This window comes from Sphingobacterium sp. MYb388, from assembly GCF_037479535.1.
Taxonomy (GTDB): Bacteria; Bacteroidota; Bacteroidia; order Sphingobacteriales; family Sphingobacteriaceae; genus Sphingobacterium; species Sphingobacterium anhuiense.
This window is the reverse complement of record NZ_JBBGYV010000001.1, coordinates 1,268,768-1,326,438: the sequence shown is the minus strand read 5'-3', so window position 1 is coordinate 1,326,438 and position 57,671 is coordinate 1,268,768. Positions and strand designations below refer to the sequence as shown.

The 57,671-nt window shown below is 35.6% G+C and carries 53 protein-coding genes (2 of these 53 running past the window's edge); 21 read left to right on the top strand and 32 right to left on the bottom strand.

The window, feature by feature from the left end; translation table 11 throughout:
- Nucleotides 1–130, bottom strand: partial view of an SIR2 family protein gene (locus tag WH188_RS05775; protein ID WP_339423493.1) — the 5' end (the start) only. Its footprint begins 1,079 nt before the window's first position; 130 of the gene's 1,209 nt are visible here — the first part of the coding sequence; the start codon lies at nt 128–130; its stop codon lies beyond the left edge, outside the window.
- A gap of 196 nt (nt 131–326) precedes the next feature.
- Nucleotides 327–1,370, bottom strand: a complete 1,044-nt coding sequence (locus WH188_RS05770; RefSeq protein WP_339423492.1) for a heavy metal-binding domain-containing protein — start codon at nt 1,368–1,370, stop codon at nt 327–329.
- 420 nt (nt 1,371–1,790) lie between these two features.
- Between WH188_RS05770 and WH188_RS05765 the strand changes: the two genes are divergently transcribed.
- Both WH188_RS05765 and WH188_RS05760 read left to right on the top strand, forming a co-directional pair.
- On the top strand, nt 1,791–2,702 hold the full coding sequence (locus WH188_RS05765; protein ID WP_339423491.1) for a hypothetical protein: 912 nt from the start codon (nt 1,791–1,793) through the stop codon (nt 2,700–2,702).
- A 274-nt stretch (nt 2,703–2,976) separates the two neighbouring features.
- Entirely contained in the window at nt 2,977–3,774 is a 798-nt protein-coding gene (locus tag WH188_RS05760) for a hypothetical protein (protein ID WP_339423490.1), read from the top strand.
- Nucleotides 3,775–4,105: 331 nt separating this feature from the next.
- On the opposite strand, the gene WH188_RS05755 is transcribed toward WH188_RS05760, so the two are convergent.
- Nucleotides 4,106–5,542 (bottom strand): DUF4932 domain-containing protein, encoded by a 1,437-nt coding sequence (locus tag WH188_RS05755; RefSeq protein WP_339423489.1) that lies wholly within the window; start codon nt 5,540–5,542, stop codon nt 4,106–4,108.
- A gap of 199 nt (nt 5,543–5,741) precedes the next feature.
- Nucleotides 5,742–6,191: a nuclear transport factor 2 family protein gene (locus WH188_RS05750; protein WP_132767248.1), complete on the bottom strand. Its 450-nt coding sequence runs from the start codon at nt 6,189–6,191 to the stop codon at nt 5,742–5,744.
- A 268-nt stretch (nt 6,192–6,459) separates the two neighbouring features.
- Between WH188_RS05750 and WH188_RS05745 the strand changes: the two genes are divergently transcribed.
- From WH188_RS05745 to WH188_RS05735, 3 genes are all read left to right on the top strand, one after another.
- Nucleotides 6,460–7,329: a tetratricopeptide repeat protein gene (locus WH188_RS05745; RefSeq protein WP_132767246.1), complete on the top strand. Its 870-nt coding sequence runs from the start codon at nt 6,460–6,462 to the stop codon at nt 7,327–7,329.
- Nucleotides 7,330–7,387: 58 nt separating this feature from the next.
- Nucleotides 7,388–7,849, top strand: coding sequence for a hypothetical protein (locus WH188_RS05740; RefSeq protein ID WP_132767244.1), 462 nt, complete (start codon nt 7,388–7,390; stop codon nt 7,847–7,849).
- A gap of 408 nt (nt 7,850–8,257) precedes the next feature.
- A complete protein-coding gene (locus WH188_RS05735; protein WP_339423488.1) occupies nt 8,258–8,998 on the top strand; it encodes a TlpA family protein disulfide reductase in 741 nt (246 codons plus the stop codon).
- A 147-nt stretch (nt 8,999–9,145) separates the two neighbouring features.
- Here WH188_RS05735 and WH188_RS05730 read toward each other — a convergent pair whose 3' ends face one another.
- The 9 genes from WH188_RS05730 to WH188_RS05690 all read right to left on the bottom strand — a co-directional run bounded on the left by WH188_RS05730 (nt 9,146) and on the right by WH188_RS05690 (nt 16,155).
- The gene (locus WH188_RS05730; RefSeq protein WP_132767240.1) at nt 9,146–10,237 is read right to left on the bottom strand and encodes a S41 family peptidase; all 1,092 of its coding nucleotides are present in this window, start codon (nt 10,235–10,237) and stop codon (nt 9,146–9,148) included.
- 12 nt (nt 10,238–10,249) lie between these two features.
- Nucleotides 10,250–10,477, bottom strand: coding sequence for a hypothetical protein (locus WH188_RS05725; RefSeq protein ID WP_339423487.1), 228 nt, complete (start codon nt 10,475–10,477; stop codon nt 10,250–10,252).
- A gap of 30 nt (nt 10,478–10,507) precedes the next feature.
- The gene (locus tag WH188_RS05720; protein ID WP_132768902.1) at nt 10,508–10,765 is read right to left on the bottom strand and encodes a heavy metal-binding domain-containing protein; all 258 of its coding nucleotides are present in this window, start codon (nt 10,763–10,765) and stop codon (nt 10,508–10,510) included.
- A gap of 322 nt (nt 10,766–11,087) precedes the next feature.
- Complete coding sequence (locus WH188_RS05715; protein ID WP_339423486.1) at nt 11,088–12,134, bottom strand: hypothetical protein; 1,047 nt, start codon at nt 12,132–12,134, stop codon at nt 11,088–11,090.
- Between the two features lie 233 nt (nt 12,135–12,367).
- On the bottom strand, nt 12,368–13,378 hold the full coding sequence (locus WH188_RS05710) for a PDDEXK nuclease domain-containing protein (RefSeq protein ID WP_339423485.1): 1,011 nt from the start codon (nt 13,376–13,378) through the stop codon (nt 12,368–12,370).
- Between the two features lie 74 nt (nt 13,379–13,452).
- Nucleotides 13,453–14,118 carry a hypothetical protein gene (locus tag WH188_RS05705; RefSeq protein WP_168126119.1) on the bottom strand — a complete coding sequence of 222 codons (666 nt, stop codon included), beginning with the start codon at nt 14,116–14,118 and terminating at the stop codon, nt 13,453–13,455.
- Between the two features lie 69 nt (nt 14,119–14,187).
- Complete coding sequence (locus WH188_RS05700; protein WP_132773327.1) at nt 14,188–14,394, bottom strand: heavy metal-binding domain-containing protein; 207 nt, start codon at nt 14,392–14,394, stop codon at nt 14,188–14,190.
- Nucleotides 14,395–14,538: 144 nt separating this feature from the next.
- Nucleotides 14,539–15,489 carry a hypothetical protein gene (locus WH188_RS05695; RefSeq protein ID WP_168126118.1) on the bottom strand — a complete coding sequence of 317 codons (951 nt, stop codon included), beginning with the start codon at nt 15,487–15,489 and terminating at the stop codon, nt 14,539–14,541.
- A gap of 216 nt (nt 15,490–15,705) precedes the next feature.
- Nucleotides 15,706–16,155 carry a nuclear transport factor 2 family protein gene (locus WH188_RS05690; RefSeq protein ID WP_168126117.1) on the bottom strand — a complete coding sequence of 150 codons (450 nt, stop codon included), beginning with the start codon at nt 16,153–16,155 and terminating at the stop codon, nt 15,706–15,708.
- A gap of 196 nt (nt 16,156–16,351) precedes the next feature.
- Here WH188_RS05690 and WH188_RS26275 point away from each other — a divergent pair, with 196 nt between their 5' ends.
- The 4 genes from WH188_RS26275 to WH188_RS05675 all read left to right on the top strand — a co-directional run bounded on the left by WH188_RS26275 (nt 16,352) and on the right by WH188_RS05675 (nt 19,184).
- Nucleotides 16,352–16,429 (top strand): DUF1963 domain-containing protein, encoded by a 78-nt coding sequence (locus WH188_RS26275; RefSeq protein ID WP_132773383.1) that lies wholly within the window; start codon nt 16,352–16,354, stop codon nt 16,427–16,429.
- Between the two features lie 12 nt (nt 16,430–16,441).
- On the top strand, nt 16,442–17,020 hold the full coding sequence (locus tag WH188_RS05685; protein ID WP_021190178.1) for a hypothetical protein: 579 nt from the start codon (nt 16,442–16,444) through the stop codon (nt 17,018–17,020).
- A gap of 238 nt (nt 17,021–17,258) precedes the next feature.
- Nucleotides 17,259–17,909, top strand: a complete 651-nt coding sequence (locus tag WH188_RS05680; protein WP_168126116.1) for a DUF2310 family Zn-ribbon-containing protein — start codon at nt 17,259–17,261, stop codon at nt 17,907–17,909.
- A 462-nt stretch (nt 17,910–18,371) separates the two neighbouring features.
- Nucleotides 18,372–19,184: a hypothetical protein gene (locus WH188_RS05675; RefSeq protein ID WP_168126115.1), complete on the top strand. Its 813-nt coding sequence runs from the start codon at nt 18,372–18,374 to the stop codon at nt 19,182–19,184.
- A 92-nt stretch (nt 19,185–19,276) separates the two neighbouring features.
- Here WH188_RS05675 and WH188_RS05670 read toward each other — a convergent pair whose 3' ends face one another.
- The gene (locus tag WH188_RS05670) at nt 19,277–19,726 is read right to left on the bottom strand and encodes a nuclear transport factor 2 family protein (protein ID WP_339423484.1); all 450 of its coding nucleotides are present in this window, start codon (nt 19,724–19,726) and stop codon (nt 19,277–19,279) included.
- Between the two features lie 832 nt (nt 19,727–20,558).
- Between WH188_RS05670 and WH188_RS05665 the strand changes: the two genes are divergently transcribed.
- The gene (locus WH188_RS05665) at nt 20,559–21,119 is read left to right on the top strand and encodes a hypothetical protein (protein WP_132773319.1); all 561 of its coding nucleotides are present in this window, start codon (nt 20,559–20,561) and stop codon (nt 21,117–21,119) included.
- Between the two features lie 280 nt (nt 21,120–21,399).
- On the opposite strand, the gene WH188_RS05660 is transcribed toward WH188_RS05665, so the two are convergent.
- Both WH188_RS05660 and WH188_RS05655 read right to left on the bottom strand, forming a co-directional pair.
- A complete protein-coding gene (locus WH188_RS05660; RefSeq protein ID WP_132773317.1) occupies nt 21,400–22,302 on the bottom strand; it encodes an Rpn family recombination-promoting nuclease/putative transposase in 903 nt (300 codons plus the stop codon).
- A 230-nt stretch (nt 22,303–22,532) separates the two neighbouring features.
- Nucleotides 22,533–22,913 (bottom strand): nuclear transport factor 2 family protein, encoded by a 381-nt coding sequence (locus WH188_RS05655; RefSeq protein ID WP_208696876.1) that lies wholly within the window; start codon nt 22,911–22,913, stop codon nt 22,533–22,535.
- Nucleotides 22,914–23,246: 333 nt separating this feature from the next.
- Here WH188_RS05655 and WH188_RS05650 point away from each other — a divergent pair, with 333 nt between their 5' ends.
- Nucleotides 23,247–23,807: a suppressor of fused domain protein gene (locus tag WH188_RS05650; RefSeq protein WP_208696874.1), complete on the top strand. Its 561-nt coding sequence runs from the start codon at nt 23,247–23,249 to the stop codon at nt 23,805–23,807.
- Between the two features lie 45 nt (nt 23,808–23,852).
- On the opposite strand, the gene WH188_RS05645 is transcribed toward WH188_RS05650, so the two are convergent.
- Nucleotides 23,853–24,623, bottom strand: a complete 771-nt coding sequence (locus WH188_RS05645; RefSeq protein WP_208696872.1) for a hypothetical protein — start codon at nt 24,621–24,623, stop codon at nt 23,853–23,855.
- A gap of 490 nt (nt 24,624–25,113) precedes the next feature.
- Here WH188_RS05645 and WH188_RS05640 point away from each other — a divergent pair, with 490 nt between their 5' ends.
- The 5 genes from WH188_RS05640 to WH188_RS05620 all read left to right on the top strand — a co-directional run bounded on the left by WH188_RS05640 (nt 25,114) and on the right by WH188_RS05620 (nt 33,077).
- Nucleotides 25,114–25,695 (top strand): RNA polymerase sigma factor, encoded by a 582-nt coding sequence (locus tag WH188_RS05640; RefSeq protein WP_208696870.1) that lies wholly within the window; start codon nt 25,114–25,116, stop codon nt 25,693–25,695.
- Between the two features lie 90 nt (nt 25,696–25,785).
- Complete coding sequence (locus WH188_RS05635; protein ID WP_208696868.1) at nt 25,786–26,808, top strand: FecR family protein; 1,023 nt, start codon at nt 25,786–25,788, stop codon at nt 26,806–26,808.
- 24 nt (nt 26,809–26,832) lie between these two features.
- Complete coding sequence (locus WH188_RS05630) at nt 26,833–30,183, top strand: SusC/RagA family TonB-linked outer membrane protein (RefSeq protein WP_339423482.1); 3,351 nt, start codon at nt 26,833–26,835, stop codon at nt 30,181–30,183.
- 11 nt (nt 30,184–30,194) lie between these two features.
- Nucleotides 30,195–31,577 (top strand): RagB/SusD family nutrient uptake outer membrane protein, encoded by a 1,383-nt coding sequence (locus WH188_RS05625; protein WP_339423481.1) that lies wholly within the window; start codon nt 30,195–30,197, stop codon nt 31,575–31,577.
- A 27-nt stretch (nt 31,578–31,604) separates the two neighbouring features.
- Entirely contained in the window at nt 31,605–33,077 is a 1,473-nt protein-coding gene (locus WH188_RS05620) for a TlpA disulfide reductase family protein (protein WP_339423480.1), read from the top strand.
- Nucleotides 33,078–33,402: 325 nt separating this feature from the next.
- On the opposite strand, the gene WH188_RS05615 is transcribed toward WH188_RS05620, so the two are convergent.
- From WH188_RS05615 to WH188_RS05590, 6 genes are all read right to left on the bottom strand, one after another.
- The gene (locus WH188_RS05615) at nt 33,403–34,905 is read right to left on the bottom strand and encodes a glycoside hydrolase family 32 protein (protein WP_315402787.1); all 1,503 of its coding nucleotides are present in this window, start codon (nt 34,903–34,905) and stop codon (nt 33,403–33,405) included.
- A gap of 154 nt (nt 34,906–35,059) precedes the next feature.
- Nucleotides 35,060–35,683, bottom strand: a complete 624-nt coding sequence (locus tag WH188_RS05610; protein WP_339423479.1) for a hypothetical protein — start codon at nt 35,681–35,683, stop codon at nt 35,060–35,062.
- A 183-nt stretch (nt 35,684–35,866) separates the two neighbouring features.
- The gene (locus WH188_RS05605) at nt 35,867–37,549 is read right to left on the bottom strand and encodes a RagB/SusD family nutrient uptake outer membrane protein (protein ID WP_339423478.1); all 1,683 of its coding nucleotides are present in this window, start codon (nt 37,547–37,549) and stop codon (nt 35,867–35,869) included.
- 34 nt (nt 37,550–37,583) lie between these two features.
- A complete protein-coding gene (locus WH188_RS05600; protein ID WP_339423477.1) occupies nt 37,584–40,709 on the bottom strand; it encodes a SusC/RagA family TonB-linked outer membrane protein in 3,126 nt (1,041 codons plus the stop codon).
- 59 nt (nt 40,710–40,768) lie between these two features.
- On the bottom strand, nt 40,769–41,698 hold the full coding sequence (locus tag WH188_RS05595) for a carbohydrate kinase family protein (protein WP_208696858.1): 930 nt from the start codon (nt 41,696–41,698) through the stop codon (nt 40,769–40,771).
- Nucleotides 41,699–41,763: 65 nt separating this feature from the next.
- Nucleotides 41,764–43,092, bottom strand: coding sequence for a sugar porter family MFS transporter (locus WH188_RS05590; RefSeq protein ID WP_183914166.1), 1,329 nt, complete (start codon nt 43,090–43,092; stop codon nt 41,764–41,766).
- 547 nt (nt 43,093–43,639) lie between these two features.
- Here WH188_RS05590 and WH188_RS05585 point away from each other — a divergent pair.
- Nucleotides 43,640–46,396, top strand: a complete 2,757-nt coding sequence (locus tag WH188_RS05585; protein WP_208696856.1) for a substrate-binding domain-containing protein — start codon at nt 43,640–43,642, stop codon at nt 46,394–46,396.
- A 249-nt stretch (nt 46,397–46,645) separates the two neighbouring features.
- Here WH188_RS05585 and WH188_RS05580 read toward each other — a convergent pair whose 3' ends face one another.
- The 3 genes from WH188_RS05580 to WH188_RS05570 form a co-directional block, all read right to left on the bottom strand.
- Nucleotides 46,646–47,617 (bottom strand): heavy metal-binding domain-containing protein, encoded by a 972-nt coding sequence (locus WH188_RS05580; RefSeq protein ID WP_206368190.1) that lies wholly within the window; start codon nt 47,615–47,617, stop codon nt 46,646–46,648.
- A gap of 157 nt (nt 47,618–47,774) precedes the next feature.
- The gene (locus tag WH188_RS05575) at nt 47,775–48,695 is read right to left on the bottom strand and encodes an Rpn family recombination-promoting nuclease/putative transposase (RefSeq protein ID WP_168126098.1); all 921 of its coding nucleotides are present in this window, start codon (nt 48,693–48,695) and stop codon (nt 47,775–47,777) included.
- Between the two features lie 219 nt (nt 48,696–48,914).
- Complete coding sequence (locus WH188_RS05570; protein ID WP_168126097.1) at nt 48,915–49,364, bottom strand: nuclear transport factor 2 family protein; 450 nt, start codon at nt 49,362–49,364, stop codon at nt 48,915–48,917.
- A 958-nt stretch (nt 49,365–50,322) separates the two neighbouring features.
- Between WH188_RS05570 and WH188_RS05565 the strand changes: the two genes are divergently transcribed.
- The 4 genes from WH188_RS05565 (at nt 50,323) to WH188_RS05550 (ending at nt 53,961) form a co-directional block, all read left to right on the top strand.
- A complete protein-coding gene (locus tag WH188_RS05565) occupies nt 50,323–50,892 on the top strand; it encodes a hypothetical protein (RefSeq protein WP_339423476.1) in 570 nt (189 codons plus the stop codon).
- 276 nt (nt 50,893–51,168) lie between these two features.
- Nucleotides 51,169–51,936: a DUF4262 domain-containing protein gene (locus tag WH188_RS05560; RefSeq protein ID WP_168126095.1), complete on the top strand. Its 768-nt coding sequence runs from the start codon at nt 51,169–51,171 to the stop codon at nt 51,934–51,936.
- 129 nt (nt 51,937–52,065) lie between these two features.
- Nucleotides 52,066–52,746 carry a YiiX family permuted papain-like enzyme gene (locus tag WH188_RS05555; RefSeq protein WP_168126094.1) on the top strand — a complete coding sequence of 227 codons (681 nt, stop codon included), beginning with the start codon at nt 52,066–52,068 and terminating at the stop codon, nt 52,744–52,746.
- Nucleotides 52,747–53,184: 438 nt separating this feature from the next.
- A complete protein-coding gene (locus tag WH188_RS05550; RefSeq protein ID WP_339423475.1) occupies nt 53,185–53,961 on the top strand; it encodes an esterase/lipase family protein in 777 nt (258 codons plus the stop codon).
- A 225-nt stretch (nt 53,962–54,186) separates the two neighbouring features.
- Here the strand turns inward: WH188_RS05550 and WH188_RS05545 are convergent, their stop codons facing one another.
- The 6 genes from WH188_RS05545 to WH188_RS05520 all read right to left on the bottom strand — a co-directional run.
- Nucleotides 54,187–54,711, bottom strand: a complete 525-nt coding sequence (locus tag WH188_RS05545) for an NADPH-dependent FMN reductase (protein ID WP_339423474.1) — start codon at nt 54,709–54,711, stop codon at nt 54,187–54,189.
- A 29-nt stretch (nt 54,712–54,740) separates the two neighbouring features.
- Complete coding sequence (locus tag WH188_RS05540; protein WP_339423473.1) at nt 54,741–55,229, bottom strand: GNAT family N-acetyltransferase; 489 nt, start codon at nt 55,227–55,229, stop codon at nt 54,741–54,743.
- 541 nt (nt 55,230–55,770) lie between these two features.
- Entirely contained in the window at nt 55,771–55,938 is a 168-nt protein-coding gene (locus tag WH188_RS05535; protein WP_168126090.1) for a hypothetical protein, read from the bottom strand.
- A 59-nt stretch (nt 55,939–55,997) separates the two neighbouring features.
- Entirely contained in the window at nt 55,998–56,912 is a 915-nt protein-coding gene (locus WH188_RS05530; RefSeq protein ID WP_339423472.1) for an NmrA family NAD(P)-binding protein, read from the bottom strand.
- On the bottom strand, nt 56,899–57,306 hold the full coding sequence (locus tag WH188_RS05525; protein ID WP_168126088.1) for a hypothetical protein: 408 nt from the start codon (nt 57,304–57,306) through the stop codon (nt 56,899–56,901). Before WH188_RS05525 ends, WH188_RS05530 begins: the two co-directional genes overlap by 14 nt.
- 53 nt (nt 57,307–57,359) lie before the next feature.
- Nucleotides 57,360–57,671: the 3' portion of a DUF6268 family outer membrane beta-barrel protein gene (locus tag WH188_RS05520; RefSeq protein ID WP_339423471.1), read on the bottom strand. 687 nt of this gene lie beyond the right edge of the window; the window shows 312 of its 999 coding nt (coding positions 688–999); its start codon lies beyond the right edge, outside the window; the stop codon is at nt 57,360–57,362.

Below are 57,671 nucleotides of genomic sequence, written 5' to 3'. Positions count from 1 at the left end.
ATTCAAGTCGATTTTCTGTACTCTCCCCGAAATCATGTTCTTTTCCATCGATATAGACTTTAATATCTTTAGGATTACTATCATCAAAAGATACAGTACTTGAATTATTAAGTAATAGTAGTTGTTCCATAAAGGTTAATCAATTGGTTATTTAATTCAGACTAATAAATAAATCTTACATTACTTCTTTTGGCAAATCAGTAATTAATGTACTGCATGCAGAAGACGTGTGGCTATTAGATTAATATTTTATTCTCAAAATCAACCACAATATACCGTGAAAATTAAAGATTAAAAAATAAAAAGTAAAATAGTTGTTTTCACCATTAAATCCCTTCAATAACCGCTAATCTCCGGTTAATCAGTTTCTGCACAGCCTCAGGTTTTAATCCCTCAGCACCGAAGCCTCGTTTATCTTTGGTACAAGAACTACATGCTGTAGCATCCAGCTTGTTGCTATTGCCACATAAGCATTCCCATACCTCTTTGCCCGATGAAAACATTCCTTTTGATTCTTTAACTGTAACTACTTCTTGAAATAGCTGTACCAAGCCCTCTCCTTTCAATGTCTGTAGATAGGCAATATCTTGAGCTGAATACCAGTCTTTGTCTAAGGTAAGCACCTTCAATGCTGCCTTTTTTGCCAATAAAGATCCTGCTAAAAGTTTCTCCAGTTGATCGTAATCGATAAGGTTGGAACTGCTGATAGCTTTGCTAATGATCTTAAACTGCGCTCCGGTTAAATCATCCGACAGTAACTGTCCATAGAGTATGGCTATAGCTTGATCTTTGTCCAGGAAATCAAAATAACGGAAGAGCGTGGCTTGACGGTCTTTGAATACTTGATCCTCCCCTGTTTCATTCATCGCTTTAAATAGCAAGGGTACAAATTCGGTCAATCGCGATGTGGCTATAAATTCGGCTGTAGCATTGTCCATGGTATAGATACCGGTATAGCGTTCTATGATCAAGCTTGCTTTGACTTTGTTCTTAATAACAGAGCCATCGATATCTCCACCCACCGCTTCTGCTTGTATATGTTTAATTTCATTGAGCAATACAGGTGTACCGATAGCGGTGATCATAAACATTTGAGTTCCTTTGCCCGAGAGCTCATCAATATTGACGCTGAAGCCTACAACGGCATCTGCCCGGTAACTTCGTGCATTTTGCTTTAAAGACTCGACTACGCTCTTATATAGCTCCTGTAGTTTGTTTTCATAATTGCGGGAGCGCCCACCGAAGAAATCTACGAAGCTAGCTCCTATTTCACTCAGAGCATTGGCTCCAATAACAGCTGTTGCTGAAATGGGATCAAAATAACGCAAGATTTCTCTCCCCTCGATGGTATTGGTACTGGTAACGATCATGGTGTATGATGAATACTATTTTAAAAACCCGAAAATAAAGGATCGGTTTGATTAAAAAATACGGGAAGCCGTAAGGATGGTATAAAACGTATAAAGCCATTCTTGACAGAATGGCTTTATGCGTTTTACCGATATGATTTATATGATTTATTTCAGCTTTTCAATCTCTTCAATGGTAAGACCGGTAACTCTTTCAATTTGTTCTAAAGGTAAACCCATCGCTTCAATTGTTGCTTTTTTAGCTTCTTTTCAAACAAAAATTTTATATTATGTGAGTATTATATTAGTTTTTAGACAGATTGATCATTTTTTTATATATTAGTTTTACCAATACATGAATAAGTGACAAGGGTAATGAAAAGTTCTGTTTCACCAACATTGTTCTTGGCATTAATTTAAAACGGATCACAACAATAGACAATGTTTAATATTTTTAAAAAGAGAACCATTCTTCCTGAAGATTATTCAAACCTTATAGACGAAAAATCTTATGAAATCTTTCTGAAGAAATGTCTTTTAACACTTAAGGATCTAGGTTATAAAGTTGTAAGTTTTAACAATGGTGACATTGTATATGAAAAAGAAAACAGCATAGAAGCACATTTCTATTTAGACAACCTTCTAAGGAAATACATACAAGTAAATAATGAGGAACAAGATATTGTAATACAAACGCACTTCAGTAAATTAAAAGACCAATCAAAAGCATACACCTATCTTTACAAGGATTTTGATTATGCAAAGCAATTTCTTAAAATATTACTGAAAACAGACGATATTTTACCCAACAATGAAGATTTCGTTTATCAAAAAAGCTATCCCAATTTATTGACATTTTTGGTCTTTGACTTTGAAGATCAATTTCATTATGTAGAAAAAAGTAAAGTATATCTTTGGGAAGTAGATGAAATCCAATTATTTGAAATTGCAAAAAATAACTTAAGAAAAGAAGAAATAGAAATTAAACAATACACATATGAAGATAAATACGATGTCTTTGTATTACTTAATGGCGATTTTTCAAGTTCATATACATTATTAATTGAACAAGATTTAGACTTCACTATTGGACAATTTGGAACTTTGATTGCTTTACCAACAAAAGGAACTGCATTTCTATATCCCATTTCAGAAGCTGATATCTTAGACGTTATCGTAACAATCTATCCGACAGTTGAACAATGTTTTGATGAAGACCCAGGTAATATAACTCTTGATTTCTTTTGGTATTTTAATGGAAACTATGAATGTTTCATAAAAGAAAAAAATGATGACGGGACAATGAGTATTAGTACACCAAAAAAACTAGCGAAATTATTGAATAATAATTAAGTTAAAATGCATTGACCAAAAATTGATCATTGGAATATAGATACAGATATAAATCTTCAGAGGATCGATTTATAGCACATTCAGCAATAGTAAATGGTGCAGATAATTACACTCATAAAAAACGGATAATGCTAGTATTCAAGACAACGTATCATTCACTGCTTTTACAGAAAATCATATTACAGCTATTGATGATACAAATCTTTATTCCTACGATATTGTGTATTACACAATATAACTTTTAATATATGACTAACCGAAAATACTATATAGAATGAAAATATTTTTGTTTTTACTACTTACCATTACATTTCTAAGTAGTAACTTTTGTATTGCTCAATCTTATAGACTAAAAGAATTGACTATTAGCGGATTAAATAATTGTCACTCAGATTATTTTGAAAAAAATCAAGATTTAGATAGTTTAATTATTAACTACGACAAAAATGAACCTATAGAACTTTTTTTTAAATATGAAAATAAGAAAGCCGGACAAAATAGAAAATCCTACTTCTATTTAAAATTTCCAGGTGATTTATTCCTTTTAAAAAGGGACTATCCCAATTTAAAAATACCAGATTATCCAATATATGACTTAAAAATAATTGATAAAAGATATGATGAAAAAAATGAATTTATAAACTACACAATAACTGCAATACTGACAAAAGATAGTCTAAAATACATGCTTACAGAATGGTTGCATAAAGGAACTGAAGTTCAAATGGAACTTTCCAGTGTCCCTTATGAAGGATTCAATGCTAGTTACAAAAAAGGTAACGCTGTACTAGAAGAAAATTTAAATAGGGATATTCCTAGCATTAAAAATATAAATCAAGAAACTCATTATCTTTTTAAAGGTATAGTTGATGAGAAAGGATATATGAATAATATCCAAATGTTAATGGGTAATGATCCGGTAGGCAACCAAATACTTCGTTCACTACAGCAGTCTGGACCTGTATGGCAACCAAGGATGCTAGGAGGTCGAATTGTGAAAAGCTATATTGAAATTTTTGCACAAGTCCAAAATGGCGCTTTAAAAGTATTTACCTGTGGTTATAATCGATAATCTCAACGTAGGGAGTTGTAAAGATCGAATAATGTAAACTGGCTTCCAGCTACTATAGATCGTGGACCTATAGAATCAAAAATTAGGATATATGCACTACTTAATAAATGGGATCAAAATAACGCAGGACTTCTCTCCCCTCGATGGTATTGGTACTGGTAACGATCATGGTGTATGATAAATACTGTTTTAAAAGCCCGAAAATAAAGCATCGGTTTGATTAAAAAATACGGGAAGCCGTAAGGAGGGTATTAAACGCATAAAGCCATTCTTGAGAGAATGGCTTTATGCGTTTATTTTATATGATATGAAATCTACTTCAGTTTTCGATTTACTTTGTACTGAACCTCAAGAGATAATCACTCATTGGTATACCATCCATAGTCCTAAAGGATTTACCTGTAAAAATGATTTCGTAGCTCTTGTTTTCTTCTAAATCCCAATAAATAGTAACAGATTTCTTGTCAGAGGTATAAATATGTTTTTTAATACTTGGAAAACTCTCTTTAGAAATCCCATTAAAGGAACGACCTTTTCCCAGTAACGGTCTGTCAAAATTGATCTTTAGTTGTTTTAATGTACTGCTAACATTCTCCTGCCCATTCTGAAGCTCTTCAAAAGAAACTATTTTTGGTTTTTTAGCTTCATAAATATCAATAAAAGATTGAATATTTATAGCATAGGACTGATAAGCCTTAGCAATATTGGGCATATAACTCTCTAATGTAGGATATTTATCTCTTTGGTTATCAAATTTTTCAAGTTCAGAAACGAGTGCCTCAATCCAAATGAAACCTCGCTCAAACTGTTCATTTACCTCTTGCTGTATCTCTTCTGTTTTAAAATGATGGTCATTCATATACTTTATTACTGCAGCTCGAACCAAAGCTTCATTTAGCATCGTTTTCCAACTACGATAAGCCTGGCGTTCCATTTTTTCTTTAAGAATGTTAAATAATTTTTCTCCACTATTTGTAAAAGCTGACGGATCCTTTTCTAATAAATAATTAACAAAAGAATGATTAAATTCATGAAGCAATGTTGGTAAATAATCTTGCTTTGAAAAGCTCGGCATTCCCATACTATCGACACTCCAAGTTCCCATAATAGCGTACAGTTCTTTTTTACCTTTTGGAATATTCATTGCTACGCCAAAGTTGCTACCACCATTTCCTAATCCATTAACAATCAAAAACTTTTCTGCAGGCTCTTTACCGTAAAATCGCGAATACCAGCTTAGATCGATAGACTGATATATTGGCAAGAACCGTTTTGCGACTTCACGGTAGATATTTTTATTTTGTTGAAAAAATTTTTTGCTATGACTAGTCCTGTAAAACTGCTTTAATAATTTTGAAAATTTGATCGCATTTTCTTTACTCCATCGTTTGTCAAGAGAACCGTCGATATATTCTAATTTAAGATTTAGCTCATCATCAAGATGAACTGCCATACTCATTACAGCATCATAACCAATACCACTCTCCTGCTTAATCTGTTTGATAAATTTTATCAGTTCATGGTCTTTATAAAGTGAATAATGCGCTGCAATACGATCTGTATAAGTTTTAAAGAGTTCAGAACTGTATTCGCGGTTACCGGCTAATCTAAATACAATACTGACGATTTCAATACGTTCATCAACCTTAGATTTGTCCATATTTTTTTCAGCTTGACCATATGTTAACGTAAACAATAAACTGAATAGAATAATCAATAAATGCTTAGAAGTCTTTCTAATGGTAAGGGCAATAATATTAGTAATCATTTTTATATTATATCTTTTTACTACTATATTCTCAATACCAAGTCTTTTACCAAAAATATAGTTTATTGATAAACAGCATGATATGAAAATATCATTATGATCGGTTGACCATAATCGGACACCATATGTTCATAAGCGAACAATAGGACCAAAAAAGGGTTAAAATATAAAGTTTCACCCTTTTAAGGACTTCACTAAATTACTTGTAAGAATTGATCGATTGGGATACTTTCCAGTTGCCGCCATCATTTACCAATGTCACGAGATCGGTTTTGGTAAAACCTTCAAACTGCATGGTTACTTTGGCGATCATATAGTCTGCTGACTCCTGTACAATGGTGGTACTTGTTTTACAGTTTAACTGCTCACCTTTTTGCTTTTTCAAGAAGGAAATAACTTCCGAACGGCTATTGGTTTTATCTTCTGATGCCTTTACTTTTTGACTGAAGTCTGTTGTAAACAATTGCTCTACTCCTGTCGATTGTCCTTCTGTCATAACCGCAACATAATGATCAATGGCCAAATCTGATGTGGATAAGTTGACTACTGCTTTTTTAGGGTTTGATACCTCTGGTTTGCCCGCAGCCATAGTAAAAGTAGAGACTGCGATCAAGGCTGCTGCTACGAATGTTTTTGTTAAAGTTCTCATAATGTCTTTATGTTATATTGTTAGTTTTTGTTTCTAATTGCATCAGCCCCACATCCCCCAACTCAAACCTTGATGCTTTGCTTAAGCAATTGTTGATTCAAAAGTAGGGTGTAAATCGTCCCTACCCAATGGCAATTAGACTAAACCAACTAAAAACTCGGTGAATGAAGGAAATGGATAGGTGAAGTTGTGAGGATCGATTCAAAATGCTAAATTCAAATAAGTTCTTCTATTTTATTGTATATTGAGGGTTCAATTTATAAGGAAAATGCCAAGATTATATAGCAGCCATCATATCATATACATATTAAAATATACCCTGTTGTCACTAAGTTTGGCGGTAACAATAATAAGTTGTAAAAACAGAAATATTGAAAAACCTCCTCCTGAGCGTGATAAAGCAAAGCAAGAAGCCATAGTAGAAAAATATTTAACAGACAGCGCTCGTCAATACAGCTACTACTCAAAAGAATGGGGAAAATATATTGATATGGGTTTAAAAGAAGATTCTACGATTGCTTATCTCTGGCAACAAAAAGCTATGCCCTTGTTTAAACAAGGAAAATATGAAATGGGCATGCAATATCTTGATAAAGCTGTTTTTTATGACAAAGACAATTACCTAAACTATCGAGGATTTATAAAATGTATTTTTGCTAAGACCTATCGGGAAGCAATAGTCGACTTTGAAGAGGCTATAGCCAGGCATGGTAACGGTCATATAATGGACCACTCCTATAAATTCTACATAGCGCTGAGCTTATTGCAGTTAAATGAATTTGAAAAAGCAGAAGCAATTTTAAAACAAGAAATTGATTTGACGGTTCTAAGAATTGGTGAAGAGTGGATCCATCATCTGGATTTATTTTATTATGGTATCTCCCAGTACGAGCAAGGGAAATATGATATGGCAATAAAAACGTTTGATCGTACCCTAAATAAATATCAACAGTTTTCTGACGCGAAGTATTATAAAGCTGTTTCATTAGTACATCTAGGTAAAACGGAAGCTGCTTCAAAATTACTAGAGGAAGCGGAGCTAGATCGAAAAAATGGATACACGATCAATGAAGATAATGCTATTTATGAACGTTATCCTTATCAACTTAGGTATGACAGTTCTGGTTTATATCAATAATAACAAAATCCAACTGTCACCAACTTTAAATTTGTGCATTAATTGCTAAGAATTTAACATGAACAAAGATAAATCCAAATTATTTAGAAAAGTAAATACTAAGACATTTAATGTTCATCATAAATTTGGTGGAGATTATAAAGACACTCGTAATAGCAAAAAAGAAATATTAGAACAAGCAAAGGGAAAGATGTCTGCTAAAAAAGAGCGCGGTTTAGATTACACACCACCACTTTACAGATTTTTAATATCCAAAGTTGGATCTGATTGGAACGACGTTTTTAGTGAAGCAAAATCTAGGTTAGATAAAGATGAACCAATATTTGCAATAGTAGCTTTAAAAGAAAACGAAAAGCAAGACTTTGTAAGGATTGGAGAGTCATCCTATTTTTCAGGTCTATATGTTGATAATAACAATATTTTACAATTATCTAATCCTGATCTAAAAGCAAAAGATATGAAACCATTTTGCGCTTGCTGTACACATACATTTAATGGAAAAATATTTGGAACCGAATAGTTACAGTCGTTCCAAAAAAAATTGGTTTTAAAAGTTTAGATTACTTTGATAAATAGGTATCTTGTGCCTACCATTTTATAGACTACGACCAAATAAAGATGCAACCATTACAAAAACTAGCGCTCTTACTCCTACTATCCTGCAGTACATCCATAGTATCCGCACAGACATACTTAAATTTAGATTTCGAAACCATGAGTGTCAATTAGATAAGAAAATGGAATACTAAAAACTAAAAAAAAAAGATATTACAATGAAACAAATTATAATACTTGCCATTTTAATATCTTCAATTGGAAGTCTCACTTTTGGTCAGGAAAAAACTACTTAAGTATACTATTTACTGATGGGAAACAGCACGGTGTTAAAATTGAAAAAGTTCTGGGAAATCAATATTATCTAGACTCCTTGCCTGAAAAAGCAATAAATGGTAAAGATATTCTATTTAATGCTGTTATTCGAAATCCCGCCTACGTGAGTTTTGTTATAGATTCCAATTATCGAACAAATCCTGTTGTATTACATCCTGGCGTAAATATAGTTCAAGCAAGGCTCTTTCAAAATAAGTATCAGTTAGTAAGACGAGACAAATATTTGGAAGAAAATGCAATGGGAGCCTATAATAATCTTTTTGCTAATAACTATGACATCTATAAATACCTTAGAGATCATCAGCTAGGTAATATGCAGATGAAAGATTCGCTTTTAAATTTAAGTTATAATAATACAGATACGGTTGTGAGTATTATAGCCAAGGACTACTCAAGCTCTTATGTTCCCCTTTATAAAATAGCACATCTTTTACCATTTGGAAATCGACCAATTTTTCGTGAAATATATAACGGATTAGACTCTAACCTAAGAAATAGCAATATTGGGCGAATATTGGATTTAGAATTAAAGAAAGCTGAACAGGGATCTATTGGAAACGAGTTTCCAAAGTTTTCTCTGACAAACAGAAATAATGTAGTTACTGATCTTAATACCCTAATTAACAATAATAAATTTACCTTAATTGATTATTGGTATAGTAACTGTGGACCATGTATTGCGCAATTTCCTGAGCTGACGGAACTATTTCGTGCGCATAAAGGAGATGGATTCTCAATTGTAGGCATTTCAGTAGACAAATTTCAATTTTTCAGCTAACTGCAACACCTCTAATATCGCTGATAATTGTTTGATTTTAATTTGGTTAGTCATATTAATTCATTGTTATAATTTGGTATCTATTAATTTTTTTAAAAAAGTACTTAGACTTGGCAATATAATGAGCAATATTAATTAAGCAATTTTTTAGTTGAAGCTATCATTTCCCAAAATCTTAATAGCTTCATCCAAATATTTTTGTTTATTCTTTTTTATAGCCTGACTCAATTCTTGATAGGTCAAATCTGTTTTTCCTTCCTGTTTTGCATAATCAATATTCAACTGAATGTCAGGATCAATTCCTTCACCAATTTTATAAATTTTTCCATTTCGATCTTTCAAAACAGAAGTTGTTAAATTTATAGTAATACCTCCGCCAATATCAATAGGGCTATTGTTAGAGGTCAAACCAGTTGTTTTTTGACCTACTAATTTCACATTTTTTTGACCTTTGAAATAAGCCGCAAATAATTCTCCTGAACTAGCCGTTATTTGACTCGTCAGAATCACTATTGGCACATTCTTATTCTTAATACTTATAGGTAGGACTTTTTCATATTCTAAGTTTATCAATTGAGCAACTTTTATATCATCAGGACTTGTTTCAATAAACCTTGTCGAAACTTTTTCATCTTTAGTAAGACTAAAATACGAATAACAATGATTCACATCAATTAATGTTGGAAAGTGCCAAATCATAGACATAATATTTCCGCCGTTATTTTCGGTTAAATCAATAATCCACGCTTTTGGATTTTTCGCATCCAACTCTTTTAATTGTATTCCAATGGTATCCACAAATTTACGATTCTCAAGAGCTACCGATGGTATATTAATATAAGCATATTTATCTTGAAGTATGCGATGTTGGAAGTTTTTGGGAGGAAGACCTGCCTCCGCATCAGTAGTTGTTCCAATTAATTTGTAAAAAGCAAACTTGGATTCTTCTGTATTATCTTCTTCTTTGTTCAAAAATATAACTGATGAATGACCGTCTTTCAATGTTTTGATAAAGGAAGTTAAATGAGGTTTGAGATCATTAATATCATTTATATTTTTAGTTTGTTCTATAAAATCTGGACGAACAGAATCCCATTTCACATTCAGACTCATATAGGAATTAGTTTGTACGGAGTCTAAAAATCGTAGTACAATGTTTTGGACATCTTTATTTTGAGCTTGTGCGTTAAAATTCAATAATATAAATGTCGTTATAGCAAATAATAGTTTTTTCTTCATAAAATGGTTCAGTTAATTGTCGAAGATATAAAAATTTATAAAATTTTTATATCTTTCGATTAAAATTTTTTCATTATTTTTTATGTAAGATGGAGTGACCTTAAAGTAACGTCTGCCCCCCCCTGTTTCATTCATCGCTTTGAATAGCAGGGGTACAAATTCGGTCAATCGGGATGTGGCTATAACCTCCGCTGTAGTATTCTCCATGGTATAGATACCGGTATTGCGTTCTATGATCAAGCTTGCTTTGACTTTGTTCTTAATAACTGATCAATCGATATCTCTACCTACTGCTTCTACTTGTATATGTTTGATTTCATTGAGCAATACTGGTGTACCGATAGCGGTGATCGTGAACATTTGCGTTCCTTTGCCCGAGAGCTCATCAATATTGACGCTAAAGCCTATAACGGCATCTGCTTGATAACTACGAGTGTATTGCTTTAAAGATTCCACTGCGCTCGTATATAGCTCCTGTAATTTGTTTTCATAATTGCGGGAGCGCCCACCGAAGAATCCTGAAGGGATCTGTGAAGCAAACTAAACGAAGCTGGCTCCGGATCGCACTCAGAGCATTGGCTCCAATAACAGCTGTTGCTGAAATGGGATCAAAATAACGCAGGACTTCTCTCCCCTCGATGGTATTGGTACTGGTAACGATCATGGTGTATGATGAATACTGTTTTAAAAGCCCGAAAATAAAGGATCGGTTTGATTAAAAAATACGGGAAGCCGTAAGGAAGGTATAAAACGTATAAAGCCATTCTTGACAGAATGGCTTTATTTGTTATTTTTATGATCTATTTAATTTATTTCAGTTTTTCAAGTTATTCAAGTTATTCAATTAAAGTTATCTCTTTGAGACAAAAATACTTTTACCTGCGGCATATTTGTTACTATTGGAAATCTTAAAGGGTGTATTATTCTTCCATAACATAACACTGATTGTCCCTTTTTTAGGCATTTCAAAACCTGTAATAAAAACATCATTATTGATAACCTTAATATCTATTGCACTTGCCTGCATATCATCCTGAGATAAGATTGTCTTTACGCCATTTTTCCATAGAACTGCTTTACTGTTATCAGAGGCACTAGATTGTCCTACGACATATACATCATCCCCCTTAACATAAATTGAACTTGCAAAACTAGATTCTCTATCCTTGTCAAATAGTGTCACAACACCATCTTTCCAAACAGTTGCATATGTAACTTGACCAAAAGCCCGCCATCCTACAGCATACAGAGCACCGTCAGTTACAAATATCTTTTTTATGGAATTTGATTCATATATGTTTTCTTTACCTAAATCTGTCACAACACCATTTTTCCATATAAACCCACCTCTATTGCCTATATCATAATATGTACCTCCTACATATATATCATTCTGTTTGATAAAAATGGAATTAGCTTGTCCTTCTTTTGACTTATCCAACAGATTTGATGCAATGCCATTTTTCCATAATTTGGCAATATCTCCGTTAGGTGATCCTTCGTATCCCACGATATATATATCGTTGCCATCTATCCAAACTGAATTTGCCTGAGAAGAATATTTACCATCTGTTAATTCAATTAATTCATTATTTTTCCATAAGGCTGCCACTAAATTTTTATTGTTGCGCCATATATAACCAACTAAATAAACATCTTTCCCCGATACATACATATCGCTCACGGTTGCAACGGATTTCCCATCTGTAAGATTAGTATATTGACCATTTTTCCATAATTGAACAAAAGTATTTGAACCGTTAGTTTCCGTTCCTGCAATAAAAACATCATATTGAGGATCGTGACTTTCATTTTCCTCCGAATTTGTCGATTTTTTACAACCAAAAAAACATAATAAAACAACTAGTTTTATTACTAATAATGTAGATTTCATCATATTCCTTAAAATTCTATATTGTAATCTTATTTATATTTTCAAATTCAACAATGTGGTAGATAGTATTGGTAACGATCATGCTGTATGATGAATACTGTTTTAAAAGCCCGAAATAGAAAATCTGTGTACATCTATTCAAAATCTCTAAAAAATATCATCAATTGCTAGAACTTCTTTAATATACCAACATACCATTAAAACTCATAAAAAAGAATCTTAGTGATTACTTATTTTCAAATATTCTCTTTCTCCTCAAAACTATCCAATTCTTTTTTTACTTCTTCCAAAAGTTGTTTTTCCGTTGGTAGGTAAAGTTTGTATTGGCTGGCGATGATTTGCCTCTGCTCTTCGGGTAATGTGAATTTTACAACTGTATCGTTTTTATGAGCGCACAGCAGGATACCAATGGTTGGATTTTCGTGCGATAATTTTTCTATTCGGTCGTAATAATTGACATACATCTGCAACAGACCTATATCTTGATGGGTTAGTTTGTGCGTTTTGATTTCGATTATGACAAAACACTGCAATAATCGGTTATAAAAAACCAAATCAACAAAAAACTCATCGCCATCCAAATGAATTCGTTTTTGCCTGGAAACGAATGAAAATCCATTTCCTAATTCTAACAAAAACTCTTGTAAATGGGTAATGATGGCATTTTCTAAATCTCTTTCATAGTAAGAGGTTTCACGTTTCAAACCTAGAAATTCTAAAAACATGGGGTCTTTAATAATTTCTTTGGCATCCGATGGGAGTTTTTCATTTTTAGCAACTGCTAATACACTATCTTTATCATTACTTAATAAAAGGCGTTCGTATAGATTGCTGTAAACTTGGCGTTCCAACTGTCTTGACGTCCAATTATTTTTTATGGTTTCAGCGATATAAAACTCTCTTTTCTCCTCACTGTCAACACCTAAAAGCAATTTGTACTGTGTCCAGCTTAATTGTGCACGCAGTGCGTGCACAATTGGAAATGTCCGATAAAGCTGACGATACAAGTTGATTTGTCTTATTGAAAAACCAGTTCCAAATTCGGGCTGTAATTTTTCCGAAAGATATTTGATAAGGTAAGTACCATAATCAGCACGTTCTTTCCCATCTTGTTCTTCTTCAAAAATACGTTTACCTATATGCCAATACATCAATGTCCGTTGATGATCTACGGCACGAATCGCTTTATCTTTTGATTGTGCAATTATGGTTTTGATGTCGGTTATAATCGTTTGGTTTACGAGCATAGTATTGAAACTTCTAAGCGTTTATCAAATATACAAATTAAAGGAATACCTGTCACAATCAGTACCAGATCACTTCATTCTAATTCCATATCCAGCTCATTCTTTGATGTTGAAAAAGTAATAGAATCCTTTGACTCTTTAACGGTAACTACTTCTGTATATAGCTGTACCAAGCCCTCTCCTTTCAAAGTCTGTAGGTAGGCAATATCTTGAGCGGAATACCAGTCTTTGTCTAAGGTAAGTACCTTCAATGCGGCCTTTTTTGCCAATAAAGATCCTGCTAACAGTTTCGCCGCCTGATCGTAATCGATAAGATTGGAACTGCTGATAGCTTTGCTAATGATTTTAAACTGCGCACCGGTTAAATCATCCGACACCAACTGTCCATAGAGTATGGCTATTGCTTGATCTTTGTCCAGGAAATCAAAATCACGGAAGAGCGTGGCTTGACGGTCTTTGAATTCTTGATCCTCCCCTGTTTCATTCATTGCTTTAAATAACAAGGGTACAAATTCGGTCAATCGAGATTTGGCTATAAATTCGGCTGTAGCATTGGTCATCGCATAGATACCGGTATAGCGTTCTATGATCAAGCTTGCTTTGACTTTGTTCTTAATAACAGATCCATCGATATCTCCACCTACTTCTTCTGCTTGTATATGTTTAATTTCATTGAGCAATACAGGTGTACCGATAGCGGTGATCATAAACGATTGGGGTTCCTTTGCCCGAGAGCTCATCAATATTGACGCTGAAGCCTATAACGGCATCTGCCCTATAGCTACGTGCATTTTGCTTTAAAGACTCTACTACGCTCTTATATAGCTCCTGCTTTTGTTTTCATAATTGCGGGAGCGACCACCGAAGAATCCCGAAGGGATCTGCGAAGCAAACAAGACAAAGCTGGCTCCTATTTCACTCAGAGCATTGGCTCCAATAACAGCTGTTGCTGAAATGGGATCAAAATAACGCAGGACTTCTCTCCCCTCGATGGTATTGGTACTGGTAACGATCATGGTCTATGATGAATACTGTTTTAAAAGCCCGAAAATAAAGCATCGCTTTGATTAAAAAATACGGGAAGCCGTAAAAAGGGTATAAAACGTATAAAGCCATTCTTGACAGAATGGCTTTATACGTTTTTTTATATTCTATTTGATTTATTTCAGTTTTTCAATCTCGTCGATGGTAAGGCCTGTACCTTTTGCAATATCTGCAATAGGTAAGCCCATTTTCTTGAACTCTAAAGCAATGGCAATTGATTCTTCTCGTTTGCCTTTTTCAATTCCAGACTGAATTCCCTTTTCGATTCCAGCTTGGATTCCTTTTTCTCTTTCTTGTCGTTTGATTGTTTCTATTACACCCATTTCGATTGTGCCTCCTGTCACTTGATAAATGTATTGATCAAAGTTACTATTTATTTCTTTATCTCGTATAAAAAGAAAACTCTTTAAAAAAACTAAAAAGCTCATTATACGATCTTTACTATACTTATTGGTCTCGATGAGCCTTCTTGCGATTGTACTACGCTGCTCTGCGAGCTCCTGCTCCGGAACCTTATCTTCATCTAAAGCTTTCTGGCATGCCAAGACAATATAAGCAAATATATTGTCCATATCGAGTAGCTCTGATTCGTCATGATCAAAAATTTGATAGCTCAGGTACTGAAAGCGTAACGACGTGCGAAAAACAGCAAAATGATATTCATCAGTACATGGCTGCGAACGTCCTCCAGTAAAAACAGCAATGGTCTCCACAGGAACACGGTAACGATCTAATAGCCTGTAAAAATACTGAAAGATACGATGTGAGAAATCGGAATCATGTCCGCCTTCGATTTCGGTATTCACTAAAATCCACTTCTCGCTTCCATCTTTTAAATAAACCTTGACCAGAAGGTCTGCCACACGCTTCCCTTTTTTACGCTCACGATAGGGAATGATCTCCAACAATTCTTTGTCCATAAATGTCAATCCACGCCCGAGATCAAAGGTAGCATCCGCATCTGGGTACATGAACCGTAAAAAATCAGGAAAATTGTCCTCAAAAATGGCTTTCAAAAGCTCATCATTCTTCTTGGCTGGCTTTAAACGTCTTGAATCTACACTCATAACGGTCTATCAATTGGTTAATAGAAATAAAGATACAAATAAAAACTAAATATATTAGCATTTTTATTTATTTTCTTGACCGTAGAAGTACGGGTGTATCGACAAAGGGGATCTTAAAAGATTGGCGTTTCTTTTCCCGAGATAGCATCAATGCTGAAAAAAGAAAAACCACATCTCATGACGTGGCTTTAACTAAACATATGGATTAAACTTCATCTACTTATACGAGTTGATCGATTGAGATATTTTCCAGTTACCGCCGTCATTCACTAAAGTCACGAGATCGGTTTTGGTAAAACCTTCAAACTGCATCGTTACTTTGGCGATCATATAGTCTGCAGACTCCTGTACGATGGTGGTACTAGTTTTACAGTTTAGCTGCTCACCTTTTTGCTTTTTCAAAAAGCTGATAACTTCTGAACGGCTGTTTGTCTTCACCTCAGAGGCTTGTACTTTTTGACTAAAATCTGCTGTAAACAACTGCTCTACTCCTGCCGATTGTCCCTCTGTCATAACCGCAACATAATGATCAATGGCGAGATCTGCTGTAGATAAATTGACCACTGCTTTTTTAGGATTTGATACCTCTGGTTTGCCTGCTGCCATAGTGAATGTAGATACTGCGATCAAGGCTGCTGCTGCGAATGTTTTTGCTAAAGTTTTCATAATGTCTTTATCTTATATTGTTAGTTTTATCTTATTTGTTGATTCAAAAGTAGGGTGTTAATCGTCCCAACCCGATGGCAATTAGACTAAACCAACTAAAAACTCGGTGAATGAAGGAAATAGATACGTGAAGTTGTAACCTATCATTTCTTTTGTTAAATTGGAAAGGATTACCAAACTAATAACGAATTAAAATATGCAAACACTAATTCACCCTGAAGATTTTATAAATAAGCGATTTGACAAAGCTTGGTTCAACTGGGATTGTTGTTAATCATTTAATTTTATGGATGATTTTCTTTTTCCTTTGATTTTATTTCTCATCTTCATAGGTACACCAATTGTCGTGGGATTATTGATATATATAATACCTAAAAAACTGGGATACCCAAGGTTTGCAAGATATCTGCTATTTACCTATGGTTTTATTTGCCTATTATTTACATGTTATCTATTTTTTAGTGATTATTTTTTTACAAAATCTGATGCGCTCAAACTTGTTGAAGAACAAGCGATAACATTAGTAGATGAATTTAAGATCAGTAACTATAACTCATCGTTTGCAATTGGTGAGAGTTATGAAACATTTACGCTTAACATCTCTAATTTGGATAAACAAAAAGCTATTTCGAAAATTATAAATTCCAAAAATTTCCATTCGAACGAAGATTCTAATCACATTGTATCTTATAATTCATTAAATCAATATTGGGGTCCAAAAATTACACAGAATTATGAAACAGAAGATGCTTATGTTAGGGAGTATTTTAAACCCAGTGGACAAAATAATTATACTCCTACTTTTAGAAAAATTACGATAAGCAAACTGAAAAATGAATTAATATATGAGGATATAGACGAATAGAATCATTCTGTAAAAACGTCTAATACTATTTAATTATATTTTTATTCAATCAAGTTTGACACCTTTGTTTATAAGCGGAAACACATTGTGCCATGGTCATGGCGGACAAAATGGACTGGAATTAGTATTTACAGCTTGGTTAGCTTTACCAATTTTAATACTATTTAGTTTTGTATTTAACCGTATATTCAAGCCAACGAATTTTTATAAAAAAAAATGAACAAATAAGAAATCACCATTGTCAACAGGCTCTTTGCGAAAGAATAAAATTGTAAGTCTTCCATATACACTTGAAAAAAAATCACTTAGTAAAAAGTATAATAACAAATATGTCCAAGACCAAATAGACAAAATTGAAAAACTTAGTGGATCGACAATTTCAATTAAGAATATAGGTAAAACAAGTTCAGAGTATAAGAAACCTTGTATATGTTGTAAATCTGAATTTTACATTCTTATCACAAACTACATTTCGATTGACTCTCCATTAACGTGTGGTACATGTAACAAATCTGTCCCAATTTATAAGCTACCAAAATTTTACGACTTTGGTTATATGCCAATTTTAAGTTGGGAAACAAACTATCAAGCTTGTGATAGCTTACAAATGAATTGTGAGGTCGGAGAACGTTGGTCTTTAAATCAGATGCAAGAAACAAAATCACCATTATCAAAGCAAGGTTTGGATATATGTAAACAAATTGAAGAACAAACGACAATTCCAACATTTTATTATTTATACAATTACAAGAAAAATAGTGGAGATGATAAAAATAGACTCTGCCCAAATTGTAAGAAAAAATGGACCTTAAAAACACAATTACATAATCTTTATGATTTCAAATGTGATAATTGTAGAATCATATCAACAATATCTACAAATACATAAATAATCCAGGACATGCTCTTCATAAACTGTATAATACTAGTTCATTGACAGCTAAAATGTATCAATCAGACCGGACAACTAATCATTTTGATGTTACTTTTTTAACGTTTTTGTAACACGTCAATAAAATACGTTAAATTTCATGCGTTTTTATAACACGTCAATACAATTTATAATCTCAATTATGAATAATCTCTTTATTATTGATTTCTAAATTATTGTATTAAAAAATAGGATGAGGACATTAATTTCATTATCTTAATAAATGAAATATAATATTATAGACTTATAATAGCTTTGCTACATATGATATTGACCAATTATACGCCTTTTCTTAAAAACTTATTAAAATACATTTCAATATTACTTTTTTGGGGTTGTCCTTTACTCTGTTTTTCTCAATATAAACTTAAGGATACCACGAAATTTGTAACAAATAATTTGCCGGCTTATGTATACAGGTTGGACCAGTATAAATATAAAAATATACCGATTATTGATAGAAAATCAATTGTAAGTACTCTGTTGCGAGAATATTACATTGATGAATTGGTCTCAGGAAATGAGACCTTAAGTAAGGATCGCTATTATGCATTGAGCCACCATCTTTCAGCCAAAACATTTAATTCGCTAAACAATCGCGATAGATTTAACTACTGTATGATGACACAAGAATACTATATGCAAAATTGTGGAAGTCTTGGTCGATTTAAATCAACAGGAATATACGGTGCTTTTTATCGATCAGATTTACCTTTAGAGTATTGGAGCGATAGACAATTACAATTTTTACATAAGAATAGAAAAGAAATCATTGGTTACGTGGATCAAATGTGGTCCGATTTAAAATTTATTGGTGATAACACAAAAGATCTATTGGTAGAATTGATCATGTGGGAGGAGATCCCCAAAATATTGCAACAAATAGAATTATCTCCTCAAGATAATAGCTTATACTCAGTATTAGTTCAGATTATGATGCGTGCAAAATTCACGATATTTGAAGCTTCAAAAATATATGAACAACTGTATGGCCCTGAGTCTTATATTGCTAGTCAGATCGCAGGTACAGAGGAAAACAGGACAGCAATAGTTGACATGGCAAAAAAATGTTATGCTGAATTGGATGTGATCCCAAATTATAATGTCCCGATATATGTTAGGCAGTCAAGACCATCTTACTCCTCTGACGGGCTTAAGGAGGAATTGGTTACAAGAAAAAAGGATTGGCCACTAAAAAAAGTACAAACTCCTATATTTAAAATTAAATTATAACTTATTGAAATCACTCTTTATATCAAAAACAGATATTCTAAAAAGCCACATCTCACGAGGTGGCTTCTAGTTAATATATGGATTAAACTTGATTACTTATAAGAATTGATCGATTGAGATACTTTCCAATTACCGCCGTCATTGACTAAAGTCACAAGATCTGTTTTGGTAAAACCTTCAAACTGCATCGTTACTTTGGCGATCATATAGTCTGCTGACTCCTGTACGATGGTAGTTCTGGTTTTACAGTTTAATTGCTCTCCTTTTTGTTTTTTCAAGAAGGAGATAACTTCCGAACGGCTATTGGTTTTATCTTCTGATGCCTGAACTTTTTGACTGAAGTCTGCTGTAAACAATTGCTCTACTCCTGCCGATTGTTCTTCTGTCATAACCGCAACGTAATGGTCAATGGCCAAATCTGCTGTGGATACGTTAACTACTGCTTTTTTAGGGTTTGATACCTCTGGTTTGCCTGCTGCCATAGTGAATGTTGATACTGCGATCAAGGCTGCTGCTGCGAATGTTTTTGCTAAAGTTTTCATAATGTCTTTATCTTATATTGTTATTAAGTTGCATCAGCCCCACATCCACCAACTCAAACCCTGATGCCTGCTTTGCAGTTCTATTTGTTTGTTGATTCAAAAGTAGGGTGTTAATCGTCCCAACCCTATGGCAATTAGACTAAACCAACTAAAAACTCGGTGAATGAAGGAAATAGATACGTGAAATTATTTTAAACTTTTTTGAACTATTCTATTTGACAGGTGTTCTTATTATACAAAGCGATAACAAACATACTTTCAGCAGGAAAGTGGATAACGATAAATGACGTAGTACAGTAAATAAATCCAATTGCTTTAAAACAATCTGGATGACGAAACAAAAAAGAGGAAACGATAAGAAACATAAAAATTACTGTGCAGTTAAACGCCAAGATAAAGGGTCTAATGAGAATTAGGCCCTTTTGATGTATATGGATTTTCAAGCATTCGCAACTATTTTACATGATAGATATTTGGTTTTTATATGTATCTTAATGCGGTTAACCTATATGCTTATAATGTTTAAAGTTAAGATTATCAAAAGACAATAGCTACATATGGCATTTAAATGGTGTTTAAATCACAAATTTTTAAAACTTGATTATACGCAATACTAAGAAAAAAGAAATTAAACAAATTATACTTTTTTTTAGTAGTATTCTTTATTGGGATTTCAATCGCACTTGATAATGATTATTTTCAAAATTGAATCACTGGGACTTATATATACGATTTTCCTATATTAACTGTTAATGGTTCCACTGATGATGATTGTACTAACAATGGGGAGTACTTATCCATTGAAAAATACTTTTAATACTATAATATATTTATGAAATTAATTTTACTTATCATCTCCCTTTTTACGCACAACATTTTGCGATCACAAATCAATACCAAAATTGAAGATATTGGAAAAAGAACCACCGAATTTTTAATACAAAGAGGAAAAATCGAAGATTTCAAGTATGCGCTTAAACTTAAAAGTCTGTTTCCAAAAGAAGATTTTTCTAGTTTTAAAGATAGTCCTGCTGAATTTGTCTTAGGAATGCTACAAGGTTCGGAATTGGAATTACCCGTTGCTTGGAATGAACTAAAAGTTAAAGCCAATAAACTGAACATTGATACGAACTCTTCCTATCACGAAACATATTTTGATAAAAAAGGTAGCGACAACTACGTGGTGACTTGTGTAATAAAATCACCTTCAGACTATTTTACATTCAGTTTTAATCTTCTACAGTGGGAAAAAGATATTTATATATCACGATTTTATAAAGACGTAAGGAGATACAAATCTATTAAAGAAGTTAAAACTAATCTTTCTAGCATTGTCGATGATGAAATCGAAAAAGAGATACAAGAAATGGAAAAGGAGAATTATCTAGAATAAGGGTGACTTAAAGTAGTCAATATAGCTACTGGAATTTGTTTTCATAATTGCGTGAGCGCCCACCGAAAAATCCCGAAGAGATCTGCGAAGCAAACAAGACGAAGCTCGCTCCGGATCGCACTCAAAGCATTGACTCCAATAACAGCTGGTGCTGAAAAGAGATTTTTGTGGTGATCGGTTTGATTAAAAAAATACGTAAAGCCGTAAGGAGGATATAAAACAAATAAAGCCATTCTTGACAGAATGGCTTTATTTGTTTATTTTATAAGATCTATTTGATTTATTTCAGCTTTTCAATCTCGTCGATGGTAAGGCCTGTAGCTTTGGCAATCTGTTGAGTAGACAAACCCATCTCTTTCAAATTCAAAGCTGTCTCAATGGCTTTTTTGTGTTCGCCTTGGGCAATACCTTCTTTTAAACCTTCTTTTAAACCTCGATCATGTCCAATACGCTGAGCAGTAGAATAGGTATTCTCTGCATCGCGCTTATGTTTTAAACTTGCTTCGTATGCCATCTTATCCTCCGGTGTTAATTTTGCGACTTCGCCTATGTCAAAGATAAGACCAAATACCCGCTTATCCAAAAAATCCGGTATTTTATCAAGTTTGCTCATGTTTTTCAATAGATATAGCCACATATCCATATCTGTCTTTATATCAGCCTCATTCTTATTAAAATTTGGTAATACTAAGAGCTTGTAACCAAGCTTTTCATAAAAAACAAGATTACTCTGCTTATCGCAAAGGGCAACATCGTAAAAATACTTACCGCGTTCAGTTTCTCCTAACTCAAACTCTAAGATACCGATAAAATATACTTCGGGAAGTTCGTATGTATTTCCCTTATAGCCCTTGGGTATAAGTTTATTGATAAGCCTGGATGTATAAAAAACGGTCCGGTCTTTAAAAAAATCTTGATAAAGCTGTTGCATCTCTATAATGAAATGCTCACCATCAATACCGGTACAATAGAGATCGAAAATGACCTTCCGATCATTTTCAACATCGCCCCCCTGCTCCACTGGCCGATAATGAAGATCTTGAATAACTTTCTCTCCCTCAAAGAGTCCATTTAAAAATCCAATTAAAATAGGCTTATTTTCTTCTCTTCCAAAATAAAATTTAAAGCTCCAGTCTCCACTAAAACCAACATACTTGCCCATGTTACTTTTTGTCTTTTTCATAATAATATGCTTTACTTAAATAATTAATGTTGCTAAGCAAACATCAGAAAAACTAAAATTATTAGCCGGTTATTAAACGTTTGTTGTCGATAGTAGTCGTTTGTTGTCGGCTAGCTGGCAACAAAAGCATCAATTTGTTAACCTAGTCTTGCTTTCCGGACACAAAAAAAGCCACATCTTATGACATGGCTTTAACTAAACATATGTGATTAAACAGTTAATTACTTATACTAGTTGATCGATTGGGATATTTTCCAGTTACCGCCGTCATTGACTAAAGTCACAAGATCGGTTTTGGTAAAACCTTCAAATTGCATAGTTACTTTGGCTATCATATAGTCTGCTGACTCCTGTACGATGTTGGTACTTGTTTTACAGTTTAACTGCTCACCTTTTTGCTTTTTTAAGAAGGAAATAACTTCTGAACGGCTATTGGTTTTATCTTCTGATGCCTGAACTTTTTGACTGAAGTCTGCTGTAAACAATTGCTCTACTCCTGCCGATTGTTCTTCTGTCATAACCGCAACGTAATGATCAATGGCCAGATCTGCTGTAGATAAATTGACCACTGCTTTTTTAGGGTTTGATACCTCTGCTTTGCCTGCTGCCATAGTGAATGTAGATACTGCTATTAAGGCTGCTGCTGCGAATGTTTTTGCTAAAGTTTTTTATCTAGATAATTTGTTATTTAAAGGTGATAAGGCTATCATGAGTATAAATTCTGCAACTAATTACCAATGTACTCATGATGGTTCATAATGTCTTTATGTTATATTGTTAGTTTTATCTTATTTGTTGATTCAAAAGTAGGGTGTAAATCGTCCTTACCCTATGGCAATTAGACTAAACCAACTAAAAAATCGGTGAATGAGGGAAATAGATAGGTGAAGTTGTGAAGATGGATTCAAAATGCTAAATTCAGCACATAAATTGTTTTATAAAATATGATCAATGTTTATAGAGATAAGTTGAAGAGGCATTATGAACAATACTTTGGTATTTCAGGAATTGTGCATAAAATTGATAAGGGACCAATAAATAAACTCGATCCTGAATTTTTCATATTAGAGTTTCCTCCCAATCAGATTCATAATATGTACACCTATTGTACAGTAGGAATGTCATTAAACAGGTGGGATGAAAACTTGATTGAGTTATTCATTTATGCCGCTGAAAAGAATTCATTACTTGTAGACCTTCTCTGCTACTGTGCAAGCTACCATCGAAACGATGCGCCATTGAACTTACATCACACAGTTAATTTAGGACAACCTTGGTTGGGGGAATCGTTATGCGACCATGGCTTTATATCTTTTCCTTATCTGGAAAAACCTGACTTTGAGCAAATAGATATAGATCATAAAACCATCAAATGCTTTTGGTATATTCCTATAACAAAAGCTGAACGGGATTTTAAAATTGAATTTGGATATGATGCTCTAGAGACAATTTTTGAAGAAAAAGAATTAAATTATCTAAGTCCTGAAAGAGCCAGTTTAATTTAAAAATTAACATGTTTTGATTCAAGATTATTGTTCAAAATCTTATTACTATTCTTTCTTTTTGATCACTTCTCCACTTGATGATATTATATTGGTGAATGAATAATCATATACGCGGTGCGTTATTCCCATTTTCTTTAATATTTCTTCAGCATCAGTTCTTATGTTTATCCAGCTCGGATGTTCTTCCAAATATTCCCAATCCCATATCTCACTTGGCATTTGATCGACCTTAGTTTTGAACGTCAGTAGTTCTTGTTTGTATATGATTGGTATTAGGTTATTTCTAAATACCGTTTCGAAGCACACCGGTGTATACGCATATTCCAATTCCTCATAAAGCTCTGTCATTGGGTCGTAAATTGGAGATGCCATAAGTTCCAGTTCTCTAGATTTATAAGTGAACAGAATAAGCGAATTGACGATATTGGTATAGTAAAACCTGACGTGCTTGTCATACTCTTCCAATTCAGACTTAGTAAATCCTAATTCATCAACCTCGTCTATTTCACAAATTTCAGATGCTATCAGGTCAATTTGTTTTCGGCAATAGTTTGCGCTTTCATCTAGCCCTATTTCACTAGCCAATTTGCAAAGTTCAACCCACACTTCTTTAGTAAAATGCGACGGTCCTGTAACACCCAATTCTATCAGACTTTCAATTGCAAGCTCCCACTCCTCCTGATGGTTATATTCTACACTTTGTTGAAAATATTGCTTATCAGCAAATGATTCATTAAGGGAATTAAGCAGTTTTCTTAATCTCTCCTTTATCGAAGGTTTGCTATTCCATCGTTTCAAAAAATCAAATGTACCCATTTTAAATAGACGCTTTAATATCCCTTATCAAATATGTTGATTAATGATGAATATTTCAACATTTAATTCACATAAGAATTCCGTTCTTAAATCATAAAACGATTATTTAATATAAAACAATAATAAATATTGAAAAACTAACAGTATGCAATAAAAAATTCAGCATATCAGTACAATAAAATTTAAATACAATAATATATTCGAAAGTAAAACGCTGTTAAGCTTTCTTCATAAACAAATGTTAACTTCGATTACAAACCAATTGATTATTTACATCATGACAATAATTCTTATTTAAAAAACCAAGAGCACCTCTATCCATTCAAATATTTACACGGCTACAGGCTTCATACGCTTTTTTACAATAGAGATAGGAATAAAATTAACAAAAAAGTTGTCACAAGCCATAAATATTACTATAATTGAAAAAAAATACAATATTATTTAAACATTTGGAAGCCAAAACCAAATGATTCACACTAAAATCATAATGAAAAACGAACATGTATTGCATAGTAACGAGAGTTTACTAGAGCGTCTTAAAATGGGCGATCTGGATGCTTTCAACGTTATCTATGAGCGATACTGGTCCGTTCTAGTGAATGAGTCCTTTAAACGACTTAATAATATGGCTCTTTGTGAGGAAGTGGTGCAAGATGTATTTATAGACCTTTGGCAGCAGAGAGCGGTGAGAGATATCCAGAATCTTGAAGCCTATCTGCGTACCTGTATGAAGTTCAAAGTTTTTGAAGTTTACAAGAAAAACAGGAGAACAAAATCAATGCTCGAAGAAAATCTATCGTTAATGCAGAAACATGAGATTTCCGAATATGATCAATATGCTGAAAAAGATTTAAAATCTCTAATAGAAGAATGGATTGCCCATTTGCCACAGAAAAGAAAAGAAATTTTTAAAATGAGATATCTCGATGAACTTTCTACAAAAGAAATAAGCGAAATGACTGAAAGCTCACAAAATACAATACAAAACCATTTAGGGATCTCCATTGCTAAACTAAGAAAATTAATCATTCAACATTTTTTAGTTTTTATACTAACTTTATTTCATTGATTTCAAGCAAGTTGCAAATAAATCACTTTTAGACTAGTACGATATTCCGATTTAAGTACACTGTATATATAAATACTGTACTAATCAAAAATGGAACATCATAACCCAAGGCTTCAAAATCTCATAGATAAATACTTAAAAGGTAAATGCAACAAAGAGGAAGCGGAAATTGTCGAAAATTTTTTTGAAAGTTTTTCATCACGCCCAGATATCTTGGATCAACTTGATCATGAAAAACAGAATGAAATAAAAAGAAGAATCCAGGAAAATGTCGTAAAGAAAATTTCTCCAACACCCATCCGAAAAATCGGTATGATTAAACTTGCTATTGCCGCGACTGTAGCACTTTTCTGTATTTCTATTGCATATCAATATCTGTACAAAAACAGTAGCTTAAAAAATATAGAAATCAACTTAGCAAACGGACAACAGCGCCATATTACCTTAGAAGATGGAACAAAAATTACGCTAAATGCATCCAGTAGAATTATTTATCCTAATTCTTTTAAAGACTCTTCTAAACGTGAAGTGATTTTAATCGGTGAAGCATTTTTCGATGTCGCTAAAAATCCAAAAAAACCTTTTATCATCCATACTCCTAGAATGGAAATCAGCGTCCTGGGAACTGCTTTTAATGTTCGTGACTATGAAAATGAAAGAAATGCAGAAACTGCTTTAATACGAGGAAAAGTTTCGATATGGAAAACTGGCCATACGGATAAAAAATTTATCTTGAACCCGAATGAAAAGTTTGTGCTCTCTAATGCGATTATCCATAACAATGCACAATCTACCAATCCAAAAGTTGTTTCTCTGCAAAATGCCACAGTTGCAGTCCAGCCTTTAGTTGTCTCAAATCAAGACGGTACTGCACTCGAAACAGAATGGATGCTTAAACGGATGACCATCCGTGATGAAAGATTGGCAGATATTGTTATAAAATTAGAACGCATGTATGGTGTGGAGATACAGATCTTAAGTAGTAAAATCGCAACTCAGCGCTTCTCTGCAACATTTGAAAATGAAGATTTAGACAATATCTTGAAAGCACTGCAGACGGTCAATTACTTCCAGATCAAAAAGACAGGTAACAATCAAATACAGCTATTTTAAAACAAACTAACCTACATAACTCATATGAACAAAACAGTACCTAAATTTAAAAAAGAATCCAGATTGGCACTGCTTCTGGTTTGTCTCAGCACAGTGCATGTGCAGAGTTTTGCCTATTCACAAACTGAAAAAATTGATGTATCCATAAAGTCTGGCAAACTGGAAGACGTGTTTCAGACAATAAATGAAAACAGTAAATACAAAATGTTCTTCAGCAAGGCTATACTTCCCAATTCAACAGTAAATATTATAGCTGACAAAATCAGTATCAAGGACGTACTCTCAAAATCTCTTTCAGGAAGTAATCTGACCTGGGAACTGCTGGATAATAATATAATAGCCATAAAAGAAAAGAAACAAAGTCAGCTACATTTGGCCGGACAAGTACTTAATGAAAATGGTTCTCCGTTAGCAGGAGTATCGGTAATAATAAAAGACTGGCAAAAAGAAGCATATCGTAATATACAGACAAGTACAGCTACTGATGTGAATGGACAGTGGGGATTGAGGATACCCAATGAAGATATCACCATCATATTTTCTTTCATGGGTTACCAGAAGGTGGAGATCTCAGCCAAACAGCTTCTTGCAAACACTACTCCTATCCGGTTGAAGCCTGAAGAAGGCAGTTTAGAAGAAGTTGTCGTCATCGGATATGGAACAACAACACGTCGATTAAATACGGGATCAGTCGCTTCAATTACAGCCAAAGATATTGCATCTCAACCTGTAAGTAATCCCCTGGCTGCATTAGCCGGTAGAATGTCTGGTGTATTGATTGCACAAAATAATGGTGTACCCGGAAGTGCTGTACAGATACAGATCAGAAACCAGGCTTCATTAAGCGGGACGACCTCAGGATCTATTCCTCTGTACGTTATTGATGGCGTACCTTTCACTAATTTTAACGGCGGTCAACCTGCAACCGACAATCTAAACTCTTTTGGTATTTCTGGATCTTCTGGCGGTCTAAGTCCATTTAGTATGATTAATCCTTCTGATATTGAACGTATAGATGTACTCAAGGATGCCGATGCCACAGCAATTTATGGTAGCCGTGGTGCCAATGGTGTCGTATTGATCACAACAAAAAAAGGATCATCGGGACGCACGCGCATCGGTGTTAATTTTAACACTGGATTTACGGAAGTTAATCGATTTATCCCGATGATGAATCTGGAAGAATACCTATCCTTGAGAAAAGAAGCTTTTGTTAATGATGGTACGGTACCAACTGCAACAAATGCTCCAGACCTTTTGTTGTGGGACCAGAATAAATCTACAGACTGGCAAAAAATGCTGATCGGCAATAAAGGTCATATTACCGATATGCAAGCGAATATGTCCGGTGGAAATGAGTCTACACGCTTTTTCTTTAACTCCGGATACAGACGCGAAAGCACGGTATTTTATGGAGACAGTAAAAATAGCAGGTTTACCTCTCGTCTCAACCTGGATCATACGTCTGCAGACAAGAAGTTTAATGCGGCACTATCTGTAAGTTATGCCAATGATAATTCGGATATGCCATCTTCGGATATTACTTCCATGTACAACCTGCCTCCCAACTACCCTATTTATGATGACAACGGCAGATTTTATTGGCTACCGTCATCAGCAGGGATCAACAATCCTATTGCTATGCTCAACAGAAAATACATAGGAACTACGAATAACCTTATTTCAAATGCAAACTTGAGTTATAAGATTATCCCTGGACTGACCGTGAAAACAAATTTCGGGTACACCATAACACAGCTGAACCAAAATAACCAGACACCGATTTCGTCCTTAAATAATACCCTGACGAATCCATTGGGCTCTTCTGCTTTTTCCAATACAAAAGCTGAGAACTGGATTATCGAACCCACATTGGATTACCTCAAAAATATAGGTCAGGGCAAACTAACAGCATTGATCGGTACGAGTTTTCAGCAGAATTCCTCCCGTTCGCAAACAACTAATGGCTCCAACTACAGCAATGATGCTCTTTTAGGATCGCTTAGTGCAGCGGGAACTTTCACAGCGAACAATAATCTTGTTTATTATAAATATAATGCTGTATTTGGAAAAGTGAATTACGAATGGAATGAGAAGTATTTATTTAACGGAACATTCAGAAGGGATGGTTCTTCACGTTTTGGTCCAAAAAACAGATTTGGAAATTTTGGTGCAATCGGCCTAGGCTGGGTATTCGGAAAAGAAGATTTTGTGCAGGACAAGCTGCCTTTTCTCAGTTTTGGTAAACTGAGAGCTAGTTATGGTACGACCGGGAACGATCAGATATCAAACTACATGTATCTGCCGCTCTACTCCTCTGCTACGGCCTATCTAAATAATCCTTCGATGAACATTGGGACGCTACCTAATGAATATATCAAATGGGAAACGACCAAAAAGATGGAATTTGCACTGGATCTTGGCTTCTTGAGAGACCGTATCTTATTCACCGGTAACTATTTTAGAAATCGTTCAGGCGACCAGATAACCGACGTTATCCTAAGTACTCAGGTTGGGTATAACAGTTATAAGGCTAATCTTCCTGCACTTATTCAAAATACAGGTCTGGAATTGGAATTGAATACCACCAATATTGCTACAGAAAATTTCACATGGAAAACATCGGCCAACTTCACATTCTATAAAAATAAATTAGTGGAATTTCCAGGAATTGAAAATACGTTTTATGCAAGCAGTTTTCTAGTTGGAGAACCGCTTAATCTGATCCGTCTTTATCATTATCAAGGGGTAGATGAAACAACTGGCAGAGCAACTTATGAGGACCGTAATGGTGATGGAGTTATCAATGGAGATGACCGTTATGTTGCTGATTTAGGAACTCCATTTTACGGTGGATTTAACAATACGTTTTCATACAAAGGATTTGAGCTGGGCGTATTTTTCCAGTTTAACCATCGATTTGGAGTAACCAAAATTTTAAATACAAGACCTGGAGCAATGGTTAACCAGAATGAATACTGGCTTGGAAGATGGTCTCCAACAAATCCGAATACAGATATTCCTGGTGCGATCACCCCGTCATCACCAACTTCTACACCTTCAGGAACTGCTTTAAATAATTCATACAATCTATACAGTAGCTCTGATGCTGCGTACGGGGATGCATCTTATATTAAATTGAGGTCTATAAATCTTTCATATAACCTGCCAAAAAATTGGACTTCAAGATTGAAAATGTCCAATTGTAGTGTATTTATGCAGGGCCAGAATCTGTTTACCTGGGCAAAAAACAAGTATGTACTGGATACGGAAACTACAGTTCAGGGCGGTCCATCTGGTTTAGGTACAGGAACTATCTCACAAGTGCTACCTCCATTGCGCACAATTGTCTTTGGATTTAACTGTCAATTTTAAAACGTACAACAATGAAATTTAACAATAAAATCATCATATCGCTTATCCTAACCAATGGGGCACTTTTATTTAGTTCTTGCGAAAAATTTGTGGATCTTGGTGCTCCACCTACTCAGGTTATCACTGGAGATGCATTTGCATCTGATGCATCGGCGAACAGTGTGATCCGTGGATTGTATAGCACAGTATTAAATATTAACTTGTCTGGCACGACGACATTTTTTACTGGAATAGCGGCAGACGATCTTCAATATAATGCGACAGATGCCGGTATAACAGAGTTTGCAAGTAATAATATCTTAAATACAAATAATAATGTGGCTAACCTGTGGTATAATGGTTATCAATTAATCAAAAATACCAATAATGCCATCTCAGGCTTGGATGCATCCAATTCCCTCACGCCAACGATAAAAGATCAGCTGATAGGTGAGGCTAAATTTTTTCGAGCTTATGCTTATTTCTATCTTGTGAATCTATATGGTGATGTGCCTTTACAATTACGGGATGACCTCTATGCATTTGAAGATGCTTCTCTACCAAGGGTGGGTAAACAGCAGGTCTATGATCAGATCGTCAGTGACCTCAAAGATGCAGAGAGTAAAATGCAGACCAACTATGATGCAACTGCCAGTCCAAGAGGACGGGCAAATAAAGCTGCCGCCAGCGCCCTGTTGGCTAGAGTATATTTATATCAAAAAGACTATCAAAATGCCGAATTGTACGCAACCAAAGTATTGCAGTCTTCTGATTATGGGATGCCTGCTCCAGACAAAAACTTCCAAAACACCAGTAACGAGGTCATTCTTCAATTGGGAAATCTGACGGGTGTCACGACTTTCGGAGCAAACTATATTACTGCGGCAACCGCTGTCCCAGGTTATACCCTTCCAGATGCTGTTTATAACAGTTTCGAGTCCTCACCGACAGCGGATCTCAGAAAAACGAACTGGACGAGCCTTAAATCCATTTCAGGCAAGAATTACTACGCCATTACCAAGTATAAAGTTGCTTCGGGAACAGGGGCTGAATATCATATCATGCTACGGTTGGCTGAACAGTACCTTATACGTGCAGAGGCCAGAGGCAGACTCAATAATCTTACCGGTGCACGCGCTGATATTGATGCTGTACGTAGTCGTGCCGGATTAACGGGTATCAATAGCGGCAGTAACCAAACACAGCTATTGACCGCTATAGAAACAGAGAGACTCCATGAATTTTTTGGCGAGTATGGTCACCGCTGGCTTGATCTTAAGCGTACTGAACGTGCTACCGAGGTTCTTTCTCCCGTTAAATCAAATTGGCAATCCACAGATGTACTTTTTCCAATTCCACAGGCTCAAATTCTAATCAATACTAAACTGACTCAAAACCCTGGATACGAAAACTAAATTATTATCAAAACTGATTATTAAAAAATGAAAAAAACAATCTTAACCATTGCTTTGACCATTGCTCTAGCTAATGTAATAGCACAAAAGGCATCAGGGGACAAATTTCAAAAATATCTCCCAATAATAGAAAAAGGTAGCATACAACAAAAAGACTCGCTTACAAATGTACTTTTAAACGAAATTAAGAGCTATAAAACAGAGCAAGAGTTCCGTACAACAATCAATATCCTACGGTCATTGGGAAAGGAACAGCAACAGGCTTCGGTAGAAGCTATTGCGAAGAAAAAGTATCCTAAGGGATCACTGACCCGCGATGCTTTTATCACCGATGTTTTTTATAACGCATCCACTGTCCAGGAGAAAGAAAAAGCTTATAATGACCTGACCAAAAAGTGGCCATCCAAAAACTTCAGCGAAGAGCTTTTGACCTACGATTATGTTTTAGCCAATTTAGCGCAGGGATTTGCAAATGATGGAAATGCCCCAAAAGCTATCCATTACCTTAGCGAAATGAAAGAAAAATTTTGGCGTGGTAATGGGTATCTGCCAGTAGGCCAGATTTTATTATCGGCAGGAGATACAGTTTCTGCAGCACCGCTTCTAAAAACTGCTATGGATGACAGTTATTATTATTTAAGCCTGCCTGAGGAAGAGAAAGACAATAAAGCAAGATTCGCTTCTATGGGTTATGCCAGCTCTATGTCTGCTTATGTCAATATCTTAGTAGCTCAAAAAAAATATAACGATGCACTTGGTTACATAGAAAATGCATTAAAATCAGCTCCTGAGCAAGCTGACGGACTAGCAACGGTTTACTACAAATCGTTGATAGGAACCGGACGAAAACTTGAGGCATACAATATCTTGACGAAATTATATACTAAAGGACAATTTGCCGTTGAGAATGATCTTAAAAAGCTTTATTTGGAATTGAACGGATCGGCTCAGGGTTACGAAAATTTCAATGCATCATTAAAAGAAACTTTAACACAGACCATACGTGACCATATTAAAGAGATGGCAACCTTCAAACCTGCTCCAAATTTTGAATTGCTCAATTTAAAAGGTGAAAAGGTATCGTTAGCCAGTTTAAAAGGAAAAGTTGTCGTTCTTGATTTCTGGGCTACTTGGTGTCAGCCTTGTGTACGTTCATTCCCGGGTATGAAAGCGGCTCAGGAATCATATGCAAATGATAAAGATGTTCAATTCTTGTTTATGAATACTTGGGAACGCGACAAAAATTATAAAGAAAATGTGTTGTCTTTTATAACAAAAAACAATTACCCTTTTGAAGTTCTTTATGATGATCAAAAAGATCCTCAAACTGGTGAAGTAATGGCTGCTAAATTCGGTGTGAAAGGTATTCCTGCTAAATTTATTATCGATAAGGAAGGAAATATACGATATTTCTTAACTGGATCTACGCCGAACGTAGACTATATAAAATTAGAAATGAAAGAATTGATCGAAGCTGCAAAGAAGCCCTATAAAGGTTAAAAAATACTAGATTTAAAATTAAAATAGTAGGGAAAATTACTACCCTACAATGGTGCGGTTGTGCTAGGTTAATATTAAAAAATTATTGCAAATTTTCACTTTATCACAAAAGCCAGCTTTTTTAATAGAAGCTGGCTTTTCTAATTTTAAACATATTATAAATTTATAATACTAAGTTGCGGATAAGTGAAGTTTTGAATGTAAATAAACCAAATTGATGCCACACCTATGCTAAAATCCAAAAAACACTTACTCCAATCTAATGAAGAAAGCGTTTCTGGGCTGGCTAAAATTAATTCCTATAGCCGTCTATTGCTGTAATTGACTATTTTTTATATTCTGAAATAATGATATTTTGATATTCTAAAGGAGCATTGCTTGTAATTTTTAAATGGGTCATAGGACTATCAGGGAAAAATATGTCTGTCATCACCGAAAGTCCGTTATCTGCAAAAAACTCGACAGAAGTCACATCAAAAAATACGTTCATGTCTACTTGAGACTCTTTTGAAAGACGAGGAGCTACATGCTTTTTAGGAAAATCGTGACTAAACGATATATTTCCAGATTCACTACGATTGATAAAATACTGATCTTTGGCCTTATTATACCCAACTGTTAGCTCATTTCCTTCTTTATTGAATAAAATAATCTTAAAATCCTGCACTTTCAGTTTACTGATGTCCAATCGGAATCCTGTAGGCAGATGATCACTTAACAGAATCTCGTTTACTTTTTTGGGAGCAATTGTTTTCGATATTTTAAAAGTATTTTCAATTTCTTTAGCGGGTTTACTTGCTACATAATACTGTTTATTTATGCTTGTCAATGATAATTCACGTGGGATCGTAGAAGCCGACCGCCATTTTAATGTGGGTACCTCATTCGCATACTGCCAATTGCTCATCCATCCGATAAATAAATGACGATCCTTCACATTATTCCAGGTTACACCCGCATAATTATCTGTTCCCCAATCCAACCACTTAATCTGGGTATCATCTGTTGTGAAATGCTTTCCATCAAAATCTCCAACAAAATACTGTGTCGCAGAACCACCATTTGGTCCTCCTGGATTTATACTGACCAATAATATCCATTTTGTTACCCCATTATCTGTCATTGGGAACAGATCTGGACATTCCCATACGCCACCATGAGCTCCGATTTCTTTTCCGAAACTACTTTCCATCTTCCATTCTTTCAGATTTTTAGAGGAATAAAATGTGATACAGTCCTTTGTTGCTAAAGTCATGATCCATGCCTGTGATTTTTCGTGCCACATCACCTTTGGATCCCTGAAATCCCAGATTCCAGGATTGGGCAATACAGGATTTCCCTTGTACTTTTCCCAAGTTTTACCTTGATCTAAACTATATGCCAAGCTCTGGTATTGATGTAAACCGGTTCTCTTGTCTTCTTCTTTGTGGTTGTGATGTGTAAAGATCGCGACCATAGCATCTTTGCCAAAACCAGCTGTATTATCTTTATCAATAACAGCGCTACCTGAAAATATGGTTCCTAGGCTATCCGGATACAGTGCTATTTTCTGTTCTTCCCAATGCACAAGATCTGTGCTGGTAGCATGTCCCCAATGCATGGGACCCCATTTCGGTTCATCTGGATTATGCTGATAGAATAGATGATAAGTACCATTGTTATATACCATTCCATTTGGATCGTTCATCCACCCTTCTTTTGGTGTAAAATGATATAATGGGCGATAATTTTCCACTTGTACCATTTGCTTATCTTGTTTCGTACTTCCAGTCTGTGCGTAGCTAAATAAAGGAAGTGCTAGTAATATAAATGCTAATTTCTTCATCATGATTTAAATTTTTCTATAAGGTTTATCAAATACAAATTAATTGTTTTATTATTATTTCTCCGTTTAATTCCGCTAACTTTAATCGATCCATTAAAAAAGTTTCAAACTTTGATTTATAATATGTGCATTATAAAAGCGGCAGTGTACGTATTCTTTATCCTGGTTCGTCGCCCAAAACTACAGTCACCGTGTATGGAAATGTTTGCCCCATATAAGTAAGCGTATACTTTACAGCTGAACTGAAATCAACATATCCGCCCTGCCCCGGTGCTATACTTGCTCCATTAGTAAATTCTACTGAGGGATTGAGTTCTTTTACAGCTGTACCAACCGGTAAATATATGATGATACTTTTATTTTCTTGATTAATAATACCCACTTTGTTACCGATACGGAAAGCTGTTATTTCGGCTATAATCTCCTTAACTGTTACCTGGTAGGTATTAAAAACGTTTCCATTATATACACGATAAACTAACGGTGTTGTTGAAGAAAAGGTGAAATTCTGAGCACTTCCAGAAGCTGGGGCGACAGTTGCATTTTCAGGTATTGCAATACTCGGCTTTACCGCAGAAAGATCCGTCCCTGCTGGTACAAGTACACTAATTGTGCCTTTCTCGTTATCGACAACGCCTGCTGTATTTCCCACTTTAAAAGAAAGGATATTGACATCCGAACTCAAATCGAGCGATGTAGCTGAGTCCTCCTTACAAGATGTAAACAATCCGATAAAGAGCAGGAAAATTCCTAAGCCTATAATATTTTTTAATGTTTTCATTCGTTTATAATTGTTTTACAAGTGATATCAATGCATTCGAGCATTGATTGATTCATGTCTCTATTTATTTAGCAGAAAACTATCCTGAACATATTCTTTATACAGTTACAAAGGATACATTCAGGATCTTTTCATTAACTAATTTTTTTCCACTTCATTTCACCATCACAAAATGAACAAGTGTTAATATCCTGCATTCTGCTTATACAAGTATTTACTCAATCTGATCTGTGCTTCCGGAATAGGCAGATACTCATACTTATCGGCAGTAAAATGGGAAGAAGCATAATATGATCTACGTGATTTTTCGACATCGTAATAAGCGTTCATAGACTCACCTGCGATCCCCCAGCGCACGAGATCAAAAAAACGTCCGTTCTCCATGGCCAATTCTAATCGGCGCTCCCAACGTAAGGCTTTCCGTGCATTTTCTTCGTTCCAAATGATATTTTCTCCATTTTTATACGTTTCAATAAGCATCTTATCTGTTGCATAGCCCATCAGTGTCACACTGTTTTTTGCACGTATGCGTACCTGGTTGATCAATGGTAGTGCTTCTTGGGAACGGTGAAGTTCAATAAGTGCTTCGGCACGCATTAACAATACATCTGCAAAACGAATGACGATACGATTTTTTGTATTCGCATAAAAGGGTACCATCGGAACAAAACAATCACAGTCTGGATCAACATTTTCTTTCAAAGAGGCATACATAGCGTATTCCGACGGATTACGGGTCCAGCTTTCTTCATACACATGTTTCGCACTGTATTTATATGGTAAATTTGGAATTGCAACAGTATGAAAAAGCCGAGGATCGTATTTCTCCGCAACATTAAATGTATTAAGCGTATTATAGTTATCCAAAGGCAATCCTTTTCCCGTAGTACGGAAGGCATTCACCAAACTTTGACTAGGTTTATTGAAATCACAGCACCCCAATCCCATCGGCACAGAAAGGACATCAGATAAGTTCACTCGACCAAATTTTGTTCCGTCATCTTTGGAAAATTGAATCGAAAAAAGTGCTTCGGTACCGTTTTCATATTGACCCGGCAGGAAATTAAATCCGAAATCTGTTTCTAATGTACGATTTGAGGATAAGACAATATCTGTACTCTGTACTACTTTTTCAAGATCTGTGTGATTTATACTGGTGACTGCATGTCGCTCTTGATTGTCCTGACGGTAAGCTTTATACAAATATGTTTTTGCTAAGTACGCGGCAGCCGCAATACGGCTGGCACGACCAACCTCTGTCTGAACAACTGGCAAATGATCTGCTGCATATTGAAAATCATCTGCGATCTTCTGCCATAATGCATCATTGGTTAACGCTCGGTTATCAACCGTTTCATAGCTGTCTATCGGCACTTGCTCATCAATATACGGTACATATTTGAAAAGGATCTTGAGCATAAAATAAAAGTGTCCACGGAGAAATCTTGCTTCTGCCATTTTTTCGTCTTTATTCGCAAAATCACCCATTTCCTGAATCGTCCGGATCGTGGTATTAGCACGGGAAATCGACACATATAGTTGAAACCAGAGCCGGTTTACTTCATCAAAAGTCGGTGTAATATTGTTTGCCGTTTCCAGAAAATGAAAGACCTGTATATCTTGAGGCCCTGAACCTCCTTTATAGGCATCGTCAGATCGTACCGTTCCATATGGCCATAAACTAAATGGAACATCATAGTGATCGTTTCCCAAAGCTGCATAAGTGGCTGTAAGTAATCTTTCAGGCTCCTTCACCTGATCGGAACTCAATACGCCTTTTGGTGTTTCGTCCAAGAACTTATTACATCCGGACAAAAGTCCTGCGGCCAATACCGTTATTATTATTTTATTAAATGTTGTTTTCATGAGAATAATTTGTTTTTAATCACACACTCATTAATTAGAAACCAATGTTAAGTCCTGCTGTCCATGTGGTCGGTATGGGATATCCCCATCCGACGTTTTCAGGATCAACACCCGTAAAATTCTTTGATTTTACAGTAAATAGATTCTGACCGGTAACATATATGCGTAAACGGCTCATGCGTAACCGCGAGGCGGCATCTGTTGGTAATGTATAGCCCAGAGATAAATTACGAAGTTTCATATACGATCCATTTTCTATAAAATAATTGGATAGACGTCCCTCATCGTTATTGTTTACTGTCTGCAGTGCTGGAATAGTAGAATTAGCATTCTGTGGCGTCCAGGCATTGAGTAAGCGGGTACCTTTATTGGAGTTTACATCATCAACACTCCAAAAATCGGTCTGCTTCTTTAACCAATTTTCAACATCAATACCTTGTACTCCCTGAAAGTAAGCCGATAGGTCAAACCTTTTGTATTTCAATGCAATATTTAGACTGTATGAAAAATCGGGGTGCGGACTACCGATCCAGGTACGGTCCAGATCTGTAATCTGACTATCGCCATCATAGACATTTACATACCTTAGGCGTCCAATACCTTTACCTGCCTGATTGACATGCGCATCGACCTGATCTTGATTCTGAAAGATTCCGTCAGTCACATAACCATAGAATGAGCCTAATGGCCGACCTATGATATTATCACCCTGACGCCCACCATATGAATTTTCAACTGCTTCTGGTAAATGGGTAATTTTATTTTTATATGCTGAAAAAACTCCTGTTATATCATAGTCTAAACCAAAAGCAGTTTTATTACGATATCCTGCAGAAATGTCCACACCTTTATTTTCCATCGAAGCTCCATTCGCCCAACGGTAGCCACCTTCTCCTACTACACCGATATAGGCAGGATTGATCAACATGTCTTTTGTTGCTTTGACATACCAGTCGATCGATCCATATAGACTCTGATTAAAGAATGAAAAATCTAACCCAATGTTGGTCTGTGTGGTTGTTTCCCACTTCAGATCATTATTTTCGGTTTGAATTTTACGGTATCCTGATGGCAATATTCCCGATCCTGTTCCCGAAAGATCGTATGCGGTCCCGTCTATAATATTCCAGGTTGGATCGCCAATACCATACTCTGGCACAAACAGTGCATAAGTAGCTAGATCTCCAATTCCTTGATTTCCGGTCTGCCCCCAACCTACACGAAGTTTTAAATCTGATATGTAACCTTTTGTTCCTTCCATAAAGCGCTCTCCTGAAATCCGCCATCCTGCGGTCACGGCTGGAAATGTTGCAAAACGGTTATTTTTTCCGAATCGTGATGAACCGTCATGTCGCACAGTAAAAGAAGCAAGGTAACGGTCATCGTATGCATAATTCGCCTTTCCGAAGTAAGAAAGAAGCGAAAAGCCGGTTGAACCGCCACCTACTGCTGCTGTTCCAGTACTTACACCTGGCCACATGTATTCAGGTGTTTCAATAGCAAAGGCACCATTACCTGCAGTATATGCATTGAAGCTGATATCATTTTGACGATTCATTTCCATACCAGCTAATAAATCAATTGCATGCTTTTCAATAACTTTCCTATAGGTTGCCGTATTGGATAAGGTCCATTTCATACCGTGCTTCTGTTCCATATTCACACCGCTCCGATCGCTGTTCATGAAGCCCGAACGATAAGAAAACTCCATATTCCGTTTGTAAAAATTACTATAATCAATACCATAACTGGTACGGACATGTAAGTCTTTTATGATCTGTAGATCGGCATAGACATTGCCAAATAGACGCCAAAAATTATATTTATTATTTCGATTATCATACAGTAAACGCATTGGATTATGACGGTCGTTCATACCTAATGACGGACCACCCCATCCTGCTCCGTCTACGGTATGTACCGGTATAATCGGCAAGGCTTTTAAAGATAGATCGAGGACATCCCCCGGTACTTGAACTTCACCCGTATTGTTGACCGTGAAATTTTCTCCGATAACCAACTTACCGTCGAAGAGTTTGTAGTCAGTATTCATACGTGCTGATATCCGTTGGAAACTTGTATGTTTAATTGTACCGTTATTGTGCAGATATCCTAAAGAAAAAAACGAACTCGATTTTTCTGTCGCTGAACTAAGTGTCGCATTATAAGATTGGAGCAAACCTGGTTTGGAAACTTCATTGAACCAATCTGTATCAGCAGCATACATGGTATGCTCCCGGTCAATATATTTAGAAACGTACACATGATTTAACTGTGGATCACCATTGGCATTATTGTTCCAATCAAATTGATATCCAATATTATTACCATTAGGATTTCCGCCACTGTTCATGGTTGCCTGCCATAAAGCTTGACCATATTCCAGGGAATTGAGCACCTTCATACGGTTATTAAAATAGGTGTTGGTTAGAAATGCGTCGAATGTAAGCTTTGGGGCTCCAATTTTGCCTTTCTTTGTCGTAATTACAATGACACCATTGGCAGCACGAGAACCATAGATACTTGCCGATGAAGCATCTTTCAATACCTGAATACTTTGAATGTCATTGGAATTCAGTTCGTGCATACCACCCTGTGATGGCATCCCATCGATAATATATAGTGGGTCCTGACTACTGTTGATTGAGCTGATTCCTCGCATGCGCACTGTAGCAGCACCGCTTGGATTACCATCAGATGTTACGGTCATTCCTGCCACCCGGCCCTGAAGTGCTTTGATGGGATTATTTTCAGGGGCTTTCATCATTTCTGTAACATTGACCACACTGACTGCACCTGTGAGATCTCGTTTCCGCTCTGTCTGGTACCCCGTCACCACGACTTCATCAAGCCCTTGTTCTGTGTTGACTAGACGGATCTCCACAAACTTCTTTTCCCCGATTGCGATAGTTTGTGTTGTATAGCCTACATTCGATATTTCAAGTGTAGGATTGCTACTGGATACCTGGATCGTAAATTCTCCTTTTTCATCTGTCTTGGTTGCCTGCCCCGTACCTCTGGCAATCAAAGATGCACCTTCTAATGGTGCTGCCGTTCCACTATCTGTGACTCTTCCTTTAATGGTTGCCTGCTGTGCATAACTGGCTACAGAAAAAAGAATCAAAGACAGAAACAGCATGATTTTCTCTCTCGTAAACATAATTTGGTTATTTTATAAATGGATAATTATTTAGATTGATTTTCTTATGTAAAATTTAATTATTGCAACTCATTCAGCCACACAAATCGATTTATAGCCGTAGCATCATAATTTGGGCATGCACCGCTGCTCTGCGTAACATAACCGCTTAGCGTAGCTGCAAACTCCAATATCTCTTCTGCAGGGATATTCTTGTCATTGCGGCAACGTAACGATAGAAAAGCGGCTAAAAATGAATCGCCACTACCAATTGTGTCCTTCACTTCCACTTTCAGAGCAGGATAATGATGACTGAAATGTCCTGCTGTAGAATGATAGATTGCACCGGTGGCGCCATATGTCACGATCAATTCCGGAACTGCAAAATGATTCATCACGGCCTCCGATTTCGACTGATCGCTCATATCTGGAGGTAAGCCTAACCACGCCGAAACAAAGCCCAATTCTTCTTCATTCATTTTGACTAAATCAGCATAGCCGATCAATTCAAAAATCCGTTCTTTTGTATAAAATGGTGCGCGAAGATTGACATCAAGGATCTTATATTTTGCTTGTTTAACTAAGCCTTTTAATGTCTGGTAGCTGACATCATTTCGTGTGGATAAACTCCCGAACACAAAAAAATCTGCTTCACGAACTGTTTGTAATTCTAGTTCGCCAAGTGTAATGTGATCCCAAGCGACGGGATAGACGATTTCATAGCGAACATCTTTTTTGTCATCAATATGGACTTCTACTGTAGATGTAGGTAAGATATGATCTTCCTGAAATAATGTTAAAGGAATCGAAAGCTCACGGCACAATGAAACAATTTCCTGACCATTTGCATCGCTCCCTACCCTTGTAAGCACATCGGTATAAATCCCCAATTTATTGAGGTGATAGGCAACATTTAGCGGAGCACCACCTAATTTTCTTCCTGTAGGCAGATTGTCCCAAAGAATTTCTCCGAAACAAACCCCTTTAATATTTAATACCTCGTTTTTCATAATATTTTTATCTGAATCAGATGTATATGATCTTAATTAACCGTAATTCTGTTTTAAATCCTGACTTAGTGCATGGGCATCGGTCCATCCATATCTTCCAAAGATTTTCCTTTGGTTTCTGGCATCATCTTCCATACGTACAATAGCTGCAAAAACATGCAAACTGCAAAAATCATGAAGGTATAACCTCCACCAAGCAGTTCTGTTAATGCAGGAAAACAAAATGTAATTACTGCGGCCATCACCCAGTGGGTTAAGCTTCCCAATGTTTGCCCCTTGGCACGGACATCATTCGGAAAAATCTCAGAGATAAAAACCCAGATTACCGCTCCCTGCGAGAGTGCAAAAAATGCGATAAACATCATCAAATAAATGGTGACTTTTATTCCCTCAATTTGACCCGCAAAGAAAGCGTGCGAAACAAGAGAAAGAGAAGCGATTAGCCCAAATGAACCAATGAACATCAGTCTGCGACGGCCAATCCTATCGATAAAATTTATACCAATCAAAGTAAACACAAAATTAACAACACCAATACCAACAGTAGAAAGTAAAGAACTCTGACCGCCTAAACCCGCCATCTCAAAAACACGTGGCGCATAATAAATAATGGCATTGATGCCGGATACTTGATTAAAAACTGCAAATAGTACCGCTAGAATAACAGGTGTACGGTTCGATTTGGAAAATAATTGGCTCTCACCTTTTTCTTGACCTCTTTGACGGCTGTTCAACATCTGTTCAACATCATTTTCAGCTTGATCACCGCTTACTTTACGCATAATCGCTATTGCCTCGTCCTTTTTACCTCGGTGCAAAAGCAACCAACGGGGACTTTCCGGAATAAAGAATATCAGCACAAAGAAAATCAATGATGGGATTGCCTGTACTCCGAGCATCCAACGCCAAGACTCTTCCCCTGTTTGACCTATAAAATAATTTGAAAGGTATGCGACCAAGATCCCAAACACAACATTGAACTGAAATAATCCGACTAGCTTGCCACGGGATTTTGCAGGGGAAATTTCAGAAATATAAATTGGTGCGGTTACAGAAGAGACACCGACTCCTATCCCGCCTAGAAATCGAAACAAAATAAACATGTTCCAATCTAGGACCAGAGCTGTACCAATAGCGGAGAAAAAATAAAGTGCGGCAACCAGAAACAAAGTATTCTTACGTCCTAATCGGTCCGATGGATATGCGCCCATTGCTGCTCCTATAACTGTACCTAATAACGCGATCGCCATCGTAAGACCATGTTGAAATTCACTTAGAGACCAGAATACCTGAACAGCCTTCTCGGCACCTGAAATAACTGCTGTGTCAAAACCGAAGAGAAATCCCCCCAAGGCCACCACGAATGACCATATCAAAACTGAATTTTTGTTCATTTTAAATTTATAATTGATTTACTCAAAATTAACAGCTAAGATTACAAGACCTGAATTTTCATATGACAAATTGCATCAAATTTATATCAAGATCAAAAAACACATAAATACTTAAAAAACAACACCTTAATAAGACTTCCTAAACAGTGAAAAAATGTTTTTTTGACAAAAAACATAGATGATGTTACATTCATCTATAAATCAAAAACTGTGTTGTTTTTACACTAAGGTTATTTTAAAATCTTTGAAAATGGGTGAAATTTGACATTTGTCTACACAAGGATCTGCGCTTTATCATAATTGATCAAGATGATCGGTTTTATTTTCTGCAATCTTGAAATATAATTTAGAATAAAATCAATTTATCAAATACGCTGAAAAAGCAATTGGGTGATTAAAAAAAATACGGTTCGTTTTTTTCTATAAAAATAATTCTTGATGACAGTGGAGATATCAATATATTTGTTTAATATGTGATGCAATTGTATATGAAGCAATATATACATCTAAGTTTGAGCATATATCATCAATAATCCATTAATCCAACATGTTAAGAGTATACTGTGTATTGTCGATCATGATATCGCTATTGTTTCATTCTTGTAATCCTAAGAATGAGGGCAAAAATTATACAATAGCATTCTCACAATGTACTGGTAATGATTCTTGGCGGGAGACCATGTTGGAGGAAATGAAAAGAGAGTTGTCTTTCTATCCTAATGTTAAATTTATATATCGAGATGCTGAAGGAAGTAACCAAGTACAGATTTCGCAAATTAGGGAACTGCTAAAAAATGATATTGATCTCTTAATTGTTTCTCCGAATGAGGCGGCTCCCGTGACACCAATTGTAGACTCGGTTTTCCAAATGAAAATCCCTGTCATCGTTACAGATCGAAAAACGTCTTCGGGTCTTTACAATGCTTATGTTGGAGCTGATAATCTTACAATTGGTAAATTAGCGGGACAATATATTTCAAATGTTCTTAATGGAAAGGGACAAATCGGGGTTATTACTGGTTTAAAGGGTACTTCAGCTTCTATAGAAAGAAAAAAAGGCTTGATGATGGGGCTAGATAGTGCCGGTAAAACGCAGGTAGGATTGGAACTTCATTCTGATTGGAGCAGGGCTACAGCTTATGCTTTAGCGAAAAAACAAATTGAAGATTTACAGAAACAAGATCTTATCTTCGCTTTTAATGACCAGATGGCCTTTGGGGCCATCCAGGCTCTCCGTGAAAATGGTAATGACAAAAAGAAAATTATCGGTATCGATGCATTGCCTGGAGCAAAAAATGGCTTGGAAGAAATAGCAAATGGCACGCTTTACGCTTCTATGCTTTACCCAACCGGGGGCACAGAAGCGATCCGGACGGCAATAGCAATTTTAGAAAAAACTCCTTATAAACGGGAAAACATACTGGGCACGCTGGTTATAAATAAAGAGAATGCGAACCTGATGATGCTCCAGTCGAATAAGATTCAAGAACAACAAAAAGATATCGACAAAAGACAGGAGTTTATCGTAAAGCAAAATCAGATTTACAACAACCAAAAAACAACTCTCCAGGTTGTCATGACGAGCCTGGTGATCTCGATTATTCTAGGAGGTATTTCGATTGTTATGATTGGCAACAACCGTAAAAAAAACAAGCAACTTAAAAATCAGAACGAAGAAATTTTACAACAACAGCAACAGATTGTTGAGATGAATCAACAGATTCAAAATGGAGCAGAAGAACAGAGCAAGTTTTTCACCAATGTTTCCCACGAATTCAAGACTCCCCTGACCCTTATCATGGGACCACTTGAAGAATTAGAAAAAGAAAAATCTCTTTCCGCTAACAGTAGAGAAAAACTTGCGTACATCGAACGGAATGCTAAAAAACTTCAAGACCTCGTGCACGACCTCATTGATATCCATAGGATTGATAAATCTAAATTAAAATTACAGGTTACTGCGGTACATATTGATAATTTCATCCAACAGATCATTGCTAATTTTAGACCTTTGGCCAAGAAGAAGGGCATCTCCTTAAGTTATCTCAGCAAGACACCTCTGAAAGAGATCTGGATAAGCGAGCAACTGATGGAACATGCTTTTTCGAACCTGCTATCCAACGCATTTAAATATACCCCTAGAGGAGGAACCATCAGCTTGACCGTAGAAGAAAATACATTTGGAGATTATTTTCTTATCCGTGTAATTGACAATGGATCAGGTATCGCAGCCAGTGATTTAGATCATATATTTGACAATTTCTACAAAGGTGAACAGCATCTTCCTGGATCAGGAATAGGTCTTGCTTATGTAAAACAGATTGTTGAACTTCATCATGGACAAGTAACCGCTAGCAGTAAAAAAGGAATGGGATCTGCTTTCACTTTACGCTTGCCTACGGGTCATCTTCATCTTTTGGAAGAAGAAAAAAAGAACTCCCAATATGAGCCTTCAATATTACATTTTGAAAGAAACTTGCCACAGGAAAATTTGGAAGATTTTGATGTTGATTCGGTCTCCTTCTGTTCCAACAGAGCAGCGAATATCTTGATTGTTGAAGATCATCCTGATATTATGCGTTTCTTGAAAGAAATTTTAGAAAAAGAATATAATCTCATTTTTGCCAAAAGCTATTCCGACGCTCTTAAAAAAATGAAAAACAATTATCCTGACCTGATCCTCAGCGATATTATGCTTCCTGATGAAACAGGTATCGAATTATTGAAAACCGTTAAAAACAATTCGCAGTTCAACCAAATACCCGTACTTCTACTTAGTGCTCTTGATACGGAGGAAAGTATCATTGAGGGAATGCGCCATATGGCAGATGCCTATCTGACAAAACCATTTAAGGTGGACCACCTTAAAGCAGTAGTCGCCAACTTAATTCTGTCCCGTCAGAAACTCAAAGAGCAGTATGGCACATTGCTCAAGCCTTCGGAAAATAAAACAGAAATTGATTCACATACTCCGCAGGACAAGCGTTTTTTACAGGGATTGTCCATGGTTGTCGAAGGACATCTTTCCGATAAAACCCTGAGTGTCGAGGACATTGCCAAGGAACTGAATTTATCACGGATACAACTTTATCGAAAAACAAAAGCATTATTAAATTGCAGTGTCAATGACTATCTATTACAACGGCGTATGGCTAAAGCACAAAACCTATTGCTCGAAGGCCTACATGTAAATGAAATTGCAGAAAAAGTAGGTTTTTCGTCCGGGACATATTTTACGGCAGCATTTCGTAAACAGTTCGGTGTAACTCCGACCGTTTTTCGAAAAGATCAATTAAAAGGATAAGTCGTTGGAATTTTCTACGGCGAAACCCGTATGGCTTGAAGTGCTTTTGTAAGTAAGATAATTTGAATTTAACAATTTTAGTGCATTAACACTGGAATGGACTGTAAAAAATTAACAGGGGAATGTCGATGTCTAATTTCAATCAAAAAACATAAATCATTCAAGATTAAAATCAAAAAGGATTTCATAAAATAATTATTTGTCATGTATGAGATTTGATTAATTAACATAGGGGAGTAATTGACCTAATTAGATCCTTTCAATAACCGCTAATCTCCGATTAATCAGGTTCTGCACAGCTTCAGATTTTAATTCCTCAGAACCAAAGCTTCGTTTATCTTTAGTACAAGAGCTACATGCGGTAGCATCCAGCTTATTGCTATTGCCACATGAGCATTCCCAAACTTCTTTACACGATGAAAACATGCCCTTTGACTCTTTAACGGTAACGACTTCTGGAAATAGCTGTAACAAGCCCTCTCCTTTCAATGTCTGTAGATAGGCATTATCTTGAGCGGAATACCAGTCTTTGTCTAAGCTAAGTACCTTCAATGCTGCCTTTTTTGCTAATAAAGATCCTGCTAACAGCTTCTCAACCTGATCGTAATCGATAAGATTGGAACTGCTGATAGCTTTGCTAATGATCTTAAACTGTGCGCCGGTTAAATCTTCCGACAGCAACTGTCCATAGAGTATGGCTATAGCTTGGTCTTTGTCCAGGAAATCAAAATAACGGAAGAGCATGGCTTGACGGTCTTTGAATTCTTGATCCTCCCCTGTTTCATTCATTGCTTTAAATAGTAGGGGTACAAATTCGGTCAATCGGGATGTGGCTATAAACTCGGCTGTAGCATTGTCCATTGAATAGATACCGGTATAGCGTTCTTTGATCAAGCTTGCCTTGACTTTGTGCTTAATAACTGATCCATCGATATCTCCATCTACCGCTTCTGCCTGTATATGTTTAATTTCATTGAGCAATACAGGTGTACCGATAGCGGTGATCATGAACATTTGCGTTCCTTTGCCCGAGATCTCATCAATATTGACGCTGAAGCCTATAACCGCATCTGCCCTATAGCTACGGGCATTTTGCTTTAAAGACTCCACTACGCTCTTATAGAGCTCCTGTAATTTGTTTTCATAATTGCGGGAGCGCCCACCGAAAAATCCCGAAGGGATCTGCGAAGCAAACGCCACGAAGCTCGCTCCTGATTGCAATCAAAGCATTGGTTCCAATAACAGCTGTTGCTGATATGGGATTGTTGTGGTAATTGGTTTGATTAAAAAATACGGGAAGCCGTAAGAATGGTATAAAACCAATAAAGCCATTCTGTTAAGAATGGCTTTATTGGTTATTTTATATGATCTATTGGATTTATTTCAGTTTTTCAATCTCGTCGATGGTAAGGCCTGTCGCCTCAGCAATTTGGTCTACTGATAATCCCATCGATTTTAGCTTTACAGCCGTCTCAATAGCTTTTTGGTGTTGGCCTTCAGCTTTAGCAATTGCAACTGCTTTCTTGGATGCTTGCTTAGCCTCTTCCAATTGTTTTTCTAGTCCTTCAACTTGTTCCTGTTGATACATCCGCACTGCTTCTGCATCCCATTTACGTTTTAAACTAATATCATACATAGTCCGTTCCTCCTTTGTCAATTTTACGTAGCTGGCCAACTGAAAGAAGCGTTGAAATACTGCCGATTTCATGATCCGTGGCAAGGTCTTTAACGTAGACATATTCTTGAGCATATAAAATACTTTGTCCAGTTCGTCTTCAACCTCAGCTTCGCTATTAACAAAGTTAATAATTTCTAAATAGATAAACCCCAAACCCTCGTAAAATATTTGTCCTGAATCTCTATTACACAGGCAGGTATCGTGAAAATAGGTTTTATAATCACCTCCCGGCATATGAAAACCATCCATCAGGACAATGGTGTAAACCTCAGGAATAGCGTATCCCCAGGCTTTGCGGTTTCCTTTGGGCGCTGTATCTGAAATGACCTTGCTGGCATAATACAGCATACGTTGCTTCAGGTTGGTCTGTGTACTTGTCTGCATCTCGATGATGATCTCTTCTCCTGTACTGATCTGAACTACAAGATCAAAGATAACTTTGCCGATTTCTTCGGTTGCACCGATACGCTCGGTATCTCTATACGTCAGATCAACGATGGTCTTTCGACCACGAAAGATGATGTTAAGAAAGTTGATCAGGTTGACTTTGTCTCCGAATAACCGTTTAAAGCCCTCATCGGTGGTCGGATCAATAAAAACGGGCTGAACGTGATTTTTCATAATTTTAGGATCTGCTTAAATAATTAATGTTGCTAAGCAAACATCAGAAAAACTAAAATTATTAGCCGGTTATTAAACGTTTGTAGTCGACAGTAGTCGTTTGTTGTCGGCTAGCTGGCAACAAAAGCATCAACCTGTTAACCTAATCTTGCTTTCCGGACACAAAAAAAGCCACATCTCATGACGTGGCTTTAACTAAACATATGGATTAAACTTTATCTACTTATACGAGTTGATGGATTGGGATACTTTCCAGTTACCTTCGTCATTTACCAGTGTCACTAGATCAGTTTTAGTAAATCCTTCAAACTGCATCGTTACTTTTGCTATCATATAGTCCGCAGATTCCTGTACGATGGTGGTGCTAGTTTTACAGTTTAACTGCTCTCCTTTTTGCTTTTTCAAGAAGGAAATAACTTCAGAACGGCTATTGGTTTTATCTTCTACTGCCTGTACTTTTTGGCTGAAGTCTGTCGTAAACAATTGCTCTACTCCTGCCGATTGTCCTTCTGTCATAACCGCAACGTAATGATCAATGGCTAGATCTGCTGTAGATAAATTGACCACTGCTTTTTTAGGGTTTGCTACCTCTGGTTTGCCTGCTGCCATAGTGAAAGTAGATACTGCGATCAAGGCTGCTGCCGCGAATGTTTTTGCTATAGTGTTCATAATGTCTTTATTTTTATATTGTTAGTTCTTATTTGTTGATTCAAAAGTAAGATGTAGATCGTCCCTACCCTATGGCAATTAGACTAAACCAACTAAAAACTCGGTGAATGAAGGAAATGGATAGGTGAAATTATTTTAAACTTTTTTGAACTATTCTATTAGACAGGTGTTCTTATTATACAAAGCGATAACAAACATACTTTCAGCATGAAAGTGGATAACGATAAATGACGTAATACAGTAAATAAATCCAATTGCTTCAAAACAATTTGGATGATGAAACAAAAAAGAGGAAACGATAAGAAACATAAAAATTACTGTGCAGTTAAACGCCAAGATAAAGGGTCTAATGAGAATTAGGCCCTTTTGATGTTTAAAAATGGCCTAATTCTCATGATTATTTACAGTGTTATATATCGTTTTATACGTAACTTAATAAGATTAGATTTATTGGTTATAATGACTAAATCTATTTCTTCAAACTTTATCAAATATTGCTTATCTAGGTACTTTATGATTGTTTCATTATTGCTCTGTAGCTATAGCGCTAAAAGTCAAGAAGACGAAACAATTCAATTTTACCCACTCGAGAGTTTTATACCGACTCCTCGAATTGCTATATAATTTACATGAAGAACTTTTGAAAGCTTTTCTAAAAACTTATGAAAGAATCATCATAGAATTTAGTGCAATGAAAGTCATTAATTTATAAGAGATAAATTCTGTAGATAAAATTTACATAAAATAGAATATACTCTTTGAAACAAAAATTTGAAAATAAAGCAAAGAAATTAACATGAGACTGATCTTCCTTTTTTTCTTTTCAATAGGACTTGCTTATGGTCAGTCAGGCCAAGAACTGGCTGTAGGCTATGCAGATCGCTATGACAGCCTTCCAGCAATACATATTGAGATTGCAGAGAAACAACTTTATGAAAAGGCTACTCCCGCGCCGAAAATGATATTTTCCCACGTTGCCATAAAGAAGAACACACTGATAGTACCTACAGGAAAAGGCCTCATTACACTCAAAAAATATGACGATTCGCCCCGACAAGACGACGGTTTTCGCGGCTGGCAGTATATGGGATATTTCCCGCGCTTGCAGATGCATGCTTTAGTAAACCATAGTGTTTCTGAACATCTCGGATTTAACGACATGGTATTGCTGGACAGCGCTACTTCCGATCAGTATGGGATTGTCTCTATCGGAGATGCTGCCGTATCGCTCTCCATCCATTCTCCCGACGGACGCTTTCTTGCCTACTACTACAACCATGTATATGAACGCAATAGTTGCTTTATAGGACTTCTAGAAATACGCGATGGCATGATCAGCTCTCATGCCCGAATTTCAGAAATGGCAAGCTTTCAGACCAAGAATTGGGCAGTGGAAGATATCAAATGGGTCGACAATACGTCCTTTATCATGAAAACTTATGTCCTAAAGGAACGAGGAGTAATGGAGGAAAGACAGTATACGTATTACTTGGCTAGGCTGGATAGTGCGATTAAGAAAACTGAATAATTTGATAATTAAAAATAAGGATGTGAAACCATCAAATATCTTGGCTGGAACATCAGATTTATTTCTGATGCAGGAGTAATAGTCTAACTGCATGTTATTTTGGCGATTATATAGTCACCAGACTCCTGTACAATTGTGGGCTAGTTTTATAGTTTAGAATAAACCAGCAAAAAACTTAGTGAACGGTCGAAATGACTAGGTGAAGTTGTGAGGACCGATTCAAAATGTTAAATTCACCATACAATATATTTAACAGAGCTAATGTAACTGCAAATAATGACCGAAAAAAGCGAACATAACTGTATTAATACTGATGATTTACTCGAAAAGACTAAAATAAACATAGACAAATTTGGTCTTCAGGTTATTACAGTCGCTGCGACAAACTATCTGCCATCTTTTACTTATAGCATTGGTCTAACGCAGAGATACCATCATCCTGAAATAATCTGCTTTGGTCTACCGACCGATTTGGCACACGAAATCACCAATGTTATTGCGGACCTAATCAAAGATGGTGAGGTGTTTACACCCGGAGAAATTTACTGCAACATCTTCTATGAAAGTAAGGCTATGTTTATAGCGGTAGATAAAAGAAACATCGATGATTATTTTGGTACCGGGATAAACTATTATCAAGACAAACAATTTGATGCGCTTCAATTAATCTGGACGGACAGTAATGACAGATTTCCATGGGAGGAAAATTTTGAAGAAAAATATGTTTACATACAACCTTTGCTTAATAGGAATGCTGAATTTAAGTTTTATGAGCCTAAGAATTTAACAACTTTTACAACGCGGCAATGGCTTGAAGAAAAAGAGCCTATATTGCATGTCGTGCATGATCATGATGGTGACTGGCAGTTTCTGACAGGAGATCAAGTACCAGAAGATATTAAAATCGTTGCACTTGAAGAATTAACTAAGAAAGACATTACATTGAACGAAATATTTGACCTTGAATATGGCGAAGAAGCAGAACGCGATACCATAGGTGGAAAATGGATACGAAATAGAATTGAAGAGGATGAAGAAGAGTAATCAATAGATTATCTATCCTTTAGTCATTATGTATTAAAAAGAATGAAAAATGGATAGAATATTTTTATCTATATGCGATGTTAGAAGTATTTGTGAAATTTTCAGAGACCAAAACAACAACAGACAAATATGAAAAAAGGGATAATTTTACTAGGGCTTTGTGTACTAATTGTCGTCGGTGGTCTCCACGCCAAAAGAAAATTTCACGACCCAAACAATCGACTGGACAAGGTAAAAACAGAGGTCAAAAAACTTGCGAACAAAAGCAAAATTAAAAATGGCGACTTAATTTTTCAAACTTCACTTTCAGGACAAAACAAAGCAATCCAACTAGCAACAAAATCAAAATATTCACATTGCGGTATCATTTACAGCGACAATGGACAACATTACGTTTTTGAAGCAGTGCAGCCCATTAAGCTAACAACACTTGACAAATGGATCGCTCGGGGCAAAGACGGACATTATGTAATTAAGCGACTAAAAAACGCTGATAAAATTTTGACAACTGAAACAATTCAAAAAATGAAACAAGAAGGCGACAAGTTTAAAGGTAAAAATTATGACCTAACTTTTGAATGGAGTGATGACAAAATTTATTGTTCTGAACTAATCTGGAAAATCTACAAACGTGCGACAGGGCTTGAAATTGGCAAACTTGAAAAACTAAGCGACTTTGACTTAACAGACGAAGTTGTTAAACAAAAAATGAAAGAGCGTTATGGCCACAAAATACCGCTTAACGAAGTTGTAATTTCACCAAAAGCGGTATTTAACAGCGAACTATTAGAAACAATAAATGTAAATTAATAAATAGCCATATACCTATATGGCATTCTATGATCAAGATTGCATTGACTTTATTATTTTTACGTAACTAATCAAGAGAACACACTTAAAACATATTGCGGAAAGATCACAACAGTAAAACCCTATAATTCAGAATGACTGAAAATAATAATGGACCTCCCTATTCATCACATAATAGTTAGTAATCCTATAATCTACCGAAATACTTGGAGCTTCAACCTGGTATTTCATTCTCCTATCTTTAATAATGTTTATTTAAAAAAAGGAAATTGGAAAACACTAGAAAAATAAAAAGCTAATAAGCGTAGAAATGATAATTTGAAATGAATATATAAAAGGTATATTGTTTATATTAAAATTCACTTTAACAAAAGTGTCATATCAGAAATAATTCAGACAATCCTATTATGCTTTGTATCTACAAAAAATAGAAACTAAATGTTAAAATATCCACTTATACTGATACACGGAACTGGAGCAAAAGACAACACTTTGTTCTGGGGAAGAATTCCAAAATTGTTAAAGGAGTTAGGAATTAATGTATTTTATGGGTATACAGATGCTTGGGGCTCAATTGAAGATAATGCAAAGTTACTTCAATTAAGAATAGAAGATATAATCCATAAGACCGGTGCAGAAAAAATTAATTTAATAGCGCATTCAAAAGGTGGCATTGACGCGCGCTTCCTGATTTCGACTTTGCAATATGGTCAAAAAATAGCTTCCTTAACAACAATATCAACGCCTCATCACGGTACTTTAATTGCAGATTATTTTTTAAATAACAGAACCTTCCAAAGTTCACTTGCGAAACGCATACTCCCTGTTTTGGTCAAAATTTTCGGTGACAATAATCCAAATATTTATAATGTAATAAATGAGCTAAGCATAAATTATATGGAAAGTTTTAATCAAAATAACTTAAATGATCCATTGGTATATTACAATAGTTATGCATCTGCTATGGCTTCTAAAAAAGATGACTTCCTATACTCTTGGACATATCAGTATTTAATAAAGAACGCCGGAGAAAATGATGGACTTGTACCTGTGAAATCGGCAGTTTGGGGTGATAAATTTCAATTATTCACGGATAGTAGGCGTGGTATTTCACATGGTGAAATAACTGACATAAAACGGAGGAAAATTGGAGCATTTGACATTCCCGAGATTTACCGTAAAATAACCCATGATCTTTCTAAAAATGGTTTTTAATGGTATACTTCTGAAAAACATCAGGTTTCTTAACTAGATAATGAAATCAAAATTATTTAATAAAATGCATAATGTTGGTGAATAAACATGATTTGCTACTTTTTCAATATCTTCAAATAAAAGATTAATAAAAAGTTGTTTTTTCAAAAAGGAAATACCTTCAGAACGTCTGCTGGTTTTAATTCTATGATCAATCTCGCAATAAATCTGATACCCAATTTCAAACTATGACATCAGTTTTTTAAAAGCATCTACAAAATTTAATAGCGCAATATTTGTTTTAGAATCCGCTAAATGCCCTTTTTCATTTATTTTCCCTTTTATTCCAGAAATTAAAAGTGTAGTCTCTGTCGTGAAATTTGCCATTAAGGTTTCCATAATTAGCTGCAATTCTACATGTCCTTTTTCTCCATGAGCTGATGCTGTTATTATCCCCAACGGTTTGCCAGAAAATACAGTTGTTGACACACACCATTCGATCACATTTTTGAGTCCGCTGGGAATACTAAAAACATACTCAGGTGTACAGATTAAAACCCCTTCGGATATTTCAATTTCTTTTCTAAACTTTAAGATTTCTTCTGGTGTATTGTCGATAGAAAGTTCAGGATCAAAATGCGGAAGAGTTTTAAGATCATTAAAAACTTTGATATTTAGAGTATCCTGTGTAAGGTCAACGATTAAAGTTATAAGCTTTTGATTTGAGGAATAGCTACTCGCACTACCATTTATTACAAAAATATTTTTCATAAGTTATTTTTATCCTAAATTATTAAGAGCTAAATCGCCTTTTCATAACAATTGAAAACTCCTTTTCGAAAATTAACAGTGTCCACCAGATGATATCCTTTTTTTAAATAAACGGCATTGGCCGTTTCATTTAATGAAAAGGCATCAAAACGAATGGATTGGTATTTGTGTTCAACAGCATATTGTTCTGCATATCTGATCATTTTACTAGAAATTCCTTTTCCTTGAGCAACTGGTTTTACATATAGACGATGAATCACTAGAAAGGGAATGCTGGTATTCCAATTTAAGTCATTATATTCTTCATCACATTTTTCATTTAGAGCCATATACGCGACTAGCTCGCCCTGCTCTTCATAAATAAATGCCTGCTCCTTATCAATATCCTGTATAAGTACCATCTCATTTGGATATTCTTGATCCCACTGGTCAACACCTTCACGCAACATATCAATCTTTACCTCCTCCAGCACCTTTGACGCTTGAATAATATCGCTTTGAATTGCTTTTCTAATCATTTCGTTAACTATCGTTCTATTTTGAAATTTATGCTTGCAGAGCTTAAACTAATAATCATTTTAAAATATGGTTATTTAGCCTAAAACTTCCTAAAGTTGTGTGTAGCTTTAAATAGCATTAACCTTAATTTTTCCTATTCCAGTTAAAAGATATTATCAAATCTAACCAAGTCAAAACTACAATCTTTTTCTCATTTAACAAGTTCTAAAAGAAGTTAGATTAATGCTTGGTCATGGTTTAGTTTTACGCTATGCAATAGATTTAGACATTACAAATTAAGCCGATGTAACTTCACTCTTCTGTAGAATTGCCATAACGCAACGAATCAAAATAAATTATAATGTCGACCTTAGTCGAGTTATTCCAGCTATATATTTCTTTGTATCAAAGTCACTTAACATTGTCTATTTTCGTGAAGCAATAAAAAAATATTCAATACTTTGTGAACGTGGTCTTGCTATCGAAAAGCAGAAGCCACATCTCTCAACGTGGCCTTAACTAAACATATGATTTAACAGTAAATTATTTGTACGAGTTGATCTATTGGGATACTTTCCAGTTACCGCTGTCATTGAATAATGTCACGAGATCGACTTTGGTAAAGTTTTCAAACTGCATGGTTAATTTGGCAATCATATAGTCACCCGACTCCTTTACGATGGTGGTACTGGTTTTACAGTTTAACTGCTCTCCTTTTTGCTTTTTCAAATAAATATTAACGGAATCTCAAACATACTGTTAGCCAAATACATAATGGAGTATACGCTCTAAAAAAATAGCTTCCAAAGAGGCTTTCTTTTAAAAAGATGCCGATATTCTTGCAGGTATTCATCCATAATACGTGGCTTTCTGAGAATTAAGGCAGTAATAGTATCGCTCTCCGGCTCCGGAACCTTAATTGCCAGATCATCAAGTTCAACAATATGAGTCGCCAACCATCTAGGTAATTTTGATTTTTTAATTAATCGACTAAGTAATTCGTCAGGCGTAATATCCTCATATTCTATTTTACGACATGTTATGTGCGATAATTTTGCGGCCATTTCTAGGTTCGTAATAGCTTGAGGCCCTGCAAGAACAATTGACTGTTGGTTTAATTCATCCGTTGCCAATAAATAATTTACGGCGACCGTTGCTACATCACGGCAGTCAACGTAATTTCGCTTAGCGTGACCTAAAGCGCCGTAAATTTTATCAAAATATTGAATTGTTAGTGCATTTCGTTCCCAATTTTGCATAAATGAATGTGGTCTTAAGCAACAGAAATCATCCATATTTTGTGAAAGATAGTCCTCTACTTTACTATGCCATTGGCTTACCTCCACTTTGGCAGGAGACTGAACTACAGGTGCAGACAATTTAACGATTCGTTTTATACCACTTTGTTTGGCAGCATCAATTATATTAATTTCCTGTTCAACCTGATCTGGAGATGTTGCAGTTAAAAGAAACAATGCATCTGCCCCAATACAAGCTTCTTTAAGTTGGCCCCTTGAATTTAAGTCGGCACTAACATAGGTTATATTCGAAGGTTGGGTACCTATCAGTACAGGATAAGGTCGTTCAGGACTTCTGAGAACCCCTCTTGCTATACAATCAGAATCTTTTAGTTGACGCATTACTTCTCTTCCAACTGTACCTGTGCATCCAAAAACAACTATGGTCGGCTTAATTTTTTTCATTTTTATAATTTTTTATATGTTGACGGATTGTTAATATCGTTGCACCAAGAAATGCTGAGGTTATTATATTAAAGCGTTCTGATTGAAGTTTAAATAGCGATGTGCAAAACATCCCCAAACCAATCATTAACAGAATAATCAAAAGGGATCCTACCCACTTTTTTCGCACGAATATTTGTCTCAGCTCGAATTGCCAAAGTATAATAAAGCTAAGTATCGTTGACAACAAGGAGGATAATCCTATAGTCGTGTAGCTTGCCATCATAAGATCAGTTTTTTGAAGAAAAAAAGCTGGTATAAAAGACATTAAGGTAGGAAATACATAAGCGGGAATAGCTGCAACCATCAATAAGCGCAGGCTGAAATCTGAAGGGGGACAATCTCTATTTTTCATATGATAGTAAGAATAATTATTTTCAAATGTGTATTTAGTGGATAATTATTTATTTATCTCCTACCAATACGATAGCTCAGTGCAGCTTTTCCGTAAGCCATGTTAGAAATAGAGAAATTATTCACTGTCTTTTGTGTGCTGTCGAATAGCTCATAACGATTCAAAAGCCCCATTCCACCTTGTACCTGAAGCCAGACCCCTCCTATCAAGTGTTGATGTACCTGTAGACCGCCATGTATAGTGGAGAACTGCGCATAATCGACTTCCTTAACACTATAACCGCGATAATTTTTTAAGTTAAATCGAGTCCAGTCTATTGAACCCGCCAAACCTACCTGTGTGTTTGGACTCACATTATAAAGCAC

Excerpts from the sequence above, each read along its gene's own strand:
- WH188_RS05770 (WP_339423492.1), bottom strand. The coding sequence starts at position 1,370 with ATGATCGTTACCAGTACCAATACCATCGAGGGGAGAGAAATCTTGCGT.
- WH188_RS05765 (WP_339423491.1), top strand. The coding sequence starts at position 1,791 with ATGTTTAATATTTTTAAAAAGAGAACCATTCTTCCTGAAGATTATTCA.
- WH188_RS05760 (WP_339423490.1), top strand. The coding sequence starts at position 2,977 with ATGAAAATATTTTTGTTTTTACTACTTACCATTACATTTCTAAGTAGT.
- WH188_RS05755 (WP_339423489.1), bottom strand. The coding sequence starts at position 5,542 with ATGATTACTAATATTATTGCCCTTACCATTAGAAAGACTTCTAAGCAT.
- WH188_RS05750 (WP_132767248.1), bottom strand. The coding sequence starts at position 6,191 with ATGAGAACTTTAACAAAAACATTCGTAGCAGCAGCCTTGATCGCAGTC.
- WH188_RS05745 (WP_132767246.1), top strand. The coding sequence starts at position 6,460 with ATGCCAAGATTATATAGCAGCCATCATATCATATACATATTAAAATAT.
- WH188_RS05740 (WP_132767244.1), top strand. The coding sequence starts at position 7,388 with ATGAACAAAGATAAATCCAAATTATTTAGAAAAGTAAATACTAAGACA.
- WH188_RS05730 (WP_132767240.1), bottom strand. The coding sequence starts at position 10,237 with ATGAAGAAAAAACTATTATTTGCTATAACGACATTTATATTATTGAAT.
- WH188_RS05715 (WP_339423486.1), bottom strand. The coding sequence starts at position 12,134 with ATGATGAAATCTACATTATTAGTAATAAAACTAGTTGTTTTATTATGT.
- WH188_RS05710 (WP_339423485.1), bottom strand. The coding sequence starts at position 13,378 with ATGCTCGTAAACCAAACGATTATAACCGACATCAAAACCATAATTGCA.
- WH188_RS05705 (WP_168126119.1), bottom strand. The coding sequence starts at position 14,118 with ATGAGCTCTCGGGCAAAGGAACCCCAATCGTTTATGATCACCGCTATC.
- WH188_RS05700 (WP_132773327.1), bottom strand. The coding sequence starts at position 14,394 with ATGATCGTTACCAGTACCAATACCATCGAGGGGAGAGAAGTCCTGCGT.
- WH188_RS05695 (WP_168126118.1), bottom strand. The coding sequence starts at position 15,489 with ATGAGTGTAGATTCAAGACGTTTAAAGCCAGCCAAGAAGAATGATGAG.
- WH188_RS05690 (WP_168126117.1), bottom strand. The coding sequence starts at position 16,155 with ATGAAAACTTTAGCAAAAACATTCGCAGCAGCAGCCTTGATCGCAGTA.
- WH188_RS26275 (WP_132773383.1), top strand. The coding sequence starts at position 16,352 with ATGCAAACACTAATTCACCCTGAAGATTTTATAAATAAGCGATTTGAC.
- WH188_RS05685 (WP_021190178.1), top strand. The coding sequence starts at position 16,442 with ATGGATGATTTTCTTTTTCCTTTGATTTTATTTCTCATCTTCATAGGT.
- WH188_RS05670 (WP_339423484.1), bottom strand. The coding sequence starts at position 19,726 with ATGAAAACTTTAGCAAAAACATTCGCAGCAGCAGCCTTGATCGCAGTA.
- WH188_RS05665 (WP_132773319.1), top strand. The coding sequence starts at position 20,559 with ATGAAATTAATTTTACTTATCATCTCCCTTTTTACGCACAACATTTTG.
- WH188_RS05660 (WP_132773317.1), bottom strand. The coding sequence starts at position 22,302 with ATGAAAAAGACAAAAAGTAACATGGGCAAGTATGTTGGTTTTAGTGGA.
- WH188_RS05655 (WP_208696876.1), bottom strand. The coding sequence starts at position 22,913 with ATGGCAGCAGGCAAAGCAGAGGTATCAAACCCTAAAAAAGCAGTGGTC.
- WH188_RS05650 (WP_208696874.1), top strand. The coding sequence starts at position 23,247 with ATGATCAATGTTTATAGAGATAAGTTGAAGAGGCATTATGAACAATAC.
- WH188_RS05645 (WP_208696872.1), bottom strand. The coding sequence starts at position 24,623 with ATGGGTACATTTGATTTTTTGAAACGATGGAATAGCAAACCTTCGATA.
- WH188_RS05640 (WP_208696870.1), top strand. The coding sequence starts at position 25,114 with ATGAAAAACGAACATGTATTGCATAGTAACGAGAGTTTACTAGAGCGT.
- WH188_RS05635 (WP_208696868.1), top strand. The coding sequence starts at position 25,786 with ATGGAACATCATAACCCAAGGCTTCAAAATCTCATAGATAAATACTTA.
- WH188_RS05630 (WP_339423482.1), top strand. The coding sequence starts at position 26,833 with ATGAACAAAACAGTACCTAAATTTAAAAAAGAATCCAGATTGGCACTG.
- WH188_RS05625 (WP_339423481.1), top strand. The coding sequence starts at position 30,195 with ATGAAATTTAACAATAAAATCATCATATCGCTTATCCTAACCAATGGG.
- WH188_RS05620 (WP_339423480.1), top strand. The coding sequence starts at position 31,605 with ATGAAAAAAACAATCTTAACCATTGCTTTGACCATTGCTCTAGCTAAT.
- WH188_RS05615 (WP_315402787.1), bottom strand. The coding sequence starts at position 34,905 with ATGATGAAGAAATTAGCATTTATATTACTAGCACTTCCTTTATTTAGC.
- WH188_RS05610 (WP_339423479.1), bottom strand. The coding sequence starts at position 35,683 with ATGAAAACATTAAAAAATATTATAGGCTTAGGAATTTTCCTGCTCTTT.
- WH188_RS05605 (WP_339423478.1), bottom strand. The coding sequence starts at position 37,549 with ATGAAAACAACATTTAATAAAATAATAATAACGGTATTGGCCGCAGGA.
- WH188_RS05600 (WP_339423477.1), bottom strand. The coding sequence starts at position 40,709 with ATGTTTACGAGAGAGAAAATCATGCTGTTTCTGTCTTTGATTCTTTTT.
- WH188_RS05595 (WP_208696858.1), bottom strand. The coding sequence starts at position 41,698 with ATGAAAAACGAGGTATTAAATATTAAAGGGGTTTGTTTCGGAGAAATT.
- WH188_RS05590 (WP_183914166.1), bottom strand. The coding sequence starts at position 43,092 with ATGAACAAAAATTCAGTTTTGATATGGTCATTCGTGGTGGCCTTGGGG.
- WH188_RS05585 (WP_208696856.1), top strand. The coding sequence starts at position 43,640 with ATGTTAAGAGTATACTGTGTATTGTCGATCATGATATCGCTATTGTTT.
- WH188_RS05575 (WP_168126098.1), bottom strand. The coding sequence starts at position 48,695 with ATGAAAAATCACGTTCAGCCCGTTTTTATTGATCCGACCACCGATGAG.
- WH188_RS05570 (WP_168126097.1), bottom strand. The coding sequence starts at position 49,364 with ATGAACACTATAGCAAAAACATTCGCGGCAGCAGCCTTGATCGCAGTA.
- WH188_RS05565 (WP_339423476.1), top strand. The coding sequence starts at position 50,323 with ATGATATTTTCCCACGTTGCCATAAAGAAGAACACACTGATAGTACCT.
- WH188_RS05560 (WP_168126095.1), top strand. The coding sequence starts at position 51,169 with ATGACCGAAAAAAGCGAACATAACTGTATTAATACTGATGATTTACTC.
- WH188_RS05555 (WP_168126094.1), top strand. The coding sequence starts at position 52,066 with ATGAAAAAAGGGATAATTTTACTAGGGCTTTGTGTACTAATTGTCGTC.
- WH188_RS05550 (WP_339423475.1), top strand. The coding sequence starts at position 53,185 with ATGTTAAAATATCCACTTATACTGATACACGGAACTGGAGCAAAAGAC.
- WH188_RS05545 (WP_339423474.1), bottom strand. The coding sequence starts at position 54,711 with ATGAAAAATATTTTTGTAATAAATGGTAGTGCGAGTAGCTATTCCTCA.
- WH188_RS05540 (WP_339423473.1), bottom strand. The coding sequence starts at position 55,229 with ATGATTAGAAAAGCAATTCAAAGCGATATTATTCAAGCGTCAAAGGTG.
- WH188_RS05530 (WP_339423472.1), bottom strand. The coding sequence starts at position 56,912 with ATGAAAAAAATTAAGCCGACCATAGTTGTTTTTGGATGCACAGGTACA.
- WH188_RS05525 (WP_168126088.1), bottom strand. The coding sequence starts at position 57,306 with ATGAAAAATAGAGATTGTCCCCCTTCAGATTTCAGCCTGCGCTTATTG.